At 58.1% G+C, this 57,671-nt stretch carries 52 protein-coding genes and 1 tRNA gene (1 of these 53 only partly in view); 45 read left to right on the top strand and 8 right to left on the bottom strand.

The genetic code is table 11. The features are described from left to right. Both EC86_RS0110835 and EC86_RS0110830 read left to right on the top strand, forming a co-directional pair. Nucleotides 1–128: the end of an ABC transporter ATP-binding protein gene (locus EC86_RS0110835; RefSeq protein ID WP_029525647.1), read on the top strand. Its footprint begins 640 nt before the window's first position; the window shows 128 of its 768 coding nt (coding positions 641–768); its start codon lies beyond the left edge, outside the window; the stop codon is at nucleotides 126–128. A gap of 14 nt (nucleotides 129–142) precedes the next feature. Continuing rightward, on the top strand, nucleotides 143–862 hold the full coding sequence (locus EC86_RS0110830; protein WP_029525646.1) for an ABC transporter ATP-binding protein: 720 nt from the start codon (nucleotides 143–145) through the stop codon (nucleotides 860–862). 430 nt (nucleotides 863–1,292) lie between these two features. On the opposite strand, the gene EC86_RS0110825 is transcribed toward EC86_RS0110830, so the two are convergent. Further along, nucleotides 1,293–2,321: a Bug family tripartite tricarboxylate transporter substrate binding protein gene (locus tag EC86_RS0110825; protein WP_084181287.1), complete on the bottom strand. Its 1,029-nt coding sequence runs from the start codon at nucleotides 2,319–2,321 to the stop codon at nucleotides 1,293–1,295. A 76-nt stretch (nucleotides 2,322–2,397) separates the two neighbouring features. Next, the gene (locus EC86_RS0110820) at nucleotides 2,398–3,438 is read right to left on the bottom strand and encodes a CDP-6-deoxy-delta-3,4-glucoseen reductase (protein WP_029525644.1); all 1,041 of its coding nucleotides are present in this window, start codon (nucleotides 3,436–3,438) and stop codon (nucleotides 2,398–2,400) included. Between the two features lie 67 nt (nucleotides 3,439–3,505). On the opposite strand from EC86_RS0110820, the gene EC86_RS0110815 reads away from it, so the two are divergent. The 4 genes from EC86_RS0110815 to EC86_RS0110800 all read left to right on the top strand — a co-directional run bounded on the left by EC86_RS0110815 (nucleotide 3,506) and on the right by EC86_RS0110800 (nucleotide 8,394). Next, nucleotides 3,506–4,504, top strand: a complete 999-nt coding sequence (locus EC86_RS0110815) for an SDR family oxidoreductase (protein WP_084181285.1) — start codon at nucleotides 3,506–3,508, stop codon at nucleotides 4,502–4,504. A gap of 158 nt (nucleotides 4,505–4,662) precedes the next feature. Further along, complete coding sequence (locus EC86_RS0110810) at nucleotides 4,663–6,126, top strand: DEAD/DEAH box helicase (protein WP_029525642.1); 1,464 nt, start codon at nucleotides 4,663–4,665, stop codon at nucleotides 6,124–6,126. 111 nt (nucleotides 6,127–6,237) lie between these two features. Next, nucleotides 6,238–7,143 (top strand): YihY/virulence factor BrkB family protein, encoded by a 906-nt coding sequence (locus EC86_RS0110805; RefSeq protein WP_029525641.1) that lies wholly within the window; start codon nucleotides 6,238–6,240, stop codon nucleotides 7,141–7,143. A 213-nt stretch (nucleotides 7,144–7,356) separates the two neighbouring features. Then, a complete protein-coding gene (locus EC86_RS0110800; protein ID WP_029525640.1) occupies nucleotides 7,357–8,394 on the top strand; it encodes an IS630 family transposase in 1,038 nt (345 codons plus the stop codon). Between the two features lie 143 nt (nucleotides 8,395–8,537). Here EC86_RS0110800 and EC86_RS0110795 read toward each other — a convergent pair whose 3' ends face one another. Then, nucleotides 8,538–8,822, bottom strand: a complete 285-nt coding sequence (locus EC86_RS0110795; RefSeq protein WP_029525639.1) for a GIY-YIG nuclease family protein — start codon at nucleotides 8,820–8,822, stop codon at nucleotides 8,538–8,540. A 197-nt stretch (nucleotides 8,823–9,019) separates the two neighbouring features. Then, entirely contained in the window at nucleotides 9,020–9,868 is an 849-nt protein-coding gene (locus EC86_RS0110790) for a symmetrical bis(5'-nucleosyl)-tetraphosphatase (RefSeq protein ID WP_029525638.1), read from the bottom strand. A gap of 24 nt (nucleotides 9,869–9,892) precedes the next feature. Between EC86_RS0110790 and EC86_RS0110785 the strand changes: the two genes are divergently transcribed. The 37 genes from EC86_RS0110785 to EC86_RS0110615 all read left to right on the top strand — a co-directional run bounded on the left by EC86_RS0110785 (nucleotide 9,893) and on the right by EC86_RS0110615 (nucleotide 54,651). Beyond that, nucleotides 9,893–11,215 carry a hemolysin family protein gene (locus EC86_RS0110785; protein ID WP_029525637.1) on the top strand — a complete coding sequence of 441 codons (1,323 nt, stop codon included), beginning with the start codon at nucleotides 9,893–9,895 and terminating at the stop codon, nucleotides 11,213–11,215. A 791-nt stretch (nucleotides 11,216–12,006) separates the two neighbouring features. Continuing rightward, the gene (locus EC86_RS0110780; protein ID WP_232229862.1) at nucleotides 12,007–13,251 is read left to right on the top strand and encodes a polysaccharide biosynthesis/export family protein; all 1,245 of its coding nucleotides are present in this window, start codon (nucleotides 12,007–12,009) and stop codon (nucleotides 13,249–13,251) included. 14 nt (nucleotides 13,252–13,265) lie between these two features. Next, complete coding sequence (locus EC86_RS0110775) at nucleotides 13,266–13,709, top strand: low molecular weight protein-tyrosine-phosphatase (protein ID WP_029525635.1); 444 nt, start codon at nucleotides 13,266–13,268, stop codon at nucleotides 13,707–13,709. An 11-nt stretch (nucleotides 13,710–13,720) separates the two neighbouring features. Beyond that, nucleotides 13,721–15,970 carry a polysaccharide biosynthesis tyrosine autokinase gene (locus EC86_RS0110770; protein ID WP_029525634.1) on the top strand — a complete coding sequence of 750 codons (2,250 nt, stop codon included), beginning with the start codon at nucleotides 13,721–13,723 and terminating at the stop codon, nucleotides 15,968–15,970. A 5-nt stretch (nucleotides 15,971–15,975) separates the two neighbouring features. Continuing rightward, nucleotides 15,976–16,704, top strand: a complete 729-nt coding sequence (gene uppS / locus EC86_RS0110765) for a polyprenyl diphosphate synthase (protein ID WP_029525633.1) — start codon at nucleotides 15,976–15,978, stop codon at nucleotides 16,702–16,704. Between the two features lie 19 nt (nucleotides 16,705–16,723). Further along, complete coding sequence (locus EC86_RS0110760) at nucleotides 16,724–17,872, top strand: MraY family glycosyltransferase (protein WP_084181283.1); 1,149 nt, start codon at nucleotides 16,724–16,726, stop codon at nucleotides 17,870–17,872. A 294-nt stretch (nucleotides 17,873–18,166) separates the two neighbouring features. Continuing rightward, nucleotides 18,167–19,462, top strand: coding sequence for a nucleotide sugar dehydrogenase (locus tag EC86_RS0110755; RefSeq protein ID WP_029525631.1), 1,296 nt, complete (start codon nucleotides 18,167–18,169; stop codon nucleotides 19,460–19,462). 22 nt (nucleotides 19,463–19,484) lie between these two features. Then, nucleotides 19,485–20,432: a Gfo/Idh/MocA family protein gene (locus EC86_RS0110750; RefSeq protein WP_029525630.1), complete on the top strand. Its 948-nt coding sequence runs from the start codon at nucleotides 19,485–19,487 to the stop codon at nucleotides 20,430–20,432. Beyond that, nucleotides 20,429–21,004, top strand: a complete 576-nt coding sequence (locus EC86_RS0110745) for an acyltransferase (RefSeq protein ID WP_029525629.1) — start codon at nucleotides 20,429–20,431, stop codon at nucleotides 21,002–21,004. Before EC86_RS0110750 ends, EC86_RS0110745 begins: the two co-directional genes overlap by 4 nt. Nucleotides 21,005–21,154: 150 nt before the next feature. Beyond that, nucleotides 21,155–21,466, top strand: a complete 312-nt coding sequence (locus EC86_RS0110740; RefSeq protein ID WP_029525628.1) for a hypothetical protein — start codon at nucleotides 21,155–21,157, stop codon at nucleotides 21,464–21,466. After that, nucleotides 21,459–21,749, top strand: coding sequence for a BrnA antitoxin family protein (locus EC86_RS0110735; RefSeq protein WP_029525627.1), 291 nt, complete (start codon nucleotides 21,459–21,461; stop codon nucleotides 21,747–21,749). Before EC86_RS0110740 ends, EC86_RS0110735 begins: the two co-directional genes overlap by 8 nt. Before the next feature lie 65 nt (nucleotides 21,750–21,814). Continuing rightward, on the top strand, nucleotides 21,815–22,852 hold the full coding sequence (locus EC86_RS0110730) for a PDDEXK nuclease domain-containing protein (protein ID WP_029525626.1): 1,038 nt from the start codon (nucleotides 21,815–21,817) through the stop codon (nucleotides 22,850–22,852). 170 nt (nucleotides 22,853–23,022) lie between these two features. Further along, nucleotides 23,023–24,114, top strand: a complete 1,092-nt coding sequence (locus tag EC86_RS0110725; protein WP_029525625.1) for a DegT/DnrJ/EryC1/StrS family aminotransferase — start codon at nucleotides 23,023–23,025, stop codon at nucleotides 24,112–24,114. A gap of 202 nt (nucleotides 24,115–24,316) precedes the next feature. Beyond that, nucleotides 24,317–25,666 (top strand): lipopolysaccharide biosynthesis protein, encoded by a 1,350-nt coding sequence (locus EC86_RS0110720; RefSeq protein WP_029525624.1) that lies wholly within the window; start codon nucleotides 24,317–24,319, stop codon nucleotides 25,664–25,666. 175 nt (nucleotides 25,667–25,841) lie between these two features. Next, nucleotides 25,842–27,062: an O-antigen ligase family protein gene (locus tag EC86_RS28775; RefSeq protein WP_156955296.1), complete on the top strand. Its 1,221-nt coding sequence runs from the start codon at nucleotides 25,842–25,844 to the stop codon at nucleotides 27,060–27,062. A 56-nt stretch (nucleotides 27,063–27,118) separates the two neighbouring features. After that, nucleotides 27,119–28,609, top strand: coding sequence for a hypothetical protein (locus tag EC86_RS28770; protein WP_156955295.1), 1,491 nt, complete (start codon nucleotides 27,119–27,121; stop codon nucleotides 28,607–28,609). Nucleotides 28,610–28,666: 57 nt separating this feature from the next. Beyond that, nucleotides 28,667–29,761: a glycosyltransferase gene (locus EC86_RS27750; protein ID WP_084181279.1), complete on the top strand. Its 1,095-nt coding sequence runs from the start codon at nucleotides 28,667–28,669 to the stop codon at nucleotides 29,759–29,761. A 5-nt stretch (nucleotides 29,762–29,766) separates the two neighbouring features. Beyond that, nucleotides 29,767–30,399 (top strand): PIG-L deacetylase family protein, encoded by a 633-nt coding sequence (locus tag EC86_RS27745; protein ID WP_084181541.1) that lies wholly within the window; start codon nucleotides 29,767–29,769, stop codon nucleotides 30,397–30,399. After that, nucleotides 30,384–31,247: a UDP-3-O-(3-hydroxymyristoyl)glucosamine N-acyltransferase gene (locus EC86_RS27740; protein WP_084181277.1), complete on the top strand. Its 864-nt coding sequence runs from the start codon at nucleotides 30,384–30,386 to the stop codon at nucleotides 31,245–31,247. Before EC86_RS27745 ends, EC86_RS27740 begins: the two co-directional genes overlap by 16 nt. Nucleotides 31,248–31,290: 43 nt before the next feature. After that, nucleotides 31,291–32,529 carry a glycosyltransferase family 4 protein gene (locus tag EC86_RS0110700; RefSeq protein ID WP_029525622.1) on the top strand — a complete coding sequence of 413 codons (1,239 nt, stop codon included), beginning with the start codon at nucleotides 31,291–31,293 and terminating at the stop codon, nucleotides 32,527–32,529. Further along, on the top strand, nucleotides 32,526–33,731 hold the full coding sequence (locus EC86_RS0110695) for a LegC family aminotransferase (protein ID WP_051675856.1): 1,206 nt from the start codon (nucleotides 32,526–32,528) through the stop codon (nucleotides 33,729–33,731). Before EC86_RS0110700 ends, EC86_RS0110695 begins: the two co-directional genes overlap by 4 nt. Further along, entirely contained in the window at nucleotides 33,728–34,915 is a 1,188-nt protein-coding gene (locus tag EC86_RS0110690) for a UDP-N-acetylglucosamine 4,6-dehydratase (protein WP_029525620.1), read from the top strand. Before EC86_RS0110695 ends, EC86_RS0110690 begins: the two co-directional genes overlap by 4 nt. A gap of 3 nt (nucleotides 34,916–34,918) precedes the next feature. Beyond that, nucleotides 34,919–35,587 carry a sugar transferase gene (locus EC86_RS0110685; RefSeq protein WP_029525619.1) on the top strand — a complete coding sequence of 223 codons (669 nt, stop codon included), beginning with the start codon at nucleotides 34,919–34,921 and terminating at the stop codon, nucleotides 35,585–35,587. 26 nt (nucleotides 35,588–35,613) lie between these two features. After that, a complete protein-coding gene (locus tag EC86_RS0110680; RefSeq protein WP_029525618.1) occupies nucleotides 35,614–36,210 on the top strand; it encodes a GNAT family N-acetyltransferase in 597 nt (198 codons plus the stop codon). Nucleotides 36,211–36,554: 344 nt separating this feature from the next. After that, nucleotides 36,555–37,334 carry a YdcF family protein gene (locus tag EC86_RS0110675; protein WP_051675855.1) on the top strand — a complete coding sequence of 260 codons (780 nt, stop codon included), beginning with the start codon at nucleotides 36,555–36,557 and terminating at the stop codon, nucleotides 37,332–37,334. A 1,408-nt stretch (nucleotides 37,335–38,742) separates the two neighbouring features. After that, the gene (locus EC86_RS0110670; protein WP_051675852.1) at nucleotides 38,743–44,145 is read left to right on the top strand and encodes a peroxidase family protein; all 5,403 of its coding nucleotides are present in this window, start codon (nucleotides 38,743–38,745) and stop codon (nucleotides 44,143–44,145) included. Between the two features lie 83 nt (nucleotides 44,146–44,228). Beyond that, complete coding sequence (locus EC86_RS0110665) at nucleotides 44,229–46,037, top strand: type I secretion system permease/ATPase (protein ID WP_084181275.1); 1,809 nt, start codon at nucleotides 44,229–44,231, stop codon at nucleotides 46,035–46,037. A gap of 2 nt (nucleotides 46,038–46,039) precedes the next feature. Further along, nucleotides 46,040–47,395, top strand: coding sequence for an HlyD family type I secretion periplasmic adaptor subunit (locus EC86_RS0110660; RefSeq protein ID WP_029525614.1), 1,356 nt, complete (start codon nucleotides 46,040–46,042; stop codon nucleotides 47,393–47,395). 3 nt (nucleotides 47,396–47,398) lie between these two features. Continuing rightward, entirely contained in the window at nucleotides 47,399–48,799 is a 1,401-nt protein-coding gene (locus EC86_RS0110655; RefSeq protein WP_232229860.1) for a TolC family outer membrane protein, read from the top strand. A gap of 65 nt (nucleotides 48,800–48,864) precedes the next feature. Then, on the top strand, nucleotides 48,865–50,622 hold the full coding sequence (locus tag EC86_RS0110650; RefSeq protein ID WP_029525612.1) for a multicopper oxidase family protein: 1,758 nt from the start codon (nucleotides 48,865–48,867) through the stop codon (nucleotides 50,620–50,622). A gap of 29 nt (nucleotides 50,623–50,651) precedes the next feature. Beyond that, entirely contained in the window at nucleotides 50,652–51,281 is a 630-nt protein-coding gene (locus tag EC86_RS0110645) for an SCO family protein (protein WP_084181273.1), read from the top strand. Between the two features lie 172 nt (nucleotides 51,282–51,453). Beyond that, nucleotides 51,454–52,407: an IS5 family transposase gene (locus tag EC86_RS0110640; RefSeq protein WP_029525610.1), complete on the top strand. Its 954-nt coding sequence runs from the start codon at nucleotides 51,454–51,456 to the stop codon at nucleotides 52,405–52,407. 115 nt (nucleotides 52,408–52,522) lie between these two features. After that, nucleotides 52,523–52,753 (top strand): DUF2281 domain-containing protein, encoded by a 231-nt coding sequence (locus tag EC86_RS27735; protein ID WP_198026774.1) that lies wholly within the window; start codon nucleotides 52,523–52,525, stop codon nucleotides 52,751–52,753. 354 nt (nucleotides 52,754–53,107) lie between these two features. After that, a complete protein-coding gene (locus tag EC86_RS0110630; RefSeq protein ID WP_029525607.1) occupies nucleotides 53,108–53,359 on the top strand; it encodes an antitoxin in 252 nt (83 codons plus the stop codon). 5 nt (nucleotides 53,360–53,364) lie between these two features. Continuing rightward, entirely contained in the window at nucleotides 53,365–53,772 is a 408-nt protein-coding gene (locus EC86_RS0110625; RefSeq protein ID WP_198026773.1) for a PIN domain-containing protein, read from the top strand. Nucleotides 53,773–53,980: 208 nt separating this feature from the next. After that, on the top strand, nucleotides 53,981–54,361 hold the full coding sequence (locus tag EC86_RS0110620) for a VanZ family protein (protein WP_198026772.1): 381 nt from the start codon (nucleotides 53,981–53,983) through the stop codon (nucleotides 54,359–54,361). Nucleotides 54,362–54,420: 59 nt separating this feature from the next. Beyond that, nucleotides 54,421–54,651 (top strand): hypothetical protein, encoded by a 231-nt coding sequence (locus tag EC86_RS0110615; RefSeq protein ID WP_029525604.1) that lies wholly within the window; start codon nucleotides 54,421–54,423, stop codon nucleotides 54,649–54,651. Between the two features lie 72 nt (nucleotides 54,652–54,723). Here the strand turns inward: EC86_RS0110615 and EC86_RS0110610 are convergent, their stop codons facing one another. The 4 genes from EC86_RS0110610 to EC86_RS0110590 all read right to left on the bottom strand — a co-directional run bounded on the left by EC86_RS0110610 (nucleotide 54,724) and on the right by EC86_RS0110590 (nucleotide 56,579). Further along, entirely contained in the window at nucleotides 54,724–55,368 is a 645-nt protein-coding gene (locus EC86_RS0110610) for an SOS response-associated peptidase (protein ID WP_029525603.1), read from the bottom strand. 193 nt (nucleotides 55,369–55,561) lie between these two features. Continuing rightward, a complete protein-coding gene (locus EC86_RS0110605) occupies nucleotides 55,562–55,828 on the bottom strand; it encodes a Txe/YoeB family addiction module toxin (RefSeq protein ID WP_029525602.1) in 267 nt (88 codons plus the stop codon). Further along, entirely contained in the window at nucleotides 55,825–56,082 is a 258-nt protein-coding gene (locus tag EC86_RS0110600) for a type II toxin-antitoxin system Phd/YefM family antitoxin (protein ID WP_029525601.1), read from the bottom strand. The genes EC86_RS0110605 and EC86_RS0110600 overlap by 4 nt, the downstream gene beginning before the upstream one ends. Nucleotides 56,083–56,494: 412 nt before the next feature. Then, nucleotides 56,495–56,579 (bottom strand) — tRNA-Leu (locus tag EC86_RS0110590). Nucleotides 56,580–56,619: 40 nt separating this feature from the next. On the opposite strand from EC86_RS0110590, the gene cysM reads away from it, so the two are divergent. Together cysM and EC86_RS27725 are read left to right on the top strand one after the other, a co-directional pair. Then, entirely contained in the window at nucleotides 56,620–57,522 is a 903-nt protein-coding gene (cysM, locus tag EC86_RS0110585) for a cysteine synthase CysM (RefSeq protein ID WP_029525600.1), read from the top strand. A gap of 28 nt (nucleotides 57,523–57,550) precedes the next feature. Beyond that, the coding region (locus EC86_RS27725) for a sulfurtransferase TusA family protein (protein WP_198026775.1) at nucleotides 57,551–57,671 on the top strand (121 nt) is incomplete at its 3' end.

The raw sequence follows: 57,671 nt of genomic DNA, 5'->3' as shown, positions 1-57,671 counted from the left end.
AGCTGGTCATGGGCCTGTGCGACCGCGTGACGGTGCTCGACTACGGCAAGCAGATTGCCGAGGGCGTGCCCGCCGAGGTGCAGAAAAACGAAAAGGTGATCACCGCCTATCTGGGCGCAGGCCACTAAAGGAAAGCAACACCATGGCAGCAAACACACTTCTGAAAATTACCGGCCTGCAGGTGGCTTATGGCGGCATCCAGGCGGTCAAGGGCGTGGACTTCGAGGTTCATGAAGGCGAACTGGTCACGTTGATCGGCTCCAACGGCGCCGGCAAGACCACCACCATGAAGGCCATCACCGGCGGCCTGCCGATACTGGCCGGCGACATCGAATACCTGGGCAAGAGCATCAAGGGTCGCGGCGCCTGGGACCTGGTCAAGGAAGGCCTGGCGATGGTGCCCGAGGGGCGCGGCGTGTTCGCCCGCATGACCATCACCGAGAACCTGCAGATGGGCGCTTATATTCGCAGCGACAAGGGCGGCATTGCCGACGACATCGAGAAGATGTTCGTGCTGTTCCCGCGCCTGCGCGAGCGCAAGGACCAGTTGGCCGGCACCATGTCGGGCGGCGAGCAGCAGATGCTGGCCATGGGCCGGGCCCTGATGAGCCGGCCCAGGGTGCTGCTGCTCGACGAGCCGTCGATGGGCCTGTCGCCAATCATGGTGGACAAGATCTTCGAGGTGGTGCGCGACGTGTCCAAGCTGGGCATGACGGTGCTGCTGGTCGAGCAGAACGCGAGCCGGGCCTTGAGCATTGCGAATCGGGGCTATGTGATGGAGTCGGGCAACATCACGATGAATGGCGATGCCAAATTGCTGCTGGACGATCCCCGGGTCCGGGCGGCTTATCTGGGCGAGTGAATTTTGGCTATTTTGGCTGTTTGCGCATATACCGCTTGCGTAGATAGCTACTGAATTCGTAGCTGGGTTGGCTTTTCTGGGCTGGGCTGGCCGGGTGTCGCCCGGCGGCGACTCACTTTTCTTTGGCTATCGCCAAAGAAAAGTAAGCAAAAGAAAGGCGACCCGGCTGTCCGGGTCCCTGCGCTTCGCTTCGGGCAACCTGCGCTGCCCCGAAAAAACGGGGGTCGGCGCAAACTCGCTCCACTGCGTTTCGCTCAAACAGCGCGCCGCCCTGATCCCGTTTTTTCAGGTCATCACAGGCCCAGCCAGAACGGGTGGAAGAGGAATACCGAAGACTGGCCAGCCAGATTACGCCAAGCCGAATTGCTACGAATTGAATAGCTGGCTACGCAGGCGGCATGTGCGCAAACGCCATAAAAGACTAAAAAAATCAGTCCACCCGCGCGCCCGAAGCCTTCACCACTTTTTCATACTTCGCCCGTTCGCTTTTCATGAACGCCTCGAACTGCTCGGGCGAGCTGGCGACCGGCTCGGCCATCAGCGTGCTGAACCGGACCTTGTTCTCTGGCGCCTTCAGCGCCGCGACAAATGCCTGGTTCAGTTTGGCCACCACATCGCGTGGCGTGGCCGCTGGCGCCACCAGCCCCCACCAGGTGTCGATCTCAAAACCCTTGAGCGTCTCCGCCACCGCCGGCACGTCGGGCAAAAAGGCGCTGCGCTGCGCCGTCGTCACCGCCAGCGCCTTGAGCTTGCCCGCCTTGATGTTGCTGGAAGCCGTGGCCAGGTTGTCGAAATTGAAATCGACCTGGCCGCTCAGCAGCGCCAGCTGGGCCGGGTTGCCGCCGTTGTAGGGAATGTGCAGCGCAAAGATGCCGGCCCGCGACTTGAACAGCTCGCCGGCCAGGTGGCCCGCGCTGCCGTTGCCGCCGCTGGCGTAGTTGAGCCTGGCCGGGTTGGCCTTGGCGTATTTGATCAGGTCGGCCAGATGGTTGATGTTCAGCCGGCGTGCGGTGTCGGCATTCATCACCAGCACATTGGGCACGCGCACCATCTGCGTGATGGCGGCAAAGTCGCTGGCCGCGTCGTAAGGCATCTTGCTGTAGAGCCACGGGTTGATGGCATGCGTGGCGACCGCCGCGATGCCGATGGTCAGCCCGTCGGGCGCGGCCTTGGCGATGGCGTCAACGCCGATGTTGCCGCCGGCGCCGGGCCGGTTCTCGATGATCACCGTGCCCAGCGTTGCCTTGACGCTGTCGGCCAGCAGCCGGGCCGTCACGTCGATGGGGCCGCCCGGCGCATACGGAACGATCAGGCGCATGACCTTGGCCGAAGGCGCGGCCGGCTGTGCCCAGGAAGTAGTCGATGCGGTGGCTGCCAGCACGGCGCCCAGCGCCAGCGCGCCAGTGGCGCGCAGTGTCTTGCGGCGCAAGGGGCAAAAGTTGGCGGAATGGGTTTTCATAAATTTTTTCAATCAAAAGTGCCGCTTGCGCTTGGCCCGGCTGCACTGTTTGCTATCAGTTTTGAAATCAGGCGGGTCAGGCTTTTTGCGCCTTGTCGGCTTCGGTGGTGAAGGCATCGGCAAAGAATTCCGCGGCCGGCAGGCCGGCCAGCGCGCTGTAGTCGGCCCGCGCCGACTCGACCACGATGGGCGCGCCGCAGGCATACACCTGATGGCCCGAGAGGTCGGCAACATCCTCCAGCACGGCCTGGTGGACAAAGCCGGTGCGGCCAAGCCAGCCGTCTTCAGGCAGGGCGTTTGAGATCACCGGCACATAGCGCAGGTTGGGCATCTCGGCCACCCTGGCGAGCATCCAGTCGTTCATGTACAGGTCTGCCGGGCGGCGTCCGCCCCAGTACAGTACCGTGGGACGCGTGATGCGCTTGAACTGCATGTGCTCGATGATGGCCTTGAGCGGCGCAAAACCGGTGCCGGACGCGACCATCACGATCGGCTTGGCGCTTTCTTCGCGCAGGAAGAAACTGCCGTAAGGCCCTTCGATCCGCTGGATTTCCTTTTCCTTCATGGCGGCAAACACATGGTCGGTGAACTTGCCGCCCGGCATGTGGCGGATGTGCAGTTCGATGCCGGGCGTCTCCAGCTGGGTAAAGGGCGCATTGGCCATCGAGTACGAACGCCGGTCGCCGTCACGCAGCAAGAACTCGACATACTGGCCGGCGTGGTACTTCATGACATCGCTGGCGGGCAGCTGCAGGCGAACGACCATCACGTCGGGCGACGCGCGCACCAGGCTGGTCACGCGCACCGGCATCTTGCGGATCGGGAAAGCGCTTTCGTCGGTCACCTGGCGCGACTCCAGCACCACGTCGCTGTGCGCCACGCCGCAGCAGGTCAGGATGAAGCCGGCGGCTTCTTCGTCGGCCGACAGCGCCTTGGACTGGTGGGTGCCGTGCGTCACCTGGCCTTCGAGCTTTTTGCACTTGCACGATCCGCAGGCGCCGTCCTTGCAGCCGTAGGGCAGGCCGATGCCCTGGCGGATGGCGGCGGCCAGCAGGGGCTCGCCGGCATCGGCGGTAAAGCTGCGGCCGCTGGGCAGCACGTTCACGTTGAAACTCATATTCGGTATCCTTGGGCGTTCTGTTATCCGTTACCTGACCAGGCTGGTTTCCCAGCAGCACCCAATTTTGCCTTCAAACCTGAATCCCCTTGGCGCGCTGCCTGCGCGCTTTCGCCGCCAGCGCGTGCTGATCATCGGCTGCGGCGATGTCGGCCTGCGCGTGGCCCGGCAACTGCCGCCCCGGATCAAGGTCATCGCGCTGACCTCGTCGCCAGAGCGGCTGCCGGCCTTGCGCCGGGAACGCATCACGCCCTTGCGGGGCAACCTGGACGAACCCGCCACGCTGCGCCGGCTGGCCGGACTGGCCACGCGCGTGGTGCATCTGGCGCCGCCGCCCGGCCACAACCCCAACTGGCGCGATGACCCGCGCACGCTGGCCCTGCTGCGCGCCCTGCGGCTGCGCAGCCTGCCGCAGTCTTTCGTGTATGGCTCGACCAGCGGCGTGTATGGCGACTGCGGCGGCGAGCGGGTCGATGAAACTTGGCGCCCGAGCCCGAACACGCCGCGCGCGCAGCGCCGGGTCGATGCCGAAGGCCAGGTGCGGCTGCTCGGCCGCGCCACCGGGGCGCCGGTGCATATCCTGCGCATTCCCGGCATCTACGCGACCGACCGCGAAGGCGGTACGCCGCGCGGCCGTCTGCTCAAGGGAACGCCGGTGCTGCGCCGTGAAGACGATGTCTACACCAGCCACATCCATGCCGACGACCTGGCGCGAGCCTGCATCGCGGCACTCTGGCGCGGCAAGCCGCAGCGCATCACCAACGTCTGCGACGACACGCAGTTGCTGATGGGCGACTACTTCGACCTGGCGGCAGACCTTTACCAATTGCCGCGTCCGCCCCGTGTGGCGCGCGGCGCGGCCATCGAGCAGTTGCCGCTGATGCTGCTCAGTTTCATGAGCGAATCGCGCCGGCTTGACAACCGGCGCATGAAAAACGAACTACGGCTGGCGCTGCGTTACCCGACCGTCAGCGACGGTTTGCTCGGCTTGAAAGGCCAGGGCCTGCTTGTTGATCCGGTGCCGTCCGCCAGAGCGGGCCTGGCACCCGAAAATATGGCTTTTTAGCCCTGTTGCGCTTGTCCCGTATTTATCCATAGCTATAGAATAAATAGCATTGAGCGCCGCTTCCAGTCCCTTTGGGGCTGGCTTGACCCGCCGGCGACAAGACTTGTGAAACGGCCCTAAAAGCCTGTAGCACCCAAAGTGCGACAATATTGAGCTAAATGACCTCATCCTTTTCGAACCTTTCGCTGGCAGAACCGCTGGCACGCGCCGTAGCCGAAATGGGCTACGAAACCATGACCCCCATCCAGGAACAGGCCATTCCGGTCGTTCTGCTGGGCAAAGACGTGATGGGCGCCGCCCAGACCGGCACCGGCAAGACCGCCGCGTTTACGCTGCCTCTGCTGCAGCGCATGATGAAGCACGAGAACGCTTCGACCTCGCCGGCCCGCCACCCGGTGCGCGCGCTGGTGCTGCTGCCCACACGTGAACTCGCCGTGCAGGTGGCCGAGCAGGTCAAGCTGTACGCCAAGTACACCAACCTGAACTGCGCAGTGGTGTTTGGCGGCATGGACATGAAGCCGCAGACGCTGGAACTCAAAAAAGGCGTCGAGGTGCTGGTCGCCACGCCGGGCCGCCTGCTCGACCACATCGAGGCCAAGAACTGCGTGCTCAACCAGGTCGAATACGTGGTGCTTGACGAGGCCGACCGCATGCTCGACATCGGTTTTTTGCCCGACCTGCAGCGCATCCTGAGCTACCTGCCCAAGCAGCGCATCACCTTGCTGTTTTCGGCGACCTTCTCGCCCGAGATCAAGCGCCTGGCGTCGAGCTTCCTGCAGGACCCGGTGACCATCGAGGTGGCGCGCTCCAATGCCACGGCCTCCACGGTCGAGCAGCATTTCTACAGCGTCGGCGCCGACGACAAGCGCCGCGCGCTGCACCAGATCCTCAAGGCACGCGGCATGAAGCAGGCGTTTGTCTTTGTCAACAGCAAGCTCGGCTGCGCCAAGCTTGCGCGGTCGCTGGAACGCGAAGGCCTGAAAACCACCGCGCTGCACGGCGACAAGAGCCAGGACGAACGGCTCAAGGCGCTTGAATCGTTCAAAAGCGGCGAGGTCGACCTGCTGGTCTGCACCGACGTGGCCGCCCGTGGGCTGGACATCAAGGACGTTCCGGCCGTGTTCAACTTCGACGTGCCGTTCAACGCCGAAGACTACATCCACCGCATTGGCCGCACCGGCCGCGCCGGCGCCTCGGGCCTGGCCGTGAGCTTTGTCGCCAGCAGCGACCAGCGCCTGGTGGCTGACATTGAAAAGCTCATCAAGACCAAGATCGAGATCGAGCCGCTGGAGTTCGAGGAAGACACGCCGCGCATCAGCGAGCAGGGCCGCATCAACGACGGCCGGCGCATGTACCGCGAAACCGGCGAAGGCAGGGCTCCCGCCGCCGACGCGCGCCCGCCGCGCGAGCCTGCAGAGCGCCGGGAGCGCCGCGAGTACACGCCGCATCGGCAGCCCGCCGCGTCGCGTGATCCGTTTTTCGACCGCCCTTACGAGCCCGGCGCGCCAGCGGAATCGCTGCCTTCGTGGGAGGCAACGTCCAAGGCCAATCCTGCGCGCAACGGCGTGTCGGCCAACATCAAGCCGAAGAAGAAAGTCGCTGCGCTGTTCAAGGCCGCCTGAGATGCACTGCGGTCTTTCGGCCAGCCCGGTTGCCATCGCGACCCTTGCCTACGGCGCCTGAAGCCGCTGTCCGGTGACCGGTTTTTTCAGCAGCGGTAGGCTAGTCGGATGATGGCTGCATCTCCTTCCCGGCTCCAGGCGCTGGCTGCGTTCGGGCTTTCCCTGCTCCAGAAACTTTACCGCCCGCTGTGGCGCGCACTGAACCAGTGGGTCGATGCCGACGGCCTGCGCATGAGCGCGGCCATGTCGTTCTACGGCATCCTCAGCCTGGCGCCGCTGCTGGTGTTGCTGGTGGCCGTCATGGGCTGGTGGCTGGACCGCACCTACATCGAGAGCAGCCTGATTGCCCAGATTGCCAGCGTCATCGGCGAGCAGGGCGCGCAGGTCATCAAGCAGGCCATGGCCAGCGCCCAGGCGCCGTCCGAAGGCATCACCGCTTCGCTGCTGGCCTTCGGGCTGCTGCTTTCCGGCGCGACCGGCGTCTTCGCGGAATTGCAAAATGCATTTGAACGCGTGTGGCGCCATGACAGCCGGGAAACGCCCAGGCAGAAGTGGTGGTATGGCGCCAGCCTGAGGCTGCGCGGCGTTGGCTACATCCTGGCGCTGGGTTTTTTGCTGCTGGTGTCGCTGGCGGTATCAACGTTCACCAACCTGATCTCCCTCTGGGCAGGAAGCTACCTGCCGCTTGAAAAGGTGGTCTGGGTGCTCAACGAGGTGGTGTCGATTGCCTTTTGCGTGGCCCTGTTCCTGGGGCTGATGCGCATGAGTTCGGGCCCCAAGCCCGCCTTGCGCTTCCTGGTGATGGGTTCCGTGGCGGGGGCTGTTTTGTTCCAGGTGGGCAAGTACCTGATGGCGTACTACCTGTCCACGGCGGCGGTCGTGTCGGCATACGGCGCGGCCGGCTCGCTGGTGGTGATCCTGATGTGGATTTATTTTTCGTCCGGCGTGCTGCTGCTGGCCGCGAGCATGGCGCGTGCGTGGGCCGACGAGGCTGCTCTGCCGGATGTAGCGGTCTAGTGTCGCGTCAGGCGCAAACTGCCGGTTCTCGCTGGCCATCGCCGCGCATCGCCGCGTTGCAGCCCTTGCCAGGGCTTCAGCCCTGGCTGCGCTCTGCGCCTTGCGCTGCACGCCGCTGGCGACGCGATCTCCCGACACTTTGCGCCTGACGCGACACTATTGATCCGGCCCAATGAAGTATCAACTTTATTGAATTTTCTCTATCGAAGAAAGATGGAAAAAGAAAATGCAAGAAAGCAGACGCTGGAGCAGCTTCACGAGCGGCGCAAGCAAGTCGTGAGGCTGCATAAAAGGGCAATAGGCATCATGCAAATTGTTTCCATGACGGGTCTGAGCTACCCGGCTGTGCGCAGGTGCATCGATCTCTTTGATGCGGGCGGCTGGCCGGCGATTCGACCGGCCTTGCGAGGGCGCAGCCAGGGTCTTGGGCGCACCCTGAGCCAAGCCCAGGAGGACAGCATTCAGCGCAGCATCATCGACCAACGCCCTGAGCAGCTCAAGATGGATTTCTTCCTGTGGAGCCGGGCGGCCGTGGGCCAACTCATCGAGCAGGAGTACGGGGTCAAGCTGCAGGTGCGCAGCGTTGGCAAATACCTGGCCCGCTGGGGTTTTACCCCTCAAAAGCCTATCAAGCGCGCCTACGAACAAAACCCTGAAGCTGTGCAAGCCTGGCTCGAAGGGGAGTACCCGGCGATAGAGCAACGTGCCCGTCAGGAGGGCGCTGAAATCCATTGGGGTGACGAGACGGCGCTTGTCAACACGGATGTGCGCGGCAGAAGCTTTGCGCCCGCTGGGAAAACGCCCGTGGCCAGGACCATCGGCGGCACCCGGCAAAAACTCTCGATGATTGCCACGGTGACCAACCAGGGAAAGACCCGCTGGATGATCATTGACGATGCGTTTGACGCGGACAAGCTCATCGAATTCTTGCAAGCGCTGATCAAGGATGCGGAAAAAAAGGTGTTTTTGATTCTGGACAACTTGCGGGTTCATCACAGCAAAATCGTCAAGGCGTGGGTGGCTGAACATAAGGAGGACATCGAACTGTTCTATTTGCCCAGCTACAGCCCGCAACTCAACCCGGAGGAACGCCTGAACGCGGACCTCAAGCAAGAGTTGGGAAAGCGCGTACCGGTGCGCAGCAAAGCCAAATTACGCGATGCTGCCAATGAGCACATGACGTTGCTCGAACGCACGCCTGAGCGAGTTATCGCCTATTTCCAGGATCGGCGTGTTCGCTATGCCGCTTGATACTTCATCGGGCCGGATCAATAAGGGGGGGGCATGGATTGCGGGTCAAGCCCGCAATGACAAAAACGGCAGAAAAATTCTCTCATCCCGGGCTGAGCTTGCCCCGGACTTGATCCGGGGACCCGGGATCCATGCCAGCAGCGCTAAAGAATCTTTGAATACAGATCATCCCAAAGAGGGTTTTCTTTTTCGATCAGTTCAATCTTCCAGTCACGTTTCCAGTTTTTAAGCTGTTTTTCACGCTGGATGGCCGCTTCGATGGATTCTGTGATCTCAAACCAGACCAAGTGATGCACGTCGTAGCGCGCGGTGAAGCCGTCGCACGCGTGACTTTTGTGTTCATGAATGCGGCGGACCAGATGGTTGGTCACGCCGATATAAAGCGTTCCTTTGGGTTTACTGGCCAGCATGTAGACAAAATAGGGCATGGGAAATTTAGGGTCATGGATTGCGGGTCAAGCCCGCAATGACAGGGAGGGAAGATGGTGGCGAGGCGGGCGTAGCAGGGTGGCAGGGAGTAACTCTGTCATCCCGGGCTTGACCCGGGATCCAAGCCAGCAGCGTGAAAAAATCCCCGAACACACATCCTCCCAAAAAGGGGGTTGTCTGTTTCATCAGCCTCTTTTTACTTTCCCGGCTTTTGCGCCTGCTCGCAATCCACCTGAATCAATTCGTAGGCCCCCTTGGCGCCGAGCCGCGCTGCCGTCAGGCATCCGCCCCAGACACAGCCCGTGTCCAGCGGCAAGGTGTTGTTTCGCAGGCCGGTATGCCGGCGGGCGTCGGCCACCAGTGTGGACCAGTGCCCGAACGTGATCAAGGTGTCCTGCGTTGCCCGCCCAAGGACTTCGAACCACGGCAGGTAACCTGGCGGCGCGCTGCCGGCACCTTCATTGCTGCCGAATTCCATCGCGCCTTGCGGCGTGCAAAACCGCAGGCGCGTCAGCGCATTGACGATCACCCGAAGCCGGTCCGCGCCTTGCAGGCTGTCGCTCCACAGGCAAGGTGCATTGCCGTACATGGCGGTCAAGAAGCCTTTCAGGTCAGGCCCGCGCAATGCCTGCTCGACTTCCCCAGCCAGCCTCAGCGTTTGCGCCGTGCTCCACTGCGGCAAGACGCCGGCATGCACCATCAGCCAGCCGTGGTGGCGCATGGCCATGCGGCGGTGGCGCAGCCAGTCCAGCAGTTCGTCGCGGTCCGGCGCCTGCAAGATGCCCTGGACCGTGTCGTGGCGACCCGGCAGGCGCACACCCTGCCACAGCGCCAGCAGGTGCAGGTCGTGATTGCCCAGCAGGCACTGCGCGGCATCGCCTAGGGCCATCAAGCCGCGCAAGGCGCCCAGCGAGTCAGGCCCCCGGTTCACCAGGTCGCCCAGAAGATATAGCGTGTCGCGGCTCGGAGAAAAATCAATTTTCTCCAGCAGCCGCTGAAAAGGGGCATTGCAGCCCTGAAGGTCGCCGATACAGTAAAGTGCCATGGTCAACATTTTGCCTACGGATCCATGGATTTCCTTCTTATCGTCTTCTTGACGCTGCTCAACGGCGTTTTTTCCATGTCCGAGCTCGCCCTGGCCTCCAGTCGAAAGGCCAGGCTCAACGCCATGGCCGAGGCGGGCGACAAGGGCTCCCGGGCCGCGCTGGACCTGCTCGCCAATCCCACGCAGTTCCTGTCGTCGGTGCAGGTCGGCATCACCTCGATCGGCATGCTCAACGGCATCATCGGCGAGGCCGCATTCAGTGACGACGTGTCCATGTGGCTGCAGTCTTTTGGCGTGTCCGTGCGGGCGGCCGATATCTCGGCCACGGCGATTGTGGTGGCGGTGATCACCTACGTCACCATCGTCTTTGGCGAACTGGTGCCCAAGCGCATTGGCCAGTTGTATCCCGAAACCGTGGCCCGCCTGGTCTCTCGTCCCATGATGTGGGTGGCTGCAGGCGCCAAGCCCTTCGTCTGGCTGCTGTCGGTCAGCACCCTTGCGGTGCTCAAGCTGCTGCGCGTGGACAACAGCGCCGGCCGCGCCGTGACCGAAGAGGAAATCGCCGCCAGCCTGGAGGAGGGCGTCGATGCCGGACTGATCGAGGCGCACGAGCACCAGATGGTGCAAAACGTGTTCTCGCTCGATGAACGCCGGCTGACGTCCTTGATGCTGCCGCGCGCCAGCATCGAATGGCTCGACGCATCCGACACGCTGGCCCATGCGATTGCCAAGGCCGGAGCCACCGGGCATTCCTGGTACCCGGTCTGCCGGGGCAGCCTGGACGATGTGGTCGGCGTGGTCAATGTCGCCAAGCTGCTTGCCTTGCGCGGCCAGATTCAGCCGGCATCTGCTGGTGAAGCTTCCGGTTCGGTTCCCACGGTCGCGGACCGCATTGGCCCTTATGCCGTTCCGGCCGTATTCGTTCCGGAAACGCTGACCGGCATGGAACTGCTGGAGCAGCTGCGCGCCCGTTCTACCCGCATCCTGCTGGTGGTCGATGAATACGGCGTGGTGCAGGGGCTGATGACGCCCATGGACATGCTGGAGGCCATCACCGGCGAGTTGCAGACCGGCACCATCCAGGACGCCTGGGCCACCCGGCGCGAAGACGGCAGCTGGCTGATCGACGGCCTCATGCCCGTGTCCGAACTCAAGGCGCGGCTGGACATCAGGGAACTGCCGGAAGAAGAGCGTGGGCGCTACAACACCGTTGCCGGCCTGCTGCAATCCGTTTCCGGCCACTTGCCGTCCACCGGCGAACGCATTGACTGCGCCGGCTGGAGTTTTGAAATCGTCGATCTCGATGGCAAGCGGATCGACAAGGTGCTGGTCACCGAAACGAGTTAAGGGATAAGGAAATTTTAAAAGTACCGGTTTTAAATGGCTGTCATTGCGGGCTTGACCCGCAATCCATGGCCCCGAATTCATGGATGCCGGGTCAAGCCCGGCATGACATGGCTACATTGGAAATCTCCGCCTCCCTAACCTGTTTGCGAATATCTGCCTAAATTTACAGCTTTTCGCGTTTTTGGCTGAATAGTACAAAAAACGGGTTAACCCAGACGGCTTGTAAGCACGGCCGTTTCAGCGTATGACCGCCACCTTGCCTCCGGTTTTCCGTGGTTTTCAACAAACCATCGGTCAAGCCCCGCAACTTGCATGGGCAACTCGACCGTAAAAACGGTATTAATTCATAAAATAATCAAAAAGTTACATTTTAACAAATATTGTATTATTTTGTTTTTTATTAATTATTTTGCAACTTTGTCGTTAAAATTTGTGAAATCTAAGTTTCAAAAGTTTAAACCACCGGTTTGCAGGCCAAGAGCCTGCCCGTGATCAAGGCCATCCCTCCCACTTTTCAGGCTTTCACATGCTCGAACAAGTGCGTAATTCCACAGACGCGACGGCTGTGGAATGTGTTGAAAACAGATCACGCGGTCGCAGGAGTATGCGTTCCCCGCTTGTCCGCCAGACCACCCCAAGGTTGACTCAACTTCATCTGTCATGGGACCAACCCGCGCAAATTAGATTAATTCATGCGTTTTGTTTACAATTTGTTGATTAAAAAACATAAAAGCTCATTCTCAGCCGTCTGCCAGATTCCGTCATTCATGCTCACCACCCAGAAACCAAAATTGACTTCATTGCTCTCTCATGCGCGCTGGCCTGTCGCGATCTGCGTGGTTTCGTGGCTGGGCGGATGCGCACTGGCACCCGGCCTTTCCATCGGCAAGAATGTCCAGGCAGCCGGTTCGTCCACCAACCCGTATTCCATCACCACCAAGCGTGCTGAAGAGCCTGCCGGTACCCGCGCACCTGCCGGCATGCCTGTCTCGGACCCGGCGCCACCACCCGGCGCGTTGCTGGCCATCACGCCCGAACTCATCAGCCGGCAGCGCGCCCTGCAAAAAGCTGAACTGGGAAATGACGTGAAAAGCCTGTTCGCTGAAGCCAAGCCCTATGGCATTGGCGCTGGCGACGTGGTCAACATCGTCGTCTGGAACCATCCTGAACTGGTGCTAACCCCCGCAGGCTCCACGCTGACGACCGACTCGTCGGGCCTGGCGTCGGTCGGCAACGGCTACAACGTCAGCCCCGAGGGGCTGATTCAGTTTCCGCTGCTGGGTACCTTCAAAATCGCCGGCATGACAGAAAACGGGGCACGTGAAGAACTGACCCAGCGCCTGTCCAAATTCATCAAGGACCCGCAAATCACCCTGCGCGTGCAGGCCTACCGTGCCGGCCGCGTGTATGTCGATGGCGAGGTCCGCGTTCCCGGCCTGCAGGCCATCAACGACATTCCCATGACGCTGCCCGAGGCCATCAGCCGCGCCGGGGGCATGACGCCCACGGCCGACCGGGCCATGGTGGCCGTCACGCGCAAGGGCGTGACCAGCGTGATCAACATGCCCCAGCTGACCGCGCTTGGCGTCAATCCTTCGCGCATCATGCTGGCGGCGGGCGACCTGGTGCGCATCGGCAACCGTGAAGACACCCGCGTGTATGTGATGGGCGAAGTCACCAAGCCCACGGCGCTGCCGCTGCGCAATGGCCGGCTCACGCTCAATGAAGCGCTGGGCGAGTCCGGCGGCGTGAATGCCACCAGCGGCGATCCGCGCCAGATTTATGTCGTGCGCAGCCGCAGCGGCGACAGTGCTGCCGTAGCCGACGCCAACGGCCAGGTCTCGCCCACCACGCCCGAGATCTACCACCTCGACGCCAGCTCGCCCACGGCGTATGCACTGGCTGAAGGGTTTGAACTCAAATCCCGGGACGTTGTCTTTGTCGATCCGGTCAAGCTGGTGCTCTGGAACCGCGTCATCAGCCTGATTTTGCCGAGCGCGGCGGTGGTCAACACCACCAGTTCGGCCTTCAAGTAACAGCGGCCTGACCCATGAACAATATCCTGACCGTCTGCGTCGGCAACATCTGCCGCAGCCCCGTCGCCGAGGCCATGCTGAAAGACCGCCTGCCTGGCCGCAAGGTCTGGTCGGCCGGTTTGCAGGCCGTGGTCGGTCATGGTGCCGAAGCCACCGCCCTTGAAATTGCCAGCGAACACGGCCTGGACCTGTCCGCCCACCGTGCCCAGCAGGTGGCCGGCTGGATGTGCGCGCATGCCGACCTGGTCCTGGTCATGGAAGCCGGCCACCAGCAGGAGCTTGAAAAGCGCTACCCCACCGCACGCGGAAAAATCCACCGCCTGGGTGAGTTTGGCCCGCAAGGGGGCTTTGACATTGCCGATCCTTACCGCAAGCCCCGCGCTGCCTTCGAAGCCGCCCACGCTTCCATCGCCCGTGGCGTGGACGAGTGGGTGCGCCGTATCCAACTTGTTTCGTGATGTCTGACCGTATGAACGCTCCCCAATCCTCCGTGTCCGCCATGCCTTTGGCAGAAATGCAAGACGACGACGAAATCGACCTGTTGGGCCTGCTCGATGTGCTGCTCGATGCACGCTGGCTAATTGCCGCTGTCACGGCGCTGGTGCTGGTGCTGGGCGGTGCCTATGCCTTCCTGAGCCGCCCGGTCTACCAGGCCAACTCCTTGATCCAGGTCGAAGACAGCAAGCCCGGCGCTGCTGGCGCCTTGGGCGACGCCGCCAGCCTGTTTGACATCAAGTCACCTGCCACGGCCGAAATAGAAATTTTGCGTTCGCGCCTGGTGGTTGCCAAGTCGGTGGACGACCTGCAGTTGTACGTGACGGCCACGCCCAGGTACCTCCCGCTGGTCGGTGGCTGGCTGGCGCGGCGCGCCACCACGCTGTCCGATCCGGGCTTCATGGGCATGGGCGGCTATGTTTCCGGCAAGGAATCCATTCGCCTGGGCCTGCTCGAAGTGCCCGACGCACTGCAAGGTCTGCCGCTGCGGCTGATCGCCACCGAAGGCGGGTTTGAATTGCAGGACCCTGACGGCAAGACGCTGGTACAGGGCAAGACCGGCACAATGGCCAGCTTTGGCGTCGGCGAAGACGCGGGCCGCATCCTGGTCACCGAACTCAAGGCCAAGCCCGGTGCGCATTTCATCGTGGCGCGTTCCTCACGCCTGGACGTGATCGAGCAACTCCAAAGAGACCTCACCATCTCCGAGCAAGGCAAGCAATCTGGCGTGATTGCCATGCAACTGCAAGGCACCGAACCGCAAAAGATTGCCCGCACCCTGAATGCCGTGGGCACCAACTACGTTCGCCAGAACGTCGAGCGCAAGTCGGCCGAAGCTGAAAAATCCCTCGCCTTCCTGGGCGACTTCCTGCCGCAGCTCAAAAGCCAACTCGAAGACTCCGAGGTCCGCTTCAACAAGTTCCGCAACCAGAACGGCACTTTTGACTTGGGAACCGAGGGAAAAACCTATCTTGAAACGTCCGTCAAGCTGCAGGGCGACCTGCTGATGCTGCAGCAAAAGCGCCGCGAGCAAAGCGCGCAGTTCACCGCAGCCCACCCGGTCATCCAGACGCTGGACGCGCAGATAGCCGCCGTCAGCAAGGAAATTGCAGGCTTGACCAGCAAGGTCAAGACGCTGCCCAACACCGAGCAAGACCTGCTGCGCCTGACGCGCGACGTCAAGGTCAACAGCGAGCTGTACCTCAACCTGCTGACCAGTTCGCAGCAGTTGCGCCTGGTCAAAGAGGGCAAGGTCGGCAATGTGCGCGTGGTCGATGCGCCGGTCGTGCCCGAGCGGGCCATCAAACCGCAGCGCGCCCAGATCCTGGCCATCAGCGGCGTGCTCGGCCTGCTGCTGGGCATGGGACTGGCCTTTTTGCGCAACAGCCTGCGCCCCGGCATCAAGGACCCGGCCGACATCGAGTCAGCCACCGGCCTGCATGTGTTTGCCACCGTGCCGCATTCGGCAGCGCAAGACAAGCTTTCCCAATTGATCAAGAACCAGGCCCCTGGCATTCACTTGCTGGCCGTCACGCAGCCAGAAGACCCCGGCGTTGAAAGCCTGCGCAGCCTGCGCACTGCCCTGCAGTTCGCCATGCTCGACGCTAGAAACAACATCGTGCTGTTCACCGGACCCACGCCAGGCATTGGCAAGTCCTTCACCAGCGCCAACTTTGCCGCCGTGCTCGCCGCAGGCGGCAAACGCGTGCTGTTGATTGATGCCGACATGCGCAAGGGCCACCTGCACCAGTTCTTCGGACTGAAACGGGGGCACGGCCTGAGCGAGCTGATCACCGGCTCCCGCACGCTGGACGACGTGGTGCATCGCAGCATTGCGCTTAACCTGGACCTGGTCACCACCGGCGTCATGCCGCCCAACCCGGCCGAATTGCTGATGTCGCTGGCGACCGTGCAACTGCTGCAGGACCTCTCCAGCCGGTACGACCTGGTGCTGATCGACACGCCGCCCGTGCTGGCCGTTTCAGACACGCAGGTGCTGGCGCCGCATGCCGGCACCGTGTTCCTGGTCGCCCGGGCTGAAGTCACCGCCCTGGGTGAACTGCAGGAAAGCACCAAGCGCCTGGGCCATATCGGCGTGCCGGTCAAGGGCGTGGTCTTCAACGACCTGGACACCAACCGCCAGCGTTACGGCGGTTATGGCTACAAGTACAGCCGCTACCGCTACACCAACTACCAGTACGGCAAGACAGCCGACGGGCAGTAAAAATCATGCACGACTTGCCGCCAGCCACCGTGCCGCAACACGTTGCCATCATCATGGACGGCAACCGCCGCTGGGCCGCAAAACGAAGCCTGCCGCGCGCACTTGGCCATGCCAGCGGCGCCCGGCGGGTGCGGCAGGTGGTCGAGGCCTGCTCTGCACGCGGCGTGCGCTACCTCACGCTGTTTGCCTTCAGCACCGAAAACTGGCAGCGCCCGGCCGACGAAGTCTCCAGCCTCATGGGCCTGCTGGTGCATTACCTGCAAAAGGAAATCAGCAACATGCATGCCAGCGGCGTCTGCCTGAAGGTGGTGGGCGACCTGAGCCGGTTCGACCAGCGGCTGCAAAACCTCATGGCCACAGGCCAGGCATTGACGGCGCACAACACCAAAATCACCCTGACCATTGCCGCCAATTACGGCGGCCGCTGGGACATGATGCAGGCCGTGCAGGCCTGGCAGGCTGCCCATCCTGACAAAACCGTGGCCAGCATGGACGAAGCCGCGCTGCGCCCGCACCTGAGCATGGCCCATGCGCCTGACCCGGAGTTGCTGATTCGCACCGGCGGCGAGTCGCGCATCAGCAACTTCATGCTGTGGCAAATGGCCTACACCGAACTGTTTTTTACCGACACGCTGTGGCCCGACTTTTCAACGTCGGTGCTTGACGAGGCACTGCAGTGGTTCAGCGCCCGTGACCGCCGCTTTGGCGCCTCGGGTTCGCGGCTTGCCTGCTGATTCCAACCGGACAGACACCATGGAAAATTTCATAAATACAGAACTGCTGTCCGCTTTTATAGCCGGCAGCACCGCGCTGCTGGTGGCGCTGCTGCTGGTGCGCACCCAGCACTGGCATGGCCACCTGAGCATGGACAGCGACGAAGGCGTGCAGAAGTTCCACACCAGCCCCACGCCCCGGGTCGGCGGAATTGCCATTGCGGTGGGCGTTGTGGCGGGCTACCTGTTGACCAACCCTGCCAGCAAAACCCTGCTGGGGCCGCTCATTCTGGCCGGCATTCCGGCCTTTGCGTTTGGCCTGCTGGAAGACATGACCAAGCGCGTCAGCGTGCGCACCCGCCTGCTGGCCACCATGGGCTGCGGCGTGCTGGGCTGGGCCATCACCGGCTATTCCATCACCGGTGCCGACGTGCCGGGCCTGGACTGGCTGCTGGGTTTTACGGCGTTTTCCGTGCTGTTCACCGCCTTTGCCGTGGGCGGCGTGGCCAACGCCATCAACATCGTCGATGGCTTCAACGGCCTGGCTGCAGGCACCGTAATCATCATTTTGACGGCCTTTGGCGTCATGACGATTGCCCTGGGCGACCACGACCTGGCGCTGGTTTGCCTGATTCTGGGATGTGCCGTGGCCGGCTTCCTGCTGGTCAACTGGCCGCTGGGCAAGATTTTCCTGGGCGACGGCGGGGCCTACTTTGTGGGATTTGCCCTGGCCTGGCTGGCGGTGTTGATCCTGGCCCGCCATACCGAGGTATCCGCCTGGGCGCCCATGCTGGTGTGCGGCTTTCCTATCCTGGAGGTGCTGTTCAGCATTGTGCGCCGCCGCCGCCGCCACCTCAGCCCCGGCGACCCCGACCGTCTGCATCTGCACAGCCTGGTCAAGCGCCGGGTGTCGCGCGCCTGGTTGCCCCATGCCGGCAACCTGGTCCGCAACTCCGTGACCGGCGCCATCATGTGGCTGGCCGCGCTGGTGCCCGCCGCCATTGCGGTGACCTGGCCGACCCACACCGCCATGCTGGTGCTGGGATTCGTGGTCTGCGGCCTGCTGTACACCGCCGTTTACGCGCGACTGACGCAGTTTCGCTGGTTCTGGAGCGTGCAGACCTTGCCGTCAGACAAAGCACAACCGATCATGCGTTCCAAGCAGAAAGAGGCTTTCAAGAAATCATGAAAGCGGACAAGCAGCGCCCAATGAGCCACGAGTCCCGAGCAGGTCGGATCATGCCTGCGGCTAACCGGACTTACGAGTCACAGCACCAAGGGTGTTGTGCCGTTACCTTTTTATAAGAAAAAAATGCCTGTAGCGCATGTTCAGCGGTCGTAAGCAGCTATAAAAAAAATAGCAAAATGCTGTTTCAACCGGATCGTGTCACTCAGCTACCCATGCAAAGCTGCACGGCAATACCCGCAAATATCTCCTTTCTTTAAATCCCTTATGTATAAAAACGAACTCTCCAACGCAACCATGAACATGAACAACGCAAAAATTGCAGTCATCGGCTTGGGCTATGTCGGTCTTCCCCTGGCGGCTGAATTTGGCAAGCAACGCCCCGTCCTGGGTTTTGACATCAATGCCGCCCGCATCGCCGAATTGCAGGCTGGCAAAGACAGCACTCTCGAACTGAATGCCGACGAGCTGGCCAGCGCCCGCCAGCTCAGCTTCAGCAGCAACCCTGAAGATTTAAAAACCTGCCAGATATTCATCGTCACCGTGCCCACGCCAGTTGACAAAGCCAACCGGCCCGACCTGACGCCGCTCGTCAAGGCCAGCGAAACCGTGGGTAAATTCCTGCCTGAAGGTGCCGTGGTCATTTACGAATCCACCGTGTACCCGGGCGCCACTGAAGAAGTTTGCGTACCCGTGCTGGAAAAGTTCAGCGGCAAGAAATTCAACGTCGGCTTTTTCTGTGGGTACAGCCCCGAGCGCATCAACCCTGGCGACAAGGTCAACACCCTTACCAAGATCAAGAAAATCACCAGTGGCAGCACGCCAGAAGTTGCGGATGCGGTCGATGCGCTGTACCGCAGCATCATCGTCGCCGGCACCCACAAGGCCAGCAGCCTCAAGGTCGCCGAAGCCGCTAAAGTGATTGAAAACACACAGCGCGACCTGAACATTGCCTTGGTCAACGAGTTGTCTGTCATCTTCGAGCGTTTGGGCATTGACACACTCGACGTTCTGGAAGCCGCTGGAAGCAAGTGGAACTTCCTGCCCTTTCGTCCCGGCATGGTCGGCGGCCACTGCATTGGCGTGGACCCGTATTACCTGACGCACAAGGCTGAAGAAGTGGGCTACCACCCGCAAGTCATTCTGGCCGGTCGCCGCATCAACGACAACATGGCCCGCTACGTGGCGCGCAACACCATCAAGCTGATGCTTAAAAACGGCATGGACGTGCCGCGCTGCCGTATTGGCGTACTGGGCATCACCTTCAAGGAAAACTGCCCCGACATTCGCAACAGCAAAGTGGCCGACATGGTGCATGAGTTCGAAGCCTGGGGCGCCACCGTGGTGGTGGCCGACCCGTGGGCGAGCGCCGACGAAGTGCAGCATGAATATGGTGTGCAATTAGGCAAGGTTGACGAAGAAAATCAGGTCGATGCCCTGGTGGTAGCCGTCGGTCACAACGAATACCGCCACGCCACGCCGGCCGAGTTGCGCGCACTTTGCCGTGGCAGCCAGCCCGTGCTGGCCGACGTTAAAAGCCTTTTCAACCGTCATGAAGCCGCTGAAGCAGGCTTCACGGTCTTCCGCCTGTAATCCATCAAACAACCAATAAAAAATGAAAAACTTTGCCCTCATCGGCGCCGCCGGCTACATCGCCCCGCGCCACATGCGCGCCATCAAAGACACCGGCAACCGCCTGGCCGTGGCTTATGACATCAACGACTCGGTCGGCATCATCGACAGCATCTCGCCCGAAAGCGAATTCTTCACCGAATTCGAGCGCTTTCAGGAGCATGCCCGCCAGATCAAGCGCAACCCCGCCACCGCGCTGGATTACGTCGCCATCTGCAGCCCCAACTACCTGCACCATCCGCACATTGCCGCCAGCCTGCGTCTGGGCTGCGACGTGATTTGCGAAAAGCCCCTTGTGCCCACGCCCGAACTGATGGATGAACTGGCACTGGTGGAGCGCGAAACCGGCCAGCGCGTGTACAACATCCTGCAACTGCGCCATCACGCCGCCATTCTCAAGCTGCGCGACAAAGTCGCCGCCGCGCCGCTTGATACCAAGTTTGACGTCGAGCTGACCTACATCACCTCGCGCGGCAAGTGGTATGCCGAAAGCTGGAAGGGCGACAACCGCAAGTCATTCGGCATAGCCACCAACATTGGCGTGCATTTCTACGACATGCTGCATTTCATTTTTGGCAAGCTGCAGCAAAACGTCGTGCATTACACCGACGAATCCAAGGCCGCCGGCTACCTCGAATACGAACGTGCCCGCGTGCGCTGGTTCCTGTCCATTGACGCCAACGACCTGCCTGACGGCGTGAAAGGCAAAAAGCCTACTTACCGCAACATCGACATCAGCGGCGAACAGCTCGAATTCTCCGAAGGTTTCACCGACCTGCACACCACCAGCTACCAGGAAATTTTGGCCGGCCGTGGCTACGGTTTGGACGATGCCCGCCACTGCATCGAAACCGTCAACGTCATCCGCACCGCAAAAATGGCTCCGGCCGGTGTTGATGCCCACCCTTACGTCAGACGCCTGTTGGCATGAGCTACACAGCCCATCCCAGCGCCATCATTGACGAAGGCGCGCAAATTGGCGCCGGCACCCGCATCTGGCACTGGGTGCATGTCAGCGCGCAGGCCCGCATTGGCGAACGTTGCTCGTTAGGTCAAAACGTCTATGTCGGCAACGACGTGGTGATTGGCGACAACGTCAAGATTCAAAACAACGTCAGCGTGTACGACGCCGTCACGCTTGAAGACGACGTGTTTTGCGGCCCCAGCATGGTGTTTACCAATGTGTACAACCCCCGCGCCAGCGTGACCCGAAAAGAAGAATACCGCCGCACCCTGGTGAAAAAAGGTGCCACGCTGGGCGCCAACTGCACCATTGTTTGCGGTGCCACCATCGGTGAATACGCCTTTATCGGCGCTGGCGCGGTGGTGAATAAAGACGTGCCCGCCTACGCCCTCATGGTCGGCGTACCGGCCCGGCAAATCGGCTGGATGAGCGAGTTTGGCGAACAGCTCGCCTTGCCGCTGCAAGGGCAGGGCGAAGCCATCTGCCAGCACACCCGTGCCCGCTATGAGCTTGATGGCCGCACTGTGACAAAAGCATGACCCTGCTCGCTCCAACCCATTGCCCGCTGCTCGACGAAGTGTGCCAACTGACAGCCGAGACGTTCAGCTGCGACCTGCGTTTGTCTCCTTCAGCGGGCGGGCCACCTTCCGCGTGCTGGTAACTCAATTATCTGGAGTTACAATTAATTCATGCTGACAGTCATCGAAACCCCTGTATTCCGGCGCATGGTGGAGGGTGTCTGGAGCGAGTCCGAGCGCGAAGCGTTCATCGCTTTTATCAGCGACAACCCGCTGGCCGGTGACGTCATCCCCGGTGCTGGCCATCTGCGCAAGGTACGCTGGAAGCGAGATGGAATGGGCAAAAGCGGAGGAGCACGGGTGATCTATTACCTTCGTCTTGCGAACGGCGAGGTGGTGCTGGTAGCGGTTTACGCCAAGGCCAAGTTTGACAACATGCCGGTCGAAATCTTGAAATCCTGGAAGGATGCCTACGATGCCTAAAGTCAAAATCGACGAAGAAACCAAAGCCTTTGCCGCCGATGTGCTCGAATCCATCGCACAGGCCAAGCGGGGCGAGGTGGCGCAACTGCACACGCCCGAAGACATTGCCACTTACAAGGCGCGTGGTCGCCCGGTCGGGAGCATCAAGGAAGAAACCAAGCAAGCCGTGACCGTGCGCTACAGCCCCGACGTGCTGGCGGCATTCCGTGCCACTGGCGCAGGTTGGCAAGCCCGGATGAATGACGCCTTGAAAGACTGGCTTCAGACACATTCGCCGACATGAGTGGCGCAAACCTTGACTCGGCAGGTTTATCACGAGGCAAATGTGAGCCACCTTTCATCAACAGCATGATCCAGCCCGTTCACACCCCTAACCCGCTGCTGGCCGAAGTGCGCCAGCTAATCGATGCTGCCCGCCAGCGGGTAGCCAGCGCGGTCAATGCCGAACTTACCCAGCTTTACTGGCATATCGGGCGGCGCATTAGCGCCGAGCTGCTGCAGGGGCAGCGGGGCGAATACGGCAAGCAAGTAATGGCCGAACTGGCGCGTCAACTGATGGTCGATTTTGGCAAGGGATGGAGCGAGCGCCAGCTTCGCTACTGCGTACGCGTTGCTGAAGTCTTTCCGGACGCCGAGATTCTGCACACACTGTGTTCCCAATTGAGCTGGTCGCATCTGCGGCTTGTCATTCAGATCGAAGACCCGCTCAAACGCGACTTCTACCTCGAAATTTGCCGCGTCGAGCGCTGGAGCGTTCGCCAGCTGCAAGAGCGCATCAACTCGCTGCTGTTCGAGCGCACCGCCATCTCGAAGAAGCCCGAAGACACCATCCGCCAAGACCTCAACTTGCTGCGCGACCAGGGCCAGCTGTCGCCCGACCTGACCTTTCGCGATCCCTATGTGCTCGACTTTTTGGGTCTGTCCGACAGCTATTCCGAAAAAGACCTTGAATCCGCCATCCTGGCTGAACTGCAGCGTTTCATCATTGAGCTGGGCAGCGACTTTGCCTTCATGGCCCGACAGAAACGCATCACCATCGACCACCGCGACTACTACATCGACCTGCTTTTTTACCACCGCCGCCTGCGCCGCCTGGTCGCCATTGATCTGAAAATCGGCGAATTCGAGGCCGCCTACAAAGGCCAGATGGAGCTTTACCTGCGTTACCTGGAAAAGCACGAACAGATGGAAGGCGAGGCCGCCCCCATCGGCCTCATCCTGTGTACCGGCAAAAGTGAAGAACACGTCGAACTGCTGCAGCTGCCCCAAAGCAACATCCGGGTGGCCGACTACCTGACCTTGCTCCCGTCACGCGAAACCCTGCAAGCCAAGTTGCACCAGTCCATTGAACTGGCCCGCATCAAACTGCGCGGCGACGCCAGCTAAGGGAGACGGAAATTGCAAAAGTGCCAGTTTCTAATGGCTGTCATTGCGGGCTTGACCCGCAATCCATGGTCCCGAATTCATGGATGCCGGGTCAAGCCCGGCATGACATAGGTACATCGGAAAATTCCGCTTCCCTAAGCACCCGTAATAACCAAGCCGAAGCCCACACCATGATCGAATTCATCGACCTTAAAGCCCAGCAAGCCCGCATCAAGAGCCAGATCGACGCCGGCATCCAGCGCGTGCTGGCCCACGGCCAGTACATTCTTGGCCCTGAAGTGGCCGAGCTTGAAGAAAAGCTGGCCGCCTTCACCGGCGCCAAACACTGCATCACCGTAGCCAACGGCACCGACGCGCTGCAAATCGCCCAAATGGCGCTGGGCATTGGGCCCGGCGATGAAGTCATCACCCCCGGCTTTACTTACATCGCCACCGCCGAAACCGTCGCCCTGCTGGGCGCCAAGCCGATGTATGTCGATATTGACCCGCGCACCTACAACCTGAACCCGGCTTTGCTTGAAGCCGCCATCACCCCGCGAACCAAAGCCATCATCCCGGTCAGCCTGTACGGCCAGTGCGCCGACTTTGACGCCATTAACGCCATTGCCGCCAGGCACGGCCTTCCGGTGATTGAAGACGCAGCGCAAAGTTTTGGCGCCAGCTACAAAGGCCGCAAAAGCTGCAACCTCAGCACCATCGCCTGCGCCAGTTTCTTTCCCAGCAAACCGCTGGGCTGCTACGGTGACGGCGGCGCCATTTTTACCAGTGACGACGAACTGGCCAAAGTCATCCGCCAGATTTCCCGCCATGGCCAGGACAGGCGTTACCACCACATCCGTGTGGGTGTTAACAGCCGGCTGGACACGATCCAGGCCGCCATCTTGTTGCCCAAGCTGGCGATTCTTAAAGAAGAAATTGCCCTGCGCCAGCAAGCCGCCGAAAACTACAACACGCTGCTCAGCCAGGCTGGCATCAGAACCACCCCCTATATCGAGTCCCATAACACCAGCGTCTACGCCCAATACACCATTCGGGTCCAAAACCGCGAAGCGTTGCAGGAAAAGTTGAAAGCCTCCGGCATCCCCACTGTGGTGCATTACCCGATTCCGCTGAATCAGCAGCCCGCCGTGGCCGATGCTGCCGCTAAATTGCCCGTAGGCGACACCGTGGCGCAGCAAGTGCTTAGCCTGCCCATGCACCCCTACCTCAGCCCTGCAAACCAGCAAACGATAACTGTCGCGCTGCAGCAGGCAGGCGCTTGAACGTGAAGTATCAATGCTCAAGCGGGCAGGGCGAAGGCATAACAGATTTGCGCCAGGTTTATAAGCTAAAAGAGGCTCTAGCGCATATAGAACGGGTGCAAACAGCTATTAAATACGAAGCGAAGAGCGAGCATCAATGCTGGGCTCAGCCGTTCAACAGCCGCTTCTGTATCACCACCTGGGTCAGCCACCTGTGCACGTAATGCGCCAAAAATTCGATGCATTCTTTCGCCAAGGCTTTGTCAAGTCAGTTGGCGTATTGGTCGGTGGCACGGCATTCGCCCAAGCGCTAATGGTGTTGGTGCTGCCATTGTTAACTCGGCTTTATACGCCTGAAGATTTCAGCGTGCTGGCGGTTTACGCCTCCATTCTTGGCATCATTTCCGTCGCAGCATGTCTGCGACTTGAAATCGCAATACCTTTGCCGCAGCGCGACGAAGACGCTGCCAATCTGCTGGCTTTGGCACTGTGCAGTTCCGCCGGCGTTGCTGGCTTATCGGCAGTAATCATCTGGCTGTTTCCGGTCCAAATCGTCCAGTTGGTGGCCCAGCCAAAATTACTGCCTTACCTTTGGTTGTTGCCCTTGGGTATCTGGCTAAGCAGTTCATACGCAGCGCTGCAGCTTTGGACTACACGAAAAAAAAAATTCCCCGTCATTGCTAAAACTCGTATGACGCAAGCTATTGGCGGTGCGAGTACGCAAGTGGGCTTAGGCTGGGTGGGTATCGCGCCGCTGGGCCTGGTACTAGGTCAAATGATTAGCAGCAGTGCGGGCATTATTGGATTGGCACGTCATGCACTCAAACATGACCGTGTGGTGCTGCATTCTGTCGCGTGGTCTGAGATGCGACGCATATTTTTTGAATATGGGCGCTTCCCGAAGTATTCGATGCTTGAATCATTGGCAAACAGCGCAAGCGCGCATCTTCCGATACTTATCATAGCTGCAATGGTTGCCGGGCCAGAAGCCGGATTCCTGATGCTGGCAATTAAGGTGATGGCTTCGCCTATGAGTCTGATTGGTGCTGCAGTTTCTCAAGTATATCTCTCACGCGCACCAGAGGAACTTCAAGCAGGAACGCTAAGCAAATTTACAGCTAACACATTAGGTGGCTTGGCCAAAATCGGTGTTGGGCCTCTAATATTTGCAGGAATTTTAGCGCCGGTGGTATTTCCGATAATTTTTGGAACTCAGTGGCAACGTGCGGGAGAACTCGTCTGCTGGATGACCCCCTGGTTTGGCATGCAGTTTTTGGCTTCACCTGTTTCAATGACGCTTCATGTTACTAAAAATCAGCGTACCGCTTTGATTCTTCAAATATTGGGCTTAGTTCTACGTGTCGGTACAGTGGCAATTTTTGGCTATTTGGCACGAAATTTTATTATTGAATCTTACGCAATTTCAGGTTTTGTTTTTTATGTAATTTATCTTTGTGTAGTGATTAAAATCGCAAAAGTAAAAAACAAAGAACTTCTGCGTGCATTAATCCCCGCTATCGCGTTTATCGTATCTTGGACGTCTTTGGCCATATTAATTCGAATAGTATTGTAAAGATAGGTGTGATTTATATAGAGTTTTAAATAATGACTCGGAGACATTGGTTTATCAGTATATTTACTGGGTTCGAAACTATACCTCCATGTCTATTGTAAAATACATAAAATGGCTCTGGTGCTAGATTGCGTACTACAGGCAGTATTGTTCACCCAAAATTCCGGTAAATTAAATGGTTATTCTTAAATATAATGTAGAAAATATAGCCCATTTGGCTTTTATACTTTTATTCCCAGGTTTCTTTTTTTATCAGACTTTGATTGGTTTGGGAATCTTACCTCCAATTATCGGTGGTTATTTCTCGCCTGTATCGTCTATATTTTTCCTAATTCTCATATTTTTTTATATAAAAAAAGTTTTATCAAAAAGAAATTTAATTTCATTTGGAGATATATTTTTTATACTATTTATTATATATTTTATATTGATTGTTGTTATTAATTTTGGTCTAGGTGCAAATACAAAAATTGTGCAAAATCATGTTCTGAGTATAGTTCAACTTGTAGTAATTTTTTTAGTTTTCAGATTTTCGGACTTTGGTTCGAATAAATTTTTTATAAAAAATATAATTTCAATTTTAATAATGTCAGCGATAGTTTTTTACTTCTCGGATCAAGGAGTTTTCTTTTTAAGAAGTCAAAATGAAACTGATGAAAATGAGGCTTTAGCTAGTTATCAAGGGTTTGCCCGTTCCCTATTTGTTACTGTCATCGTTGTACTCCCTTTTTTAAAGAAAAATATTATTAGTGCTGCTCTAATATGTATAAGTATATTCGCGCTTTATATTAATGGCGCTCGCAGTGAGTTAGCGGCAACAATTTTTGCTGTTGTTTTGTTTTTGTTGGTTTCTTCAAGGCGTAAGGTTGCAATATTTACTTTGGGAATGATATTTTTAGGGTTATTGGCTTTCTATGAAAACAATCTAATTGAGCTACTACCAAATAATAGATCTTTACAACTACTTGATGCTACGGGATCCACTTCCTGGGTTGCCCGGCAAGGATTTTTATTATCTGCGCTCGCCTCCATATCTGAAAATCCTATTTTTGGGGACTATGGGAGTTATGCAAGAACTGGTGAGATTGGAAGTTATGCACACAATATAATGTCAGCATGGGTTGATTTGGGAATCATCGGATTTATTCTTTTAGTTTTTTCATTGTTATATCCAGTAGTAATTTTGTCACGGTATATTTTTTTTACAAGAAAAAAATCTGAAGAAATGTTGTTGGTATTTGTTTTGTTTGTTTCGACAACCTTTTTGTTGATCGGTGCGAAAAACTTTACTTACATGCTAACCGGGGCGGCATTGGGTGCTTATGCCCGTTTTGGCAGCTCAAATTTCCAATCAAAATTCTCAACAAGAGCCGTGCCTGGAATAAATCTGTCGTGACGAACATGCCAATACCCACTAGACTGCGGCTGCCAGGGTTCTTCTCAAGCACATGGGTGCGACCAATTGTTTTGACTATGCTGCTTGGGTGCGGTGCAGCTACGTTTCACGTACGCGCTGATAAGCCGATACCATCCCTTTTCCAATGTGGTGGTGAACTGGAAGCCAGCGTCTGGCGGCAATGGAGTGCCACAGGTAAAGAATACCTGGAAAAGCAGTTGATTGGCCGGCGATTGCTGGAACAGGGTGATACCTATGCGCTGTATGACATTGAGACGTTTTTTCACAACCTATTGGCGATGGCGCAACGCTGTCAACGCATTGATCGGCAGTTGGAGTTGGCTGAAGCCGTTAGATTGACTTATTCGCGACTGGAGCAAGTACCAACCGGGGAAGGGCAGGCATGGTTATGCCGGGGCGGCACTGTTTGTAATCCAAAGAACCGGCTGATCAATAGCGAGGTGATGCTGACCAGCGTGCAGTTTTTGGCTTTTGCAATCGATATCGGCAATAGCCTCGTACGCAGTGCAACGGCAACCCAGAGTGGAGCGTTTGCGGATGAAACCGGGCGCATCGCGGTGGAGCATTTGCAGCGCTGGGGAAGTTTGCAGGCACGTTCTGCATTAAGAGCCCGCATTGCTGCCAAACCTGGCGATGTGAAAAATGGTTCTTCAGCCCTGTTTCTTACGGACAAGGATCTTTGGCAAATCGCCATTTATGCAGATCTGGCGGGCGTCTTGGATCTGCGACCCTCATTAAGAGAAGATCTAAATCTTGATGAAGAAAAAACTGCTGTACTGCGTGAGCACTTGACGCTGCTGTTGAAACTATTCAGGGCAAGAACTACGCTCATGAACGCAAGAAACGCTGATGGCAAACAGGTGGTGGTGGCTGATTTAGATAGAGGATTTTGGAGATTGTATGCCGACAACCAATACGCCAGTTACAACGGCGTGGCTCCGCCCGTAAGTTGTGTGGAACTACCCGGTGATCTGGGACAAAAAAAAATACGACGAGGCGTAGACGCAAGCTCGCTACCAACTTCTGAAACGTTGGGATGGGACATTAGCCATGCACGCAGACTGATCCATTTTTTTAATGCAATTGATCGTAACCGGAGTGCCCTGATGAGCACATTTAGTCTGTCGGGTAATGACCTACCCACCCAGCAGGTTGTGGCCGCGTTTGCGCGGCAATTGACCATAAATGTATGGAATCAGAACACGGACTACCCTCTCTTCGCGAACTACTATAACGGGGTTAATGGGTGGTATCGCGTAGCTTATGACAATGGTACTGGCCGTTGCACTGAAGGGTATTCGCCGTATGGATTGTCAAATTCTTTCCCCTCTGGTGGTTATGCCAGTTGGGGGGTGTGGGATAGTAGTATAGATATCTTGAGTCGGCGACTTTATATGTTGACAAAATCAAATGATGATTATAATAAATTATTTATAAAAAAATATTACAAAGAACTTGGTGATGATGTTCGTGCCGATGTTCGTCAAAGGTATCAAATGATGTTTTGGCCTGCTTTAGTAAAATAAATGGTTGACTTTAAGGTGTTAACTATGACCATATATTTTGTAAATTAAATATTAATAATGAAAATTGTTCATGTTTCAACTGTGCATCCAAGAAATGACATTCGAATTTTTAAAAAAGAATGTAGGGCTCTTGTTGAGGCTGGATGGGAAGTGCATTTAATCGTTGCCGATGGATTGGGAGACGAACTGCATGAATCTATTATGGTGCATGATATTGGAAAAAGAAGTAATAATAGATTAGTACGTTTATTAATAAATACGTATCATGCAATATCTACAGCGATTAAACTAAAACCTGATATTATTCACATTCATGACCCGGAGCTACTTCTTTTTATTTGGCGGGCGTTATTTAGAAAAATTAGAATAGTGTATGACATACATGAGGATATGCGAAGGCAAATTTTACTAAAAAAATATATACCTAATTATCTTCGTAAACTGACTTCAGTCGTTTTTGGGATTGTCGAGGATGGTATATCAAGTAAATTATCAGCTCTGATTGTTCCCCAAGAGTCGATGTTGAAACATTATATTGAAATTAATAATGAGTGCATAAATCTGCCAAACTATGTTGATTTAAATTTGTACCCGCTGAAAAGAAAATTATTTACGCGCCCTGTTATTTTCCATGCTGGCGCGCTAACTAATGATAGGGGTCTGTATAACATGATTAATTTAGCAAATGAGTTGGCTGAAAGAGGTGATGTAGTTGTTGCTGGTCGATTGCCTAAAGACATACTGCCTTCTGCAATTGGTTTGATTAAATATATGGGTAATCTTGAATATTCAGATGTGTTAAATTGGTATGCTGATTCAAATATTGGAGTAATACTTTATAACAATGTTGGTCAATATCACATGGCGAGCGCTGTAAAGAGTTTTGAATATATGGCATCTTCCATGCCAATTTTGATGCCAAATTTTGGCGAGTGGATTGAGTTTAATATGAAAACTAATTGTGGTATAAATGTTGATGTAAATGATGCGGTTTCTATTTCTGCAGCTGTCATGTGGTTGGTTGAAAACCCAATAGATGCCGAGCGACTTGGTAGAAATGGACGTACCTGCGTTGAGTCGGAGTATTCTTGGCAGTCAGTTTCTGGTCGTCTTATTAATCTATATATAAATTTAATGAAGGAAAATAAATAGTGAACATGAATAATAGGACGATTTTGATTTTGGCACCTCATACTGATGATGGTGAATTTGGTTGTGGCGGAACGATCGCCAAATTGATTGCCGGTGGCAGCAGGGTGGTTTATGCCGCATTTTCGGCGGCAGAGCAGTCCGTTTTGCCACATTTGCCTCGCGATATTCTTCGGACTGAGGTTCTTAACGCCACGACCCATTTGGGTATCGCAAGTAAAGACTGTCTAGTATTTGATTTTGAAGTACGTAAATTCCCAGAATTCAGGCAGCAAATACTTGACCAAATGATTCAGCTGAATCGAGAATATGTTCCGGATATGGTTTTCTTGCCTAGCGTAAATGATACCCATCAGGACCATAATATTATTGCAGTCGAGGGTTTTCGTGCATTCAAGAGAACCACAATGTTGGGGTATGAAGTGCCGTGGAATAATCTTGATTTTCGTACAAGTTGTTTTGTTGCTTTTGATGAAAGTTGCTTGACAAAAAAAATTTCAGCGATTGATAAATACGAATCTCAAAAGGGTCGCACTTACGCAAATGCTGATTTTATTCGAAGCCTCGCAGTGACGAGGGGTGTGCAAGTTGGAGCAAAATATGCAGAATCTTTTGAGGTAGTTCGATGGATAATCAAATAATACTTAAATTAACATCGTCAGCTTTGGCGGCTGCGCTTGGTTTGAAAACGATGGGTCCTGATCTTCCTATCTTATGTGTTGCACCATTTTCTGCGCTGATCGAAGGTGCTTTGTGCTTTAGCAAGCACGCTATTAAAGAAGTAATACATAAACCCGTGACTGTAATTGTGGCTCTGTCTGACAATTTGGGTCCATCTGCCGCTATTCTTAGCAATAATCCACGACTTGATTTCGCCCGCGCTCTTGCATGGATTGATGAGCAGCATGGTATTGCAAGACCAACTGTGCCTCCAATAATTCATCCGACGGCCAAAATCGGGCGCGGAGTTGTTCTCGGCAATGGTGTGACGATAGGGGCAAATTCTATTATTCATCACAATGTAGTTATAGGAGACGGTGTTATTGTTGGTGAGCGCTGCGTTGTGAAGTCCTGTGCCGTTATTGGCGAGGATGGTTTTGGGTTCGAGAGGGATGAACACGGATTGCCTGTTCGGCTTGTTCACCTTGGCACAGTTGTCATTGGTAACGATGTCGAGATTGGTAGTTTGACGACGGTCTGTCGCGGCACGCTTGACGATACTGTGATTGAGGACCACGTCAAGATTGATGATCACGTCCACATTGCGCATAACGTAAAAGTTAGACGAGCGGCAATGATCATTGCTTGTGCAGAAGTGAGTGGTGGCGTGGAGGTTGGCGAACAGGCTTGGATTGGCCCTAATGCTTCGGTTATTCAAAAGGTCAAAATTGGCCCACAGTCAGTGATTGGAATTGGTGCGAATGTAATACGGTCAGTAGAAAGCGGGGCAACCGTGGCGGGCAATCCTGCAAAGGTGTTGGGGCGATAGTGCCCTGCGCATCTCCATCAATATTATTTATGAGTGATCTCTTTTGAAGCAAGTTTGGATTCTTAATCACTACGCGCAAGAACCGAGTGGAGCCGGTGGCACACGACATTTCCATCTTGCCGAGAATCTTGGGGCCCATGGCTGGCAGGCCACAGTGATCGCTGCTAGCGTGGATTTCAATAGTGGTCACCAACGGCTCGCATCACATGAAGCTTTACGGTACGAGCGAATTTTGGGCGTACCGTTTCTGTGGGTTCGCACCCCGGTGTACAAGGGCAATGGCGGTGGCCGCATGCTGAACATGCTTGCGTACAGCTGGCAAACGCTTTTGAGGCGAACTACCCGTCAGTTGTCTCGCCCTGATGTGGTGATTGGTTCTAGCGTGCATCCATTTGCCGCAGTGGCCGGGGTGCTACTGGCACGCCGCTTCAAGGTGCCCTTTGTCTTTGAGGTGCGCGACCTGTGGCCGCAGACGCTGGTGGATATGAGGCGACTACGCGATGGTGCTTTTTTGACATGGATGTTGCGTAAGCTCGAATCTTGGCTTTATCGGCGTGCCGCACGCATTGTTGTGCTCTTGCCGCAAGCCTGGGAGTACATCACTCCGTTGGGAATCCCTGCTGAGCGGATTGTGTGGATTCCCAATGGCGTGGACCTGTCCATGTTTCCACGTTTTGATCTAGAAGTTAAGAGTTCATCAGAGCCGTTCAACTTGATGTACTTTGGTGCGCATGGTCAAGCCAATGGGCTTGACAACGTGCTGCAAGCGATGAAGCTGGTCCAGGACCGGCAGGGTGATCAGCGCATTGTCTTGCGCATGATTGGGGATGGCCCTTTGAAGCCTGCGCTGATGGCTCAGGCTCAACAAATGGGGTTGACCAATGTGAGTTTTGAGCCACCAGTGCCCAAGAGCCGCATACCGGCGATTGCCGCAGAAGCAGATGGATTTGTTATTCCGGTGCCGGATTTGCCAAAGCTGTACCGCTATGGCATCAGTCCAAACAAACTATTTGACTACTTGGCCGCGGCCCGTCCCATCATCATAGCTTCCAATGCCGTCAACAACCCGGTAAAAGACGCGCAAGCTGGGTTAACTGTTCGCGCTGGAAAACCCAATGAATTGGCCGAAGCCATTTTGAAAATCGCTACATTGTCGATTGACGAACGTCAGCGCATGGGCCGCGCAGGTCGAGAATATGTTGAAAAAAATCATGGATTCCAGCAGTTAGCAGGCCGTCTTGCCCAAGTTCTAGATGATTCGATAAAAAGCTTCCATAAATGAATACCAATACAAGTGAAAGAGAAAGCTCCACTGCTTTTCAGGCCTTTGTTGACTTCACCCGTTCCATCTACGGCAACGACTTCATCCCCCTTCATCGCCCCGTCTTTGAAGGCAATGAAAAGCAATACCTGATCGACTGCATTGACTCTAACTTCGTCTCGTCTGTGGGCGCGAAGGTGACGGAGTTTGAGCAGCAGGTGGCGGCTTTCACCGGGGCCAAGTACGCCGTGGCCACGGTCAACGGCACGGCGGCGCTGCATGTGGCGTTGCAACTGGTGGGGGTGCAACGCGATGACGAGGTCATCACGCAGGCGCTGACCTTCATTGCCACCTGCAATGCGCTCAGTTACGCCGGGGCGCACCCGGTGTTTGTCGATGTGGACCGCGACACGCTGGGCCTGGGCCCGGCGGCGCTGCGGCAGTTTTTGGGGCAGCATGCCGAGATGCGCGATGGCTGCGCCTACAACAAGACCACAGGCCGGCGCCTGGCGGCCTGTGTGCCGATGCACACGTTTGGCCTGCCTTGCCGCATTGAGGAAATCGTCAGCCTGTGCAACGACTACAGCATTGCGGTGGTCGAAGACGCTGCTGAATCACTGGGCAGCTACGTGGGCACGCGCCACACCGGCACCTTTGGCAAGATGGCCACGCTCAGCTTTAACGGCAACAAGGTCATCACCACCGGCGGCGGCGGCATGATCATCACCGACGACGCCGACCTGGCGGCCCGCGCCAAGTACATCACCACCACGGCCAAGGTTCCGCACCCGTATGAGTTTGTGCATGACGAGATCGGCTACAACTACCGCCTGCCCAACCTGAACGCTGCCTTGGGATGCGCCCAGATGGAGCGCCTGCCTGAGTTTCTGGCGGTCAAGGCCGATGTGGCCGGGCGCTATGCCGGGTTCTTTGAGTCTCTGGGCATTCCCTTGATGCGCGCGCCTGAAGGCACGACCGCCAACTACTGGCTGGGCGCCATCGTCCTGGAGTCGCTGCAAGAGCGCGATGCCTTCCTGGCGTTCACCAACACCCAGGGCGTCATGACCCGGCCCATCTGGCGCCTGATGACGCGTCTCACCATGTTCCAGCACTGCCAGCACGATGGCCTGGCCAACTCCCTTTGGCTGGAAGACCGTGTGGTCAACATTCCGTCCAGCGTGCCAAACGGCGCGCTTCCTGCATTCAACCCCCAAGCTTTATGAACACCCTTGAATTGATTGGCCGCGACCGGCCGCTGTTTGACGCCGACGTGTCGCGCCACGAGCAACAGCTTTCTTCGCTGGTCGCTGGCGGCCGTTTCTTGGTCATTGGAGGAGCTGGCTCCATCGGCCAGGCCGTCACGCGCGAGATTTTCAAGCGCGGCCCGAAGGTGCTGCATGTGGTGGACATCAGCGAGAACAACATGGTCGAGCTGGTGCGCGACATTCGCAGCACGCTGGGCTACATCGAGGGCGATTTCCGCACCTTTGCGATTGACTGCGGCGGCCGCGAGTTTGAAGCGCTGATGCACGCCAGCGGCGGTTATGACTATGTGCTGAACCTGTCGGCGCTCAAGCATGTGCGCAGCGAAAAAGACCCGTTCACGCTGATGCGCTTGATTGAGGTCAATGTGCTCAACACCGTCAAGACCATGGAACTGGCCAGAGCCCGCGGGGCGCGCAAGTACTTTTGCGTTTCGACCGACAAGGCGGCCAACCCGGTCAACATGATGGGCGCCAGCAAACGCATCATGGAAATGTTCTTGATGCGCGCCAGCGAAGGCCTGCCGTTGTCCACCGCGCGCTTTGCCAATGTGGCGTTTTCTGACGGTTCGCTGCTGCACGGCTTTAACCAGCGCTTTACCAAGCGCCAGCCGATTTCGGCGCCCAACGATGTGCGCCGCTACTTTGTCACGCCGCAGGAGTCGGGCGAGTTGTGCCTGATGTCGTGCCTGCTGGGTGAAAACCGCGACATCTTTTTCCCGAAGCTCAGCGAACACCTGCACCTGACCACTTTCTCGGACATTGCCGTGCGCTACCTGAACGCGCTGGGCTACGAGCCGCACGAATGCGCCAGCGAAGACGAAGCGCGCGACCGCGCCAGCGAGCTGATCGCGCAGAAAAAATGGCCGTGCTACTTTTTCAGCAGCGACACCACGGGTGAAAAAGACTTTGAAGAATTCTTTACCGACCGCGAAACGCTGGACATGGCGCGCTTTGAAAGCATTGGCGTGATCCAGAACGCGGCCGGTTTTGACCTGGCGCGGCTGCAGCACTTCGAGGCCACGCTGGCCGCCATCAAGGCCCAGCCGACCTGGGACAAGGCCGAAATTGTTGACCTGTTCAACCACATGATTCCGGACTTTGCGCACAAGGAAACCGGCAAGTACCTAGACGCAAGGATGTAAGCCATGCAGCGATTTTTTGACATTGTTTTCTCTACCCTGGCGCTGCTGGTGCTGTCGCCGTTGCTGGTGCCCATTGCCATCCTGCTGCGCCTGACAGGCGAGGGTGAAATATTTTTTCTGCAGGACCGCGTGGGCAAGGGCGGCAAGACCTTCAAGATCTACAAGTTCGCCACCATGCTCAAGAACAGCCCCAGCGTGGGCACGGGCACGGTGACGCTCAGGAACGACCCGCGCATCCTGCCCATGGGCGGCTTTTTGCGCAAGTCCAAGATCAATGAGTTGCCGCAGTTGCTCAACATATTGAACGGCGACATGAGCATCATCGGCCCGCGCCCGCAAACCAGGCGCAGCTTTGATGCGTTCACCCCGGCAGCGCAGCACGCCGTGATTCAGGTGCGGCCCGGCCTGTCGGGCATCGGTTCCATCATCTTTCGGGACGAGGAAAACATGATGCACGGCCACCAGGACCCCGGTCATTTTTATGACCATGTCATTTCGCCGTACAAGGGCGCGCTGGAGGAGTGGTATGTGGCGAACCAAAGCCTGCGGACCTACTTCATGCTGATCGGCCTGACCATTTGGGTGGTGTTGATGCCGCAGTCCAAGGCCGTCGGTCGTGTGCTGGGAACGTTGCCAAAGCCTGGGGCAGAGCTGGCTCGGGCGCTGGGTTGAACGCCAGTACCAACGCAGTGGAAAAAATGAGTCAGGCGCATCTTTACCGCACCGTGGCTGAACTCCACATTGCCAACATCAATCAAGGCTTTTTGTCCACGCTGGGGCTGGGGTTCGTCTCGCTGATGTACCGCGCCATTGACGAAGGGGATGACAGTGTGTTGCTGGTGGCACGAGTCAATGGGCAAGCGGTCGGTTTTGTGGCGGGCGCCACGGGCATGAAGCCCATCTACAAACGGATGCTGCGCCACTGGCCGCAGTTGTTCTGGGCGTTGCTGCCGTCGCTGTTTTCACCCCGCCGGGTCTGGCGAATCATCGAAATATTGCGCTACAGCCGTGGCAGCGGTGGCACTAGCGGCACGGTGCTGCCTGCGGCGGAACTGCTCAGCATTGCAGTCGCGCCGGCATTTCGTGGCCAGCATCATGCTGAAAATCTTTATCAGGAACTTTGCGAACATTTTTTGCGGCACGGCCTGCCTGCGTTCAAGATCGTGGTGGGTTCTGCCCTGGCACCCGCACACAAGTTTTACCGCCGCATGGGAGCGCAGCCAGCCGCAGAAATCGAAGTGCATCAGGGTTCGGCGTCAACGGTGTATGTGCAGACGCTGCCTTGGGTGCCATAGGTGCCATTGCTGTCTGCAGGTGGCAATGCATGATTTTTAGTAACTACTTGGCTCATTGTTGAAACGTCTTTTTCCTACCTTCTGTCATTGCGGGCTCGACCCGCAATCCATGCGTGCGCAGTCAAATAAGCGTTAGATCCCAACCGCTACCTGGCTGTGGCTTGGTTGGGGTGCTGTGGATTGCGGGTCCCCGGATCAAGTCCGGGGCAGGCCCTGCCCGCAATGACAAAAGAGAAGGAGTCGACGACTTCAAGAAGAGGAAGCTGAGTAGTTACGATTTTTAAGTGTTTTAGGCCTTCTACGCACGCCTGGCGGGCGTAAGTAGCTATAAATTTCATAGTAAATTGACTGATTTATTCTTCTCGTCGAAGCTTCTTTCCACTTTCATACAGCCGCTCACTTGGGCGGCTGTTCTGCTTTTGCTGGCGATTTGGTGGGTGCGACGTCGGCCAGTGGCTGCGCTGTGGACTTTGCTGGTGGCGATAAGCCTGACGGCTTTGGTGGGTTGGATGCCTCTGCCCAATGCCGTGCAGCGCTCGCTGGAAAGTCAATATGCCATGCCCGCTGGACGCCTGACTCCGTACGTGGGGCTGGTGGTACTGGGTGGAGACATCGACGTGCCTCGCGGGGCGCATGACGGCAAGGGCTTTGTGTTGAGTGGTAATGGGCAGCGCATGACGACATCTGTCGCCTTGTCGCGCCAGTATCCGCACCTGCGGCTGCTGTTCACGGGCGGCCAGAGTGACATCATCGACAGGGGTATTTCCGTGGCAGATGCCGCACGGGCGTACTACGCCAGCGTGGGTGTACCACCCGATCGCGTGCTGTACGAGCGGGCGGCGCGTACCACTTACGAGAACGCCATCCTCAGCGCCTCAGTGCCTGGCGTGGACAAGACCGAACCGTGGCTGCTGGTCACCTCGGCGGACCACATGCCTCGCTCCATGGCTCTTTTTCGTGCAGCAGGTTGGAACGTCACACCTTACCCGGTGGATTACCGTGCCGTTGGTAATACACCTTGGACAGACTATTCACTGAGGCGCGGCGCTGTACGCTGGCGACTGGTGCTTCACGAGGTGGTGGGCCTTGGAGCATTTTCTGCTCTTGGGTTGGCAAGTTTTTAAAAGCAGTTTTTGCAAGACTCGCTCCAGATGCCCCCGAATCCGAATGACTCCTTCCCCCCCTCTGGGGGAAGGTTGGGACGGGGCTGGCGGAGGGCTTGCGCAACCGCTGTTCGATTCATCCCTGGCTGGCACGACCCACGAAGAAGTTACGGATACGGAAATTGCAAACGTGCCGGTTTCAAATGGCTGTCATTGCGGGCCTGACCCGCAATCCATGACCCCGCATCGTGCAACGAAGGCCATGGGAGATGGATCCCGGATCAAGTCCGGGATGACAGCGGCATTGACCAAGGCATGTATCCAGTCAAGTAAATAGACCTCTTGCGCACGGCTGGTATGCGCATACAGCTATAAATTCAGTAGCAAACCTGTCAGCCACCTTGCCCGTCGTGCTTTCCACTCGGAGTGATTGCGCCCTGGCGTTTCAGTCCGTGTTGCTGGATTCACGCTTTCGCGGGAATGACGGATGGGAAGTTGCTCACGACAACGAACGCCACCCCTGAGGCATTGGATGTCTCGCTTGTCGCCCCTCATTCATAAGCGCACATCAATCTGCTGGCACGCAATTGCCTCGCAGTGGCTGTGGCGGGCCTGCAGCCTTGCGCAGTCTCAATAAATCAAAGCTCAACGGTGTTTTTGGGTGTGACTGAGTCCCAAACCGCCTGAAACGTAGTTTTCTGATTAGATTTTTACAAATAAAAACCACATAAACGTTTCATTCTGAAAATTCGGTGAAGCCTTACAAGGTTTTAGCCAAGTGGCTGATTTGTTTAAAGAAATTTGGCAACAACAAGAAATTCAATCCTTGTTGGTTACACAAAAGTAACCTGATGTAGCTAGTTCTTTCACAGGATGGTCTCTTGTTGAGCTATTCGACACACTCGACATCAGAACGGACAGATAAGCAATAAGTTTTAACACTTTGTTCCTTTGATGAGCCGGACTGGATTCGAAAAAAAACCAACGCCCAGCGTGTCGAAGAGGAATCAACATGGCTATCCACCGCACCGTAAAGCTATTGCTGAATGTCGCTGACAAGCCCAGCCATTCACCGCCATGGTGTCAGGCGGCAAACACGGCTGGCTTGCCGCCTGTTGCACGCGGTGCTGCGCATTCCACAGCCTTCAATCAAGCCAGCAGCCAACATAACGCTTGCGTCCCCGGCGGCCATCACGGTCCGCACTGCGCATCGCAGGCCCTTGGGCGATCTTCTGGGATGTCGGCCTATCCAGTGACCTGTGCGCTCCCGGCCTTCGACGACACAGCCGCCAGCCACATCCAGGCCAGGCGAGTCAGGAGGCGCAGCCTTCATTGATTTCACCCACCGCCCCTGTCCCTTTCGCTTTGATTCTCACTTTCACTTTCACCTTTAGCCCAGCAGCCCACGCAACCTTCAGGAACAAACACCATGGCCACCATCAAGCCCGCCAATTTCACCGTCAACCTTGCCGATTTGAACAAAATCCTTGAGCAGATCAAGATTGCCGAAGTCCACGCCACCACCGGCGTTCTTGCCAATCTCGACGGCACGCCGATCAGCCCGCTGCTGCCCGTTGGCCTGCGCACGGTGGACGGCAGCTACAACAGCCTGCTGCCAGGCCAGAAGTACCTGGGCGCAGCCGACCAGGTCATGCCCCGCCTGCTGAAGCCTCAATTCCTGAACGAAGCCGATGGCGACGTCATGCCGCTGGGCCCTCCAGGCTCTGGCGCTCCGACCATCACCAATACCAACTACAACACGCACACCAGCGTGGCCGACGCCGACCCCCGCATCATCAGCAACCTGGTGTCCGACCAGACCCTGGGAAACTTTTCCGCGATCTTCAAGGCGCTGGAAATGGCAGGCTCTGCCGATCCGTTTGCCGACACCGCCGCCATCCTGGCCGCACCCGTTGCCTCGCGCGTGGCGCTGGCAGAGGCCAAGGGGCTGGACTTGTCGGCCAACGGCAGCATCACCATCGAAAACCTTTCGCCCGACATTGGCCTGTCGCCTTCCTTCAACGGCTGGATGACGCTTTTCGGCCAGTTCTTTGACCACGGGCTTGACCTGATTCCCAAGTCCGGTAACGGCACGGTGTATATCCCGCTGCAGCCAGACGATCCGCTCTACGTGGTCGGCGGCCCCAACTTCATGGCGCTGACGCGCGCTGCAACTGTCACCCTTCCGGGCGCTGACGGCGTGCTTGGTACGGCCGACGACCTGACGCACGAAACCGTCAACACCACCACGCCGTTCATTGACCAGAACCAGACCTATACGTCCAATTCGTCGCACCAGGTTTTTCTGCGCGAATACAAGCTCGATGCCAGCGGCCACCCGGTGTCCACCGGTCACCTCCTTGATGGCGCCAATGGCGGCATTGCCAACTGGGGCGAAGTCAAGGCGCAAGCCTTGAACATGCTGGGCATAAAACTCAATGATTTTGATGTGCTGAACGTGCCGCTGCTGCGCACCGATGCCTACGGAAAGTTCATTCCTGCGGCCAATGGCTTCGCCCAGGTGATCGTCGGCCTGGGGGCCGACGGCATTGCCAATACCGCCGATGACCTGGTGGCTGTGGGCACGCCCGGTGCACCGGTCAGTCCTTCGGCTGTCAATGCGCTGCGCACCGGCCATGCGTTCCTGGACGACATTGCCCACCATGCGGCACCCGGCGTCTATGACCATGACGGCAATCCAGCCACGCCCAAGATTGCCCAGGTGGCCGATACCGACACGGACTTGAACGGCGACGGCGTGATCAGCACGGCTGAACGCACCGCCGACGACGGCCTGGCGTCCACCTACGACAACGAACTCCTCGACCGCCACTACATCACCGGCGACGGCCGTGGCAATGAAAACATTGGCCTGACGACGGTACACACCATCTTTCATGCCGAGCACAACCGCCTGGTGGAAGACTACAAGCACACCATTCTGGCCAGCGGCAACCTGGCGACCATCAACGAATGGCTGGTGACCGACATTGCAGCCGTTCCTACCACTCCAGCCGCCATTGCCGCCCTGAACTGGGACGGCGAGCGCCTGTTCCAGGCCGGCCGCTTCGTCACCGAAATGCAATACCAGCATCTGGTGTTTGAAGAATTTGCGCGCAAGGTGCAGCCGGCCATCGACCCGTTCATTTTCTCGGCATCGCCCGGCCTTGACCCCGCCATCGTGGCCGAGTTCGCGCACACGGTCTACCGTTTTGGCCACTCGATGCTCACCGAAACCGTGGACCGCCTGGATGCCAACAACCAGGTTGTCGGCGACGCCAATCCGCTCAAAGCAGGCGCGCAGCAGATCGGCCTGATCCAGGCCTTTTTGAATCCGGTCGAGTTTGACCAGGATGGCGCGGTGTCCGCATCGGTTGCGGCAGGGCAGATCATTCGCGGCATGTCGAAGCAGGCGGGCAATGAGATCGACGAATTCATCACCGAGGCGCTGCGCAACAACCTGGTCGGCTTGCCGCTGGACCTGGGCGCGCTCAACATTGCACGGGCTCGCGACACAGGCGTGCCGAGTTTGAACAACGCCCGGGCCCAGTTTTTCGACATGACCGGTGACTCGCGCCTGACGCCCTACACCAGCTGGACCGACTTCACGACCCACCTCAAGAACCCGCTGTCGGTGATCAACTTCATTGCCGCCTACGGAACCCATGCCAGCATCCTCGCGGCCACCGACAACCATTCCCGCCGCGATGCGGCCATGGCCCTTGTCATCGGCACGGCCGGAGAAACGGCCGCAGTCCACGACGACCGCCTCGCGTTTCTCAATTCAACCGGTGCCTACGCCGGCGGCAGCCTGGGCGGCCTCAATGCCGTGGACTTCTGGATTGGCGGCCTGGCCGAAGAAAAGCAGGAGTTTGGCGGCATGCTGGGCGCCACCTTCAACTTCGTGTTTGAAACCCAGATGGAGAAACTGCAAAACGGTGACCGCTTCTACTACCTGAGCCGAACCCAGGGCATGAACCTGCTGAACCAGCTCGAAGCCAACAGCTTTTCCGCCATCGTGATGCGCAACACCGACCTGGGCACGGCCGGCCAGGGCCACTTGCCAGGCCTGCTGTTCGACACGCCCAACCTCATTCTGGAGGTGGTCAAGTCAGTGCAGATTGGCAGCGACCCCACCACCGGCAATCCGGTACTGGACATCATCAAGCCCTTGTTCATTCGTGCTGGCCTGAGCGCGATTGACAACAACTACCATTTCCTGCAATACAACGGTTCCGACCACGTCGTTCTGGGCGGATCCGAACTGCGCGACACCCTGATTGGCGGGCTGGGCATCGATACCCTCTGGGGCGACGGCGGCAACGACCGGCTCGACGGCGGTTACGAGGCCGACAAAGTCTATGGCGGCGATGGCGACGACATCATCACCAACCTGGGGGGCGACGACTTTCTGTTCGGCGACGATGGCAACGACGTGATCAGCATGGGCTCGGGCATCGTGCTCGGCTTTGGCGGCCGGGGCAGCGACTTCATCATGACCGGACCAGACACCCAGGAAGTGTTTGGCGGTGAAGGCAACGACTTCATCCTTGGCAACAGCGGCAGCGACCTCCTGATGGGCAACGAGGGCGACGACTGGATCGAGGGCGGGGAAGGCTTTGACGGCCTGGCGGGCGAGAACTCCGAACTGTTCTTCAATAGCCCCATCATTGGCCACGACGTGCTGAACGGCCAGGGCAATGACACCGACTACGACGGCGAATCGGGTGACGACATCATGTTCCAGGGCCCCGGCATCCAGCGCAGCAACGGGATGTTCGGTTTTGACTGGGCCATCCACAAAGGCGACACGGTTGGGGCCAACTCGGACCTGGGCATTCCATTCTTTCCGGCGCAGGCGGTGTTCACCCTGCGTGACCGTTTTGACTCGGTGGAAGGTCTGTCGGGCTGGAACCACAACGACGTCTTGACGGGGGCGGCTGTGCTCAGGGGTGCCGCCGGCGGCGCAGGTGCGGGTGCGGGCAACCCGGCTGATGAGAGTGACCTCAAATCCCAGAACGTCAGTTTGATCGACGGCTTTGCCCAATTGCTTGGCTACAACACGCCGGCAAAACTGGCAGCCTTGGCGGCTTTGCCAGTCAACACCTCGGTCATTGACATCACCCAGGGGGCCGAGGTCATTATTGGCGGCGGCGGCAGCGACACCATCAAGGGCAACCTCGGCAACGACATTCTCAACGGTGACGCCTGGCTGAATGTGCGCATCCGCGTGACCCGCAATGTCAGCGATGCGAACACCGCTGCCAACGAATGGTTCACGGTGGACAGCATGAACGAGATCAAGGCCCGCATGTTGTCTGGCGAAATCAATCCAGGGCAATTGCACATTGTTCGCGAGATCCGGCAGTCGACCACTTTTGCCACTGACATCGACACGGCCGTGTACAACGGCAACCGGGCCGAATACACCATCGTGCTCAATGCCGATGGCAGCCGCACCATCACGCATGCGCCCGTGGCGGGTGGCGGTGGAGGCGCTTTGGTCAATGACGGCGTTGACACCATTCTTAATTTCGAGCGCATTCAGTTCGCTGACCAAACCTTGTCTATCAATGCCACCATCACTGGGACAAATGGCAACGACGTGCTCACGGGAACAGCTGCCAATAACATTCTTCTTGGGCTGGGTGGCAACGACACTTTGAACGGTGGCCTGGGAGCCGACGTGATGTCCGGAGGGGCAGGCAACGACACCTACACGGTGGATGACGCGGGCGATGTGGTCATTGAAGCTTTGGATGAAGGCACCGACCGGGTCAACAGCGCCATCAGCTACACACTAAGCGCCAACGTCGAGAACCTCACGCTCACCGGCACGGCAGCGCTGAGCGGAACCGGCAACGCGCTGGCCAACTTGATCGTCGGCAACAGCGCGGCCAACACGCTCTCGGGTGGTGACGGCAGCGACTCCCTGAACGGTGGCCTGGATGCCGATGTCATGTCCGGAGGCACTGGCAATGACACCTACTATGTGGATGACGCGAGTGACGTCGTCAGTGAAGGTTTGGATGAAGGCGCCGATATTGTCTATAGCACCATCAGCTACACCTTGACCGCTAACGTCGAAACTCTCGTTCTCACTGGCACGGCAGCGCTCAACGGTACTGGCAACGCGCTGGCCAACAGTGTCATCGGCAACAGCGCGGCCAACACGCTCTCGGGTGGCGACGGCAACGATATCCTGAACGGTGGCCTGGGTGCCGACGTAATGTCTGGAGGGAGGGGCAACGACAATTACACGGTGGATGACGCGGGCGATGTCGTCAGCGAAGCTGAAAATGAAGGAGCTGATCGTGTCACCAGCTCCATCAGCTACAGCCTGGGCGCCAACGTCGAAAACCTCACGCTTACCGGCACGGCAGTGCTGAGCGGCACCGGCAATTCACTGGCCAATACTATTAGTGGTAACAGCGCGGCCAACATTCTTTCGGGTGGTGAGGGCAGCGACTTCCTGAATGGTGGCCTGGGTGCAGACATCATGTCCGGTGGCATGGGCGCTGACCGGTTCAATTTGGCAGCGCTCGCAGACTCCGGGGTTGGCGCAGGTCTGCGCGACATCATCACGGACTTCGTCAGCGGATCGGACCGGATTCAGTTCACTGGCATCGATGCCAATACGGGCGTGGCGGGAGATCAGGCCTTCACCATGATCAATACCTCTGCCTTTGGCGGCGTTGCCGGGCAGTTGCGCTACAGCCTGGTGGGGGGCAACACCGTCATGGAAGGCGATGTGAATGGGGACACGGTGGCTGACTTTCAGCTGGAACTGACAGGCGTTCATTCCTTCGTGGCCGCCGACCTGCTGCTCTGAGGCCTGTCGCTTTTCCCTGACGCGCCTTAAAACCTCCGCCTCTCAAGGCGGGGGCTTTTTATCCTGAACCGGAGCTGCCCCGCATGAAACCCCTACCCACGCCTGCAAAAAGTGAAATCGCACTGGCCTTGACCGATTTCAAGGGCGCATTTCGGACCATTGGCATTTTCAGCGCCATCATCAACCTGATGATGCTGGTGCCGTCGCTCTACATGCTCCAGGTGTACGACCGGGTGCTGGCCAGCCACAACCAGACGACGCTGCTGATGCTGACGCTGATGGTGCTGGGCGCCTACCTTTTCATGAGCGCGCTGGAATTCGTACGCAGCTTTGTGCTGATCCGGGTCGGCGCGCAGCTTGACATGAAGATGAACAAGCGCGTCTACACGGCAGCCTTTGAGCAAAACCTGAAAAAGGCGGGCGGCAATGCCGGGCAGGCGCTGCAGGACCTGACGACCGTTCGCCAGTTTCTGACCGGAAACGCCTTGTTCGCTTTTTTTGATGCGCCGTGGTTTCCGGTGTACCTGGCGGTGATCTTTTTGTTCAACCCGTCGCTGGGGGTGTTTGCCCTGTGCGGCACCGTCGTGCTGATCGTGCTGGCCTTTGTGAACGAGATGGTGTCGAGAAAACCACTGGCCCAAGCCAGCGGCATGGCGGTTGCCGCCGGTAACCTGGCCACCAACAACCTGCGCAATGCCGAGGTGATCGAAGCCATGGGCATGCTGCCCCACTTGATGAACCGCTGGTTCAAGCTGCATGGCCGCTTTCTGCAACTGCAGTCCGAAGCCAGCGAAAAGGCTGGAATCATCACGGCCTGCACCAAGTTTTTCCGCGTATCTTTGCAGTCCCTGATCCTCGGCTTTGGTGCGCTCTTGGTGCTGGAAGGCAAGATCACCGGCGGCATGATGATTGTGGCGTCCATCCTGATGGGCCGGACGCTGAATCCGGTCGAGCAACTGATTGGCGTCTGGAAAACCTACAGCAGCACCCGCAGCGCCTACCGGCGGCTGAACGAGTTGCTGGCTGCCAATCCACCGCGCAGGGCCGGCATGTCGCTGCCCCGGCCCCTGGGCCAGATGACCCTGGACGCGGTGACGGCAGCGCCGCCCGGCGCGAGCGTTGCGGTCTTCATGAATTTGAGTTTTTCGATTGTTCCGGGCGATGTGCTGGGCATCATTGGCCCCAGCGGCGTCGGCAAATCCACCCTCGCGCGCCTGCTGGTGGGCGTCTGGCCGTCTGCCGCCGGCCATGTCCGGCTCGATGGGGCGGATGTCTACCAGTGGAACAAGGACGAGCTGGGGCCTTGCATCGGCTACCTGCCGCAAGACATCGAGCTGTTTGCCGGAACGGTGAGCGACAACATCGCCCGGTTCGGCGAGGTCGATCCGGAGAAGGTGGTGGCAGCCGCCAGGCGCGCGCAGGTGCATGAACTGATCCTGCAATTGCCGCAAGGCTATGACACGCCGCTGGGCGACGGCGGTGCCGGCCTGTCGGGTGGCCAGAAGCAGCGCCTCGGCCTGGCGCGGGCGATGTATGACGACCCTTCGCTGCTGGTGCTGGACGAGCCCAATTCAAACCTGGACGAGGCCGGAGAGCAGGCGCTGGTGGCGGCCATTGTTGATTTTCGCCAGCGCGGCAAGACGGTGGTCTTGATCACCCACCGCAGCAGCGTGATCGGCGTGACCAACAAGCTGCTGCTGCTGCAGGGCGGAACGGCCTACAGGTTCGGTCCGACCGCCAAGGTGCTGACCGACCTGACAACGGCCGCGCAAAAGCAGGCGCCTTTGGCCAGCCCTGGCGCCACCCATGCCGCACCCGCCGCAACCAACGCGCCAGCCACGCACAAGCTGGCAAGCAATGAAACACGCACCAACGGCACAGGACGGGCATGACCATGAACAACCTTTCTCGCAATCAACCGGCCGCAACTGATGCCGTGTCCCGAAACGTTGAACCTGCGCAGGTCAACACCGACGCCAGGTCCCATGTGCGCTTGGGCTGGTGGATCGTCATCGCGGGCCTGGGCGGCTTTCTGGTGTGGGCCTCGCTGGCGCCGCTGGACAAGGGTGTTCCGCTTAGCGCCACGGTGACCGTTGCCAGCAGCAAGAAAGCCGTTCAGCATTTGACCGGCGGTACGGTCGATACGATTTTGGTCAAGGAAGGTGATGTGGTGAAGGCGGGCGACGTGCTGGTCCGCATGAATGCGGTGCAGGCCACCGCCAATGCGGAAATTGCGCGCGTCCAGTACTTCACCGCGCGCACGGCGGAAGCGCGCCTGAGCGCCGAGCGCGACGGCGCAAGGAGCATCGTGTTCCCCCGGGAACTGGAAGGCGTTCGCAACGACCCGCGCGTGGCCAGCAACATCCGCATGCAGGAGCAGTTGTTCAGCGCGCGGCAAGCCGCCATTCGCAGCGAGCTGGCGGCGCTCGATGAAAACGTGGCCGGGCTGGTGTTGCAGAACACGGGCCTGCAGGAGTCGCGCGACGGCAAAAAGCTGCAGCTTCAGTTCCTCAAGGAGCAGCTCGATGGCATGCGTGAGCTGGCCCGGGAAGGCTATGTGGCCCGCAACCGCCTGCTGGAGCTGGAGCGCACCCATGCGCAACTGAGCACGGCGATTTCCGAAGACATCGGCAACATCGGCCGGGGCCAGCGGCAGATTTCCGAATTCAGGCTGCGCCGGCTCCAGCGCCAGCAGGAATACCAGCAGGAGGTGCGCACCCAGCTGTCCGAGGTCCGGAAAGAGGCCGACGGCCTGGCCAACCGGTTGACCGGACTGGACCATGACCTCAACAACCTGCTGGTGCGGTCTCCGGTGGACGGGACCGTGGTGGCCATGAATGTCTTTACCCACGGCGGGGTGATTGCACCGGGCTTTCGCATGATGGACATCGTGCCCAGCAACGATCCGTTGATCGTTGACGGGCAACTGCCGGTGCATCTGATTGACAAGGTGCATCCCAACCTGGAGGTGGACCTGATCTTTTCAGCCTTCAACCAGAACCAGACGCCGCATATTCCCGGCATCGTGACGCAGGTGTCGGCGGACCGGCTGGTCGATGAAAAGAGCGGGCAGCCTTATTACAACGTGAAGGCCAGGGTCGCGCCTGAAGGAATGAAGCTGGTCGCCAGCCTGAATGTGCGGCCCGGCATGCCTGTGGAGTTGTTCGTCAGGACTGGTGAACGGACCATGATGAATTACCTGGCCAAGCCGCTGGTGGATCATCTCAAGATGTCGATGACGGAGGAATGAAGCATGACCACGCTGCCATTGACCCGCCTGCTGGCATCCCTTGTATGCGCGGCCGCGCTGGGCCAGGGCCAATTGGCCTTTGCTGTGGACATGACCGCGCCTGCTTCCGGCCAAGCGCCTGATGCTGCACCCGCCCTGGGTTTGCTGCAGGCCTACGACGCCGCGCTGGCGAACGACCCGGCCTACCGTGCGGCGCGGCATGAGAACGAAGCCGGTCAGGAGTACAAGGTGCTGGGCAAGTCCCACCTGTTGCCGGTTTTGTCCGCGAACTATTCGACCCACAAGAACCGGGCCGATATCACCACCGCATCAGTCCAGGGCGACAGGACGGAGCAGCGCAACTACACCAGCCTGGCTGCGGCTGTCCAGTTGCGCCAGCCGCTGTTCTACCCGGAGGGCATTGCCCGCTACCGCCAGGGCATGGCGCAGACGCTGGTCAGCGATGCGCAATTTTCGGCGCGCAGCCAGGACCTGATCGTGCGCCTTGTCACGCTCTACGCGGGCGCCCAGTATGCGCGGGACCAGCTTGAGCAGGCCACCGCCCAGCGCCAGGCCTATGCGGAACAGCGCCAGTCGGCCGAGCGCATGCTGCAAAACGGTGAAGGTACCCGAACGGAAGTGCTCGAAGCCCAGGCCAAGCTGGACCTGGCCCTGGCCCAGCTCATCGAGGCGAGCGACAACCTGGTCAATGCAAACGATGCGCTGGCCGCCGTGGTGGGCCGCAAGGTCACCGCGCTGGATCCCCTGTCGAATGATTTTCAGGTCCGGTCCATGCAGCCCGCCAGCTTTGAGGAATGGAAGGAGGTGGCACTGGCCAACAACCCCGAAATCCTGGCGCAACGCCTTGCCGTGGAGATTGCCCGCGAGGAAATCAACAAGATCCAGGCCGGTCACGCACCGCGCCTGGACCTGGTGGCCAGCGCGGGCAAGAACAACTCCGACACCATCAACACCTTCAGTCAAAAAACCAACATCGCCAGTATTGGCCTGCAGCTGACGATCCCCCTGTATGCGGGCGGTTCCGTCAGCGCGGCGGCCCGCCAGGCGGTGTCGAATCATGAAAAGGCGCAGGCCGATCTGGATACCCGCACCAGCCAGGTGCTGGTTGAGCTGCGCAAGCAGTACCACCTGACCCAGAGCAGCGTGTCGCGAATCAGCGCCACCGCTGCAGCCCTGCGCTCTGCCCAGTTGCTGGTCGAGGCGACGCAAAAAAGCGTCAGGGGCGGACAGCGCACCAACCTTGATGTGCTCAATGCGCAGCAGCAGTTGTATGAAGCCCGGCGCGACCTGTCCCTGGCACGCTTTAATTATCTGCTCGGGTTTTTGCGCCTGCGCTACTCGGCCGGCACGCTGGGCATGGCTGACCTGAAGGACATTGCCGTGTACTTCGTTGCCTCCCGGTAAAGCATTGCGCCAGATAAGCGCCAAGTTTCACCCGTAACCCCGTAGTTCACACAAAAGGAATTGTGATGTCAATACTCAACCAGGCCACTATCTTGAAACTGGGTCGTCGAAAGACGATCCAGCTTGGCGCGGCAAGCGCTGCAGCGACCCTGCTGGGAAGCAAGGTCGCGATCATGCCGGCCGAGGCCAAAGATCCGCCTCGTGGCCCGTACACAACGCCTTTCGTGGTGGCCCTGCCGGTCTATACGGCCAAGGCGCCAGTCAACAGCCTCAGTCCGCCAAGCATGCAGGACTCCAATTTCAATGGCGGCGAGTGTGGGCGCAAACCGCTTCAGCGGCTAAGCAATTGGGCGCCGCATAAGTTTTACACCCTCAACGTCAAGGAGGCGCTGCACTCTTTTCATCCCGAATTGCCCACCCAGAAAATATGGGGCTACGACGGCTTGTTGCCAGGACCCACGTTTGTCGAACGCTATGGCGTTCCGATCGTCGTGCGTATTCAAAATGACTTGCCGGCCAACACTGTTGGTTTTGGGTCTCCGGAAGTTTCCACGCATTTGCACAATCTGCACTGTGCGTCCGAAAGTGACGGCTTTGCCGGCGACTACTACAGCGCAACCAAATACGGACCCAACCTCACGGGACCGGGAAAGTACAAGGACCACCACTACCCCAACTGCTATGCGGGCTGTGACGAACCGCGCTACGAACTTACCAAGGGCGATTCGCGCGAAGCATTGGGAACGCTGTGGTACCACGACCACCGTATAGATTTCACCGCACCCAATGTTTATAAGGGCCTGGCCGGTTTTTACCTGCTGTTCGATGACATCGACTCCGGCAACGAACTCGATATCAATCCCAAGGCACTGCGCTTGCCCAGTGGCGTGGGCCAATACGACATTCCCTTGGTATTTCAGGACAAGCAATTCGATTCCGGTGGTTACCTTTTCTTTGACCAGTTTGAAAACAAGGGACACCTGGGCAACAAGTTTTGTGTGAATGGCAAGGTACAGCCCTATTTCAAAGTGGAACGCCGCAAATACCGCTTTCGCCTGCTGGACGGTAGCTTGTCACGGTTTTACGAGTTTTACCTGACCAACGGCAGTGGTGCAAACCAAAGCTTTATCCATATCGCCAACGACGGCAACCTGCTGCCGGCACCGCTCACCACCAGCATGGTGCAACTGGCCCCGGCAGAACGTGCCGACATCGTGATCGACTTTGCCCTCTACCCCATCGGCACCACTTTGTACATCGTCAACCGCCTCGTCCAAGTTGATGGGCGGGGACCTGAAGGACCGCTGGTCAACATCCGGGAAGCCAATGGGCTGCTGACCAACGCTGGCACGCAAATACTGCGATTTGATGTTGCGCGCGATCCACCAAGCCCTGACCTGAGCCAGGTCCCCGCCACACTGCGTGCGTTGCCGCCGATCAATCTGGCCGAAGTCGTAAAGAACAGGCGATTTGAGTTCGACAAGGAAAACGAGATATGGACTGTCAATGGCAAGATTTTCGATGTGGAAAAGTCGGTTGCCCAGCCCAAGCGAGGAACCGCTGAAATCTGGACCCTCAAGGGCAAGGGCGGTTGGCACCATCCGGTTCATATCCATTTAGAGGAAGGGCGCATCCTGACCCGCAACGGCAAGCCGCCCGCACCGCATGAAAGCGGACGAAAGGATGTCTATGTATTGGCGCCCAATGACGAAGTGCGCGTATTCATTCGTTTTCGGGATTTTTTAGGCCCGTACCTTATGCATTGCCACAATCTGACCCATGAAGACCACGCCATGATGGTTCGATTTGACGTTGTTGAATAAGCCGTTGAAAAAAATCAGGGAGAACTTCTATGAACAAGAATGACACAGCTTTCCAACGTGGCTCGCACAACAGTAAACGGGATTGGCTCAAATGGGTGGGCACTTCGTCACTGGCTCCCGTGCTGGCAGCCAGCGGTCCGGCAAGTGCCGGGACTATGAGCAAAAAAGGGCCACGCGCTGATTATTTTCCAAATGTGGTTGTGGACACGCATGACGGCAGAAAACTCCGGTTTTATGACGACGTGGTGCATGGCAAAGTGGTTGTTTTCAACATGATGTATTCGGTATGCACCGGTATCTGCCCCGGCAACACGGCCAATCTGATGCAAGTGCAGGAAGCGTTGGGCAACCGGCTGGGAAAAGACATTTTCATGTACTCGATGACTTTGCAGCCCGAGTTCGACACGCCCCAGGCATTGCAGGAATATGTTAAGCGTTACAGCATCAAGCCAGGCTGGACTTTCCTGACCGGCCAGCCCAAGGAAATGGAACTCATCCGCCGCAAGCTCGGTTTTTTCAATGACGATCCTCGCATAGACGCAGATCTTGCCAATCACACCGGTATGGTCCGCATTGGCAAAGAAGCGCTGGATCGCTGGTTCATGATGCCTGCACTGAGTTCCCCTAGACAGCTTGCGCGAGAAATCATGCAGATGTAAGGGAAGCGGAAATTGCAAAAGTGCCGGTTTCAAATGGCTGTCATTGCGGGCTTGACGAGCCTGCCCTGGACTTGATCCGGGGCAATCCATGGGGCGTTGTTGCATAAATACCCCAAAGTATCCGGATAAGCAGGCTGACGTACCGGTTAGGCTTCGTGCTTTTGCTCCGAACATGCCAAAAGACACGCTCCTGCCCAGCCAGCCCAAAGGTGTTTACCGGGTCAAGAACTGGCCCGAGTACAACGCGGGCCTGATCGAGCGGGGAAATGTGACGGTCTGGATGGACGAACGGATGTTCTCGCCAGCGCTTCAAACGCCAGGCGGGCGTGCGCAGGCGTACAGCGACACGGTGATCCAGATGCTCTTGACGCTCAAGTCGGTGTACCGCCTGCCGCTGCGGGCGCTGCAGGGGTTCGCCATCAGCGTGCAGCGCCTGGCGATGCCAGATTTGGCGGTGCCCAACTACAGCACGCTGAGCCGAAGGGCCAAGTCGCTGCGGGTGACATTGCCGGTGCTGCGCAAGGCGGGCGAGGCGGTGCATCTGCTGGTGGACAGCACCGGGCTAAAGCTCTTTGGCGAGGGCGAGTGGAAAGTGCGCAAGCACGGCTACAGCAAACGGCGCAGCTGGCGCAAGGTACACCTGGCGCTGGACGCGAAAACCGGGCAAGTGTGCGCCGTGTTGATGACGCACCGCGACGTGGACGACGCCAGCGTGCTGCCCGAGTTGCTGGCGCAACTGCCGCCAGAGACGAAGGTGGAAATTGTCGGAGGCGATGGCGCCTACGACAGCCAAGCAGCCCGCGCGGCCATTGCCGGATGTGGCGCACTGGCGCTCACTCCTCCTGTCGAAGGCGCCGTTCACTGGCCTGCCAGCCAGGCCGGAGCATCAGAGCGTAACGCGGCCATTGACCACATTGCCCAAAGTGTCAAGCAGGACTGGAAGGATAAAAGCGGCTATCACTGCCGCTCCTTGGTGGAGAACCTGATGTACCGCTTGAAGACCTTGACTGGCGACAGGCTGTGGGCGCGCGATGTGGATGTGCAGGACGCAGAAGTCGCTGTGCGGGTGGGAATCATCAACCCCATGATGGTGCTCGCACGCCCGGACTCCGTCCGGGTTGCCTAAAAAATGGGGGCCAGGGGGATGCTTCGCCATCACGGGGATTTATGCAACAACGCCCCGTGCATTCGCTATCGGCAGCCACTAAACTACTTTGGTCAAAAAAATTAACAGGACGCGCATGATGTCAACAACTTCAGAACGGCTCCTTGAAGCAGTCCAGAACCTGCCCGAACCTTTGCTGGCCGAGGTGCTGGAATTTGCTGATTTTTTGCGCGCCAGGCAAAAAAGCACAGTCAGCCAACCAGCAGACATTAGCCTTGCCAGTTTGTGCGGTGGGCTCGAAAACACCCAAACCTTTAGCGAATCGCCATTGGCCATCCAGCAGAAATTGCGCAATGAGTGGCATTAAGGGATGCGGAAATTTCCGGTGTACCCCTGTCATGCCGGGCTTAGGAAAACGGAAATTGCAAAACTGCCGGTTTCAGATGGCTGTCATTGCGGGCTTGACGAGCCTGCCCCGGACTTGATCCGGGGCAATCCATGGCCCCGAATTCATGGATGCCGGGTCAAGCCCGGCATGACAGGGGTAACCGGAAATTTCCGTGTTCCTTAGCCGGCCCCGGACCCGATCCGGGGGCCCGGCATCCATGAATTCGAGGCCATGCGGTGCCTGCCGCGACGGGGTTGCCAACCAGTACGCTGCACAGCCCGAAAGCTGAATTCGATGTAATATGCCAATGTGTTATTACATCAGGAGATTTGTATGAGCATTACTGCCAAACTTTTCATGAGCGGCCGCAGCCAGGCCATCCGTCTGCCGGCGAAATTGCGTCTGAGTGCCAAGGAAGTTCGTATCGAGCAAGTGGGCAATGCCCTATGGGTGCAGCCGGAGCCTTCGCCGGATCAGGGCATGGCTGACTGGCTAAGGAGCTTTTATGAGGCTACCGAGCCCTTGCCCGATACCTTTCTCACCGAGCGGAATGACAGCCCGCCGCAAACGCGCGACTGGTCTTGACCCTCATGATGCGCCGGACACTGGATATTAATATTTGCAGCTATGTACTGCGTCGCCGCCCCGCTTGCATGGTCGAGCGCTTCGCCGAGTTGGACCGTGGGCAACTCTGGCTGTCTGCCATCGTGGCGGCGGAACTGCGCTTTGGCGCAGCAAAGCTTGCATCCGTCCGCTTTTCTGCCACGGTTGAAGCATGGCTGGCGGGGTTTGAAGTGCGCCCCTGGCCCGCAGACGCCACCCAGCACTACGCCAGGATCCGTGCTTCGCTGGAGCGGGCAGGGCAGACTATTGGCGGTATGGACCTGCTGATTGCCGCACATGCCATGGCCGAGGACTCTGTATTGGTGACCAACAACGCGCGTGAATTCCTGCGTGTGCCCGGTTTGGCCGTGGAAGAGTGGGATTTGAGCGCATGAAAATCCACCTCCTTGGCAAAAACGGCCTGGCCCCGGTGGTTAAAGTCATCGCACAGGACTGCCACCGCCAGGATTCCTGCTGTGATTTGCGTGCTGACAATTCTTGAGCCAAATTTAATAAGATAGCCGATTCACCCCGCGCCTCATGAGGGCGCGCTGGTTTCAACCTTCGGCCTGGCGACAGGCCCTGTCCCGAGAAAGAAGCCCGATGTCCCCTCGTCTCGCCTGGAGCCTGTTCGGCCTGCATATTCTTGTGCTGATCGTTGGTACGCAAATGCCCAATGCCTGGCGCAATGGTGTGGAGCAAAGCCTTCACGTCCCTTTTTCATTGTCGTCGTGGGCGCACTTTGTGGTGTTCTGCGGCATGTCGCTGCTGCTCATGATGCGTCCGCTGGCCTACACCGCCCGGCGGGTGATCTTGCTGGCGCTGGTCTTGGCGCTGATGACCGAAGCGCTGCAGTTTTTTGCCGTTGACCGGCACCCGCGCCTGATTGATATGGGCATTGACATGGCGGGCACCTTGCTGGCCGTGATGATCATGGCGTTGCGCGGCAGATGGGCCGGCGCCGGCCGTTCAAGCCGGCAGTGACCGGGTGGCGCCCGGCGCTGTTGTGAACTGTTCGATATTTTGATGGGAGCAGCGCAAGCATGGCCCGCAACACCAGAATGATTCACTTTTTCGCCGGAATGGCCTGCTCGGCCATGGCTTCGCCTTTTGGCATCGTTGCCGCAGCGCTCGCGCCGGTGGTGCTTGGCTTTGCGAAAGAGATGTACTTTCATTTCACGCGCAGGGGTGCCGATGCGGAAAACCTGGCCTGGGTGATTGCCGGCTCGGCAACTTTCGTGCTGGGCCTCAGGCTGATGCCCTTCCGGCTGTGAAGCCGGTTGCCCGGGTGGCCAAGGTTGCCGTGGCTCGATCAGCCAGACTTTGCGGCCCCCAATGCCCGCCATTCAGGTGCTGGCCGTCATTCGTTCTGCCGGGAACTGCCGCATGAAGTCCATTGAACGCTCGGCGGGAGCCGTCAGCCAGTCGTCATGGCAACCATCGGGCAAGATCACGACCATTCGCTTTTCGTCCCCGGGTTTGTGAAAGTTGCGCATCAGCGGATGTTCGTCCGCATTGATGGTCAGCATGGTGAAGCTGAGCACCCATTCTCCAGCCGGTGACTTCCAGCCACTCCACAGCCCGGCCAATCCCATGGCGCCGCCGTCGCTTCGGACAATCCGCGTGGCCACGGCCTTGCCTGATCGCCAATCAGGCTCATAAATGGCATCGGCCGGAATGATGCACTTGTGCCCCTTGCGCCAGGCATCCCGAAAGCTCGGCAAGGACGCTGCTGTCTCGCTGCGTGCGTTGAAGGTCCGGCGCGCAAACTTGTCGTCTTTGGCCCAAGCCGGGATCAGGCCAAACACGCCCGCCATCGCCTCTCGGTCGGGGACCGCTTCATCACCCGCATCCGCCTCGCGCGGTCGCCTCACAAAAAGTGCTTGATAGGTCGGCCATACGTCATACACCCCCTCGTAGGGCGGCAACTTCACCCGGAATTCTTTTTCGAATTTGGCCCGGTTCTTGAGCGTTTGGTAGTGGCTGCACATTTGGGAATTCTGCCCCGCCTGCAAAGGCTTCGCAATGCATATGCCAGGCATCCGCGTTGCCTGCGCAGTGCCGTTCAGTTGCGTATTCAAAGAAAACCAGCGCCGCCGGGTCAGGGTGTCCCGGTTTTCATCATCGGGGATCAGCCGGTGGCCAGGCGTGGCTCAAAACTGTTATGCCGCGTTGCGGCCTGCGTCAATCGTCGTAGTGCCCACGGCACGCGATCACGTCAAAATCAACGTCATCAGCGGCATAGACCAGGCGGTGCGTCACGTCGATGCGCCTTGACCAGTAGCCCGCCAGGTTGCCCAGCAGTGGTTCTGGCTTGCCGATACCGGCGAAGGGGTCGCGCCGTGCCGCTTCGATCAGGGCATTGATGCGCTTCAAGGTCTTTTTGTCCTGCCCCTGCCACCAGGTGTAGTCCTCCCATGCCGCCGGGGTGAAGCGGATGGCGCGGCTCACTCAGGATTGACCAGTTCGCGTCGCGCCGCCTTGCCCGCCTTGTGCTGTGCAATGGACTTGGCCAGATGCGCCGCATTGGCCGGGGTTGCCAGCAGGTGCATGGTTTCCATGATGCTCTGGTAATGGTCAAGCGACATCACCACGGCGTCTGCACCGTCCCGGCGGCTGATGATGGTCACGTCAGCATCTTCATGCACCGTGTCGAGCACGGATTTGAGAGAACTGCGCGCTTCGGAATAGGTGATGATTTTCATTTTTGACGCCCTTTGACTTGTACCTGAATTGGTGCAAGTTTAAGTCATGTCGTGTCAGGATGCATCAAGTCCTTCGTTCCTGCGGACTTGAACTGGATCACGTCCGCACCCATGCGCAGCTTGTCCAGGTAATCAGCCCACGTCTGCATCATCACGCGCCGGGCTGGCAGGTGCGCCGTTTGGTTATGGAAGCTCGCCCGTTGGTATCCTTGACCCGATGGGCCAATTGATGCTCGGTCAGGTCAACTCGTTGCTTCATCCATGATGACTCCCCATGAGATACCGTCACAAATTCCGTCTTTTTGGCGGTATCTCATGTTATCCAGTGATACTGCTTGAGGCAACAAAAAACCCGCTATGCCTAGGAGACATGCGGGTTCTGAGGGTTCTGAGACTGTCTGATTCTACTGAATGGTGCCCGGGGCCGGAATCGAACCGGCACGCCTTTCGGCGGGGGATTTTGAGTCCCCTGCGTCTACCAATTTCACCACCCGGGCAGTAAAACCAAAGAACGAAATTATGGCACAGTAGTGGGCTATGAAATTTCCAACCATTGAAGACGCCATCGGAAAAACACCGCTGGTCGCACTGCAGCGCATCGCCGCCGCCGAAAACGCCGTACGCGGCAACACAATCCTGGGCAAGCTTGAAGGCAACAACCCGGCCGGGTCGGTCAAGGACCGGCCGGCGCTGGCCATGATCCGGGGCGCCGAGGAGCGCGGCGAGATCAGGCCCGGCGACACGCTGATCGAGGCCACGTCGGGCAACACCGGCATTGCGCTGGCCATGGCCGCCGCGATCAAGGGCTACCGCATGATCCTGATCATGCCGGAGGACTTGAGCATCGAGCGCGCGCAGACCATGAAGGCGTTTGGCGCCGAGCTGATCCTGACGCCGAAAAGCGCCGGCATTGAATACTCGCGCGATCTGGCCGAGCGGATGCAGCACGAAGGCAAGGGCAGGGTGCTGGACCAGTTCTCCAGCCCCGACAACCCGCGCGTCCATTTTGAGACCACCGGCCCCGAAATCTGGAACGACACGGCCGGCACAGTGACGCATTTTGTCAGCGCCATGGGCACCACCGGCACCATCACCGGCGTGTCGCGCTACCTGAAGGAAAGAAACCCTGAGATCAGGATCATCGGCGCGCAGCCCAGCGAAGGTTCGCGCATTCCGGGTATCCGCAAGTGGCCCGAAGCCTACATGCCCAAGATCTACGACCCGCGCAATGTTGATGAACTGGTCCTGGTCAGCCAGCTGGATGCCGAAGACATGTGCCGGCGCATGGCGCGCGAGGAAGGCATCTTTGCCGGCATCTCGGCCGCTGGCGCCTGCTGGGTGGCGCAGGAAATCGCCAAAACGGTCAAGGATGCGGTGATCGTGTTCATCGTTTGCGACCGGGGCGACCGCTATTTGTCCACTGGTGTGTTTCCTGCCTGAAAATCAGGGTTTGATCACAAAGACATTCATGAACATCGATAAAGAACTCGACACGCGTGGCCTGAACTGCCCGCTGCCCATCCTGAAAGCCAAGAAAGCGCTGGCCGCCATGGAAAGCGGGCAGTTGCTGCGCGTGGTTTCAACCGATG

It is taken from the genome of Polaromonas glacialis (assembly GCF_000709345.1).
Lineage (GTDB): Bacteria > Pseudomonadota > Gammaproteobacteria > Burkholderiales > Burkholderiaceae_C > Polaromonas > Polaromonas glacialis.
The sequence above is the reverse complement of the archived record's forward strand: the minus strand, read 5'-3'. Positions and strand labels throughout refer to the sequence as shown.

Excerpts from the sequence above, each read along its gene's own strand:
- EC86_RS0110680 (WP_029525618.1), top strand. The coding sequence starts at position 35,614 with ATGAGTCAGGCGCATCTTTACCGCACCGTGGCTGAACTCCACATTGCC.
- EC86_RS0110750 (WP_029525630.1), top strand. The coding sequence starts at position 19,485 with ATGAAAAACTTTGCCCTCATCGGCGCCGCCGGCTACATCGCCCCGCGC.
- EC86_RS0110615 (WP_029525604.1), top strand. The coding sequence starts at position 54,421 with ATGGCCCGCAACACCAGAATGATTCACTTTTTCGCCGGAATGGCCTGC.
- EC86_RS0110805 (WP_029525641.1), top strand. The coding sequence starts at position 6,238 with ATGGCTGCATCTCCTTCCCGGCTCCAGGCGCTGGCTGCGTTCGGGCTT.
- EC86_RS0110640 (WP_029525610.1), top strand. The coding sequence starts at position 51,454 with ATGCCAAAAGACACGCTCCTGCCCAGCCAGCCCAAAGGTGTTTACCGG.
- EC86_RS27750 (WP_084181279.1), top strand. The coding sequence starts at position 28,667 with ATGAAAATTGTTCATGTTTCAACTGTGCATCCAAGAAATGACATTCGA.
- EC86_RS27735 (WP_198026774.1), top strand. The coding sequence starts at position 52,523 with ATGATGTCAACAACTTCAGAACGGCTCCTTGAAGCAGTCCAGAACCTG.
- EC86_RS0110600 (WP_029525601.1), bottom strand. The coding sequence starts at position 56,082 with ATGAAAATCATCACCTATTCCGAAGCGCGCAGTTCTCTCAAATCCGTG.
- EC86_RS0110790 (WP_029525638.1), bottom strand. The coding sequence starts at position 9,868 with ATGGCACTTTACTGTATCGGCGACCTTCAGGGCTGCAATGCCCCTTTT.
- EC86_RS0110690 (WP_029525620.1), top strand. The coding sequence starts at position 33,728 with ATGAACACCCTTGAATTGATTGGCCGCGACCGGCCGCTGTTTGACGCC.
- EC86_RS0110670 (WP_051675852.1), top strand. The coding sequence starts at position 38,743 with ATGGCCACCATCAAGCCCGCCAATTTCACCGTCAACCTTGCCGATTTG.
- EC86_RS0110720 (WP_029525624.1), top strand. The coding sequence starts at position 24,317 with ATGCGCCAAAAATTCGATGCATTCTTTCGCCAAGGCTTTGTCAAGTCA.
- EC86_RS0110820 (WP_029525644.1), bottom strand. The coding sequence starts at position 3,438 with ATGAGTTTCAACGTGAACGTGCTGCCCAGCGGCCGCAGCTTTACCGCC.
- EC86_RS0110665 (WP_084181275.1), top strand. The coding sequence starts at position 44,229 with ATGAAACCCCTACCCACGCCTGCAAAAAGTGAAATCGCACTGGCCTTG.
- EC86_RS0110800 (WP_029525640.1), top strand. The coding sequence starts at position 7,357 with ATGGAAAAAGAAAATGCAAGAAAGCAGACGCTGGAGCAGCTTCACGAG.
- EC86_RS27745 (WP_084181541.1), top strand. The coding sequence starts at position 29,767 with ATGAATAATAGGACGATTTTGATTTTGGCACCTCATACTGATGATGGT.
- EC86_RS0110770 (WP_029525634.1), top strand. The coding sequence starts at position 13,721 with ATGAACGCTCCCCAATCCTCCGTGTCCGCCATGCCTTTGGCAGAAATG.
- EC86_RS0110655 (WP_232229860.1), top strand. The coding sequence starts at position 47,399 with ATGACCACGCTGCCATTGACCCGCCTGCTGGCATCCCTTGTATGCGCG.
- EC86_RS0110810 (WP_029525642.1), top strand. The coding sequence starts at position 4,663 with ATGACCTCATCCTTTTCGAACCTTTCGCTGGCAGAACCGCTGGCACGC.
- EC86_RS0110735 (WP_029525627.1), top strand. The coding sequence starts at position 21,459 with ATGCCTAAAGTCAAAATCGACGAAGAAACCAAAGCCTTTGCCGCCGAT.
- EC86_RS0110830 (WP_029525646.1), top strand. The coding sequence starts at position 143 with ATGGCAGCAAACACACTTCTGAAAATTACCGGCCTGCAGGTGGCTTAT.
- uppS (WP_029525633.1), top strand. The coding sequence starts at position 15,976 with ATGCACGACTTGCCGCCAGCCACCGTGCCGCAACACGTTGCCATCATC.
- EC86_RS0110660 (WP_029525614.1), top strand. The coding sequence starts at position 46,040 with ATGAACAACCTTTCTCGCAATCAACCGGCCGCAACTGATGCCGTGTCC.
- EC86_RS0110695 (WP_051675856.1), top strand. The coding sequence starts at position 32,526 with ATGAATACCAATACAAGTGAAAGAGAAAGCTCCACTGCTTTTCAGGCC.
- EC86_RS0110625 (WP_198026773.1), top strand. The coding sequence starts at position 53,365 with ATGATGCGCCGGACACTGGATATTAATATTTGCAGCTATGTACTGCGT.
- EC86_RS28775 (WP_156955296.1), top strand. The coding sequence starts at position 25,842 with ATGGTTATTCTTAAATATAATGTAGAAAATATAGCCCATTTGGCTTTT.
- cysM (WP_029525600.1), top strand. The coding sequence starts at position 56,620 with ATGAAATTTCCAACCATTGAAGACGCCATCGGAAAAACACCGCTGGTC.
- EC86_RS0110630 (WP_029525607.1), top strand. The coding sequence starts at position 53,108 with ATGAGCATTACTGCCAAACTTTTCATGAGCGGCCGCAGCCAGGCCATC.
- EC86_RS0110610 (WP_029525603.1), bottom strand. The coding sequence starts at position 55,368 with ATGTGCAGCCACTACCAAACGCTCAAGAACCGGGCCAAATTCGAAAAA.
- EC86_RS0110730 (WP_029525626.1), top strand. The coding sequence starts at position 21,815 with ATGATCCAGCCCGTTCACACCCCTAACCCGCTGCTGGCCGAAGTGCGC.
- EC86_RS0110740 (WP_029525628.1), top strand. The coding sequence starts at position 21,155 with ATGCTGACAGTCATCGAAACCCCTGTATTCCGGCGCATGGTGGAGGGT.
- EC86_RS0110775 (WP_029525635.1), top strand. The coding sequence starts at position 13,266 with ATGAACAATATCCTGACCGTCTGCGTCGGCAACATCTGCCGCAGCCCC.
- EC86_RS0110650 (WP_029525612.1), top strand. The coding sequence starts at position 48,865 with ATGTCAATACTCAACCAGGCCACTATCTTGAAACTGGGTCGTCGAAAG.
- EC86_RS0110760 (WP_084181283.1), top strand. The coding sequence starts at position 16,724 with ATGGAAAATTTCATAAATACAGAACTGCTGTCCGCTTTTATAGCCGGC.
- EC86_RS0110685 (WP_029525619.1), top strand. The coding sequence starts at position 34,919 with ATGCAGCGATTTTTTGACATTGTTTTCTCTACCCTGGCGCTGCTGGTG.
- EC86_RS0110785 (WP_029525637.1), top strand. The coding sequence starts at position 9,893 with ATGGATTTCCTTCTTATCGTCTTCTTGACGCTGCTCAACGGCGTTTTT.
- EC86_RS0110825 (WP_084181287.1), bottom strand. The coding sequence starts at position 2,321 with ATGAAAACCCATTCCGCCAACTTTTGCCCCTTGCGCCGCAAGACACTG.
- EC86_RS0110645 (WP_084181273.1), top strand. The coding sequence starts at position 50,652 with ATGAACAAGAATGACACAGCTTTCCAACGTGGCTCGCACAACAGTAAA.
- EC86_RS0110620 (WP_198026772.1), top strand. The coding sequence starts at position 53,981 with ATGTCCCCTCGTCTCGCCTGGAGCCTGTTCGGCCTGCATATTCTTGTG.
- EC86_RS0110795 (WP_029525639.1), bottom strand. The coding sequence starts at position 8,822 with ATGCCCTATTTTGTCTACATGCTGGCCAGTAAACCCAAAGGAACGCTT.
- EC86_RS0110745 (WP_029525629.1), top strand. The coding sequence starts at position 20,429 with ATGAGCTACACAGCCCATCCCAGCGCCATCATTGACGAAGGCGCGCAA.
- EC86_RS27740 (WP_084181277.1), top strand. The coding sequence starts at position 30,384 with ATGGATAATCAAATAATACTTAAATTAACATCGTCAGCTTTGGCGGCT.
- EC86_RS0110725 (WP_029525625.1), top strand. The coding sequence starts at position 23,023 with ATGATCGAATTCATCGACCTTAAAGCCCAGCAAGCCCGCATCAAGAGC.
- EC86_RS0110755 (WP_029525631.1), top strand. The coding sequence starts at position 18,167 with ATGAACATGAACAACGCAAAAATTGCAGTCATCGGCTTGGGCTATGTC.